Source organism: Streptomyces sp. NPDC005878 (assembly GCF_040629815.1).
Classification (GTDB): domain Bacteria; phylum Actinomycetota; class Actinomycetes; order Streptomycetales; family Streptomycetaceae; genus Streptomyces.
The window spans coordinates 1-56220 of the sequence record NZ_JBEXWK010000002.1; the positions used below are offsets into that span (position 1 = coordinate 1).

Sequence of the window (56220 nt, forward strand, 5' to 3'; positions counted from 1 at the left end):
CGGTTACATTCCGAACCCGGAAGCTAAGCCTTTCAGCGCCGATGGTACTGCAGGGGGGACCCTGTGGGAGAGTAGGACGCCGCCGAACAAATTTTGGGAAAAGCCCCGTACCGGTCTCCGGTACGGGGCTTTTCTGCGTTTTAGAGGCCCTCACGTTCACGCCGGCTGGAGCAGGTCCCATCGGTTGCCGTAGAGGTCCTGGAACACCGCGACCGATCCGTACACCTCGTGGCGCGGCTCCTCCAGGAAGCGGACTCCGGCCGCGGTCATCCGGGCGTGGTCGGTGGCGAAGTCCTCGGTGTGGAGGAAGAAGCCGACCCGGCCGCCGGTCTGTGCGCCGACGCTCGCGCGCTCGGCGTCGTTCTTGGCGCGCGCCAGCAGCAGGGACGCGGTGCCGGTGCCGCGCGGGCGCACCACCACCCAGCGGGAGCCGTCCCCGCGATCGGTGTCCTCGACGAGTTCGAAGCCGAGTGCGTCGGTGTAGAAGGCGATGGCCTCGTCGTAGTCTCGGACGACGAGCGTGATCAGGGCAATATGGGACATGCTTCGAGGTTATACGTATGACTGTTGCCGTGCCAAGCCGCCATGGACGGACCACGGCCACGAGAGAATGCCGGGATGGAGATCGCTGCGTTTGACCGTCTCGTCGCGCGTGCCCGGCTGCTCGCCGTCCCCGGCCACCGGCGCGTCCTCGGTATCGCCGGGGCGCCCGGGTCCGGGAAGTCGACTCTGGCCGCGCGGCTGGTCGAGCGGCTCGGCGCGGACGCCGTGCTCGTCCCGATGGACGGCTTCCATCTCGCCGGGGCCGAACTCGACCGCCTGGGGCGCGCCGACCGCAAGGGCGCCCCGGACACCTTCGACGCCGCCGGATACGCCGCCCTGCTCGCGCGGCTGCGGGCACCCGAGGCCGGCAGCGTGGTGTACGCGCCGGCCTTTGACCGTTCGCTGGAGGAACCGGTCGCCGGGAGCATTCCGGTCGGCCCCGAGGTCCCGCTCGTCGTCACCGAGGGGAATTACCTCCTCCACGACCAGGACGGATGGGCCCCGGTCAGGGCCCTGCTCGACGAGGTGTGGTTCCTGGAGATCGACGGCGAGGAGCGGGTGCGCAGGCTCGTCGAGCGGCATGTGCGGTACGGGAAGACCCGTCCGTACGCCGAACGGTGGGTCAGGGAGTCCGACGAGGTCAACGCGCGCGTGGTGGCGGGTGGCCGGGAGCTTGCCGATCTTGTCGTCAGTGAGACGGGGGCTGGGTAGGCTCGGCCTTCACCGGGCGTGGGAACGGCGTAAGGATCTACCGCGGGGCTACCGTGTGCCCGTGTGACGGAAGGCAGCTGACGTGGGGATATTCCGACGGGGGCCGAAGCGGGACCGGAGCGACGCGCCCCGGGACGCGGAGTTCGGCTATTTCTCGGCAGACGAGGGCGCGCGGTTCCGTGCCCGGGTGCGTGAGGCGTTCGCCGAGCAGGGTCTGGAAGTGACCGTCTACGCGGACTTCGTGAAGGACAGCGGCGGTCGTCAGTTCGGCCTGGCCAACCTCGCCGCGGTCTGCCACAACGACCGCCGGGGACCTCGTGTGTGGCCGGAGCTGATTCGTCGCCATGTCGGCATGGTGCTGCGCACCATGGACGGTCCCTCCGCTCTCGACACCCTGCCGCCCGAGCAGATCCGCGCCCAGCTCTACCCCCGGGTGATCAGTGAGAACGGGCTCGACCCGCAGACCTTCAGCTACGCGCGCGGTGTCGCACCCGGGCTGTACGAGATCCTCGCCCTGGATCTGCCGGAGAGCGTCATGATGCTCACCGACGAGGCGCTGGAGCCCCTCGGTCACGTTCCCGACCTGCGCGCGCAGGCGCTGCGCAACCTCAGGGAGCTGCCGGTCGAGTCGCACGAGACCGTCAAGGGCGAGGACGGCATGCGGTTCGAGGTGGTCGTGGGCGACTCGTTCTACACGGCCAGCAGGGTGCTCGCCCTGGACGTCCTGGTGCCACGGCTCACCGGGCGCGAGCTGACGTCCGACGGGGCGCTGGTCGCCATGCCGTTCCGGCACCAACTGGCCTTCCACGCGATCCACGACTCCGGAATGATCCCCGCGCTCAACGCCATGGCGTCCTTCGCGGCGGCGGGTTTCGAGGACACGCCGGGTGCGATCAGCCCGTTCGTCTACTGGTGGCGGGACGGCACGCTCACCCAGCTCAGCGACCGCGAGACCGAGGGCGACGGCCTGCGGATCGTGGTCGGCGACGACTTCCAGGAACTGCTCGAACGGCTGGTGGGGGACAGCCAGGAGGGCGCCTGACCGGTGGACGGGTGGGCGCCGAGCCCGGAGCATCGTTTCTCCGGATTACCGATCGCCTGCCCGGCGGTGGTAGGGGCAGGATGGGGCTCATGCCTCCTACCTCTGCTCCCGCGCCCTTCACCGCCGACGACTACCGGGCCAGAATGTTCCGCGCCGCCGAGTCCGCCGCCCAGGCCGGGCTCGCGGGCGTCCTCGTCGCGCCCGGGCCGGACCTGGTCTACCTGACCGGATATCAGCCGACCGCGATCACCGAGCGGCTGACGGTGCTGGTGCTGGCCGCGGGGCGTGAGCCGGTCCTCGTCGTACCGAAACTGGAGGCGCCGGACGCCGAGCGGGCCGCCGGCGCCACCGCCCTCACCCTGCGCGACTGGACCGACGGCATGGACCCGTACGGCGTGACCGCGCCCCTGCTGGAGGCCGGTGGCCGGTACGGCGTCAGCGACAACGCCTGGGCGATGCACCTGCTCGGCCTCCAGCAGAAGCTGCCCGGAACGTCCTACGCGGCCCTCACGCAGGCGCTCCCGATGCTCCGGGCGGTCAAGGACGGGCCAGAGCTCGCGCGGCTCCAGGCGGCCGGTGAGGCCGCGGACAGGGCGTACGAGGAGATCCTCAAGGTCCGGTTCGCCGGGCGCAGGGAGACGGACGTGGCGGCCGATCTGGCCGCGCTGCTCATCGAGTTCGGCCATGCGCAGGTGGACTTCACGGTCGTGGGCTCCGGCCCCAACGGTGCCAACCCGCACCACGAGGCGGGTGAGCGGACCATCGAGCGGGGCGACATGGTCGTCCTGGACTTCGGCGGCCTCAAGCACGGCTACGGCTCGGACACCACCCGTACCGTCCACGTCGGTGAGCCCTCCGCCGAGGAGCAGCGCGTCCACGACGTCGTACGGGAGGCCCAGCGGGCCGGGTGCGCGGCGGTGCGGCCGGGGGCGGCCTGTCAGGACGTCGACCGGGCGGCGCGCGCGGTGATCGAGGACGCCGGATACGGCGAGTACTTCATCCACCGCACCGGCCACGGCATCGGCGTGACGACCCATGAGCCGCCCTACATGATCGAGGGCGAGGAGCAGCCGCTGGTGCCCGGCATGTGCTTCTCCGTGGAGCCGGGGATCTATCTGCCGGGCCGGTTCGGCGTGCGGATCGAGGACATCGTGACGGTCACCGAGGACGGCGGGCGCAGCTTCAACAACACCGCGCGCGAGATGGCGCTCGTCGACTAGCCGTGCGGCCGACGGGCCGGGCGGTCAGGTGCTCGCGGGGCCGAGCACCGCGCACGACTCGGGCGGCAGCCGGAACGCGCCGTCCGGGCCGGGCGGTTCCACCTGCTCCCAGGCCGCCAGCACCCGGCAGTTGTTGCGTCCCAGGGGGATGACCGCGGCCTCCTTACCGAGGTTGACCACGGTCCGCAGGTCGCCGCGCCGGAACATGAGCCAGCGCGCCTCCTCGTCGTGGACGACCTTGACCGCGGCGATGTCCGGGTCGGTGAGGTCCGGGCGGGTGCGGCGCAGCGCGATCAGCTGCCGGTGCCAGTCCAGTACGCGCGCGTGGTGCTCCTTCGCGGGCTCGTCCCAGTCGAGGCACGAGCGCGCCCGGGTGGCGGGGGCCTGCGGGTCGGGGATGTCCTCCTCGGCCCACCCGTGCGCCGCGAACTCCCGCCGCCGGCCCGTACGCACGGCCTCGGCGAGCTCGGGGTCGGGGTGGTCGGTGAAGTACTGCCAGGGCGTGCGGGCGCCCCACTCCTCGCCCATGAAGAGCATCGGGGTGTACGGGCCGGTCAGCACCAGCGCGGCGGCGCCGGCGAGCAGCCCGGGGGAGAGCGTGGCGGAAAGCCGGTCCCCCAGGGCCCTGTTGCCGATCTGGTCGTGGGTCTGGGCGTAGGCCAGGAAGCGGTGCGCGGGGGTCCTGGCGCGGTCGACGCGGCGGCCGTGGGTGCGGCCGCGGAAGCTCGAATAGGTGCCGTCGTGGAAGAAGACCCGGGTGAGGGTCTTGGCCAGGGCGGCGATCGGGGCGCGCGCGAAGTCGGCGTAGTAGCCCTGGGACTCGCCCGTGAGCGCGGTGTGCAGGGCGTGGTGGAAGTCGTCGTTCCACTGCGCGTGCAGCCCCAGGCCCCCCTCCGCGCGCGGGGCGGTGGTGCGCGGGTCGCACTGATCGGACTCGGCGATGAGGAAGAGCGGGCGGCCCAGCTGGACGGACAGGACGTCGACGGCGGTGGAGAGCTCTTCGAGGAACGGCAGCGCGCGCGTGTCGTACAGCGCGTGCACGGCGTCCAGGCGCAGCCCGTCGAGCCGGTAGTCGCTCAGCCAGGCGAGCGCGCTCTCCAGGAAGTACGCGCGCACCTCGTCCGATCCCGGCGCGTCCAGGTTGACGGCGGCGCCCCAGGGCGTCTGGTGGGTGTCGGTGAAGTACGGGCCGAAGGCGGGCAGCTGGTTGCCGGAGGGGCCGAGGTGGTTGTGGACCACGTCGAGGACGACACCGAGGCCGTGGGCGTGTGCCGCGTCGACGAAGCGCTTCAGCCCTTCGGGGCCTCCGTAGGGCTCGTGCACGGCCCAGGGCGCCACGCCGTCGTACCCCCAGCCGTGCCGCCCCGGGAACGAGCACACCGGCATCAGCTCGACATGCGTCACCCCCAGTTCCGCCAGATGGGCGAGGCGGGCGGCCGCGGCGTCGAAGGTGCCCTCGTCGGTGAAGGTGCCGACGTGCAGCTCGTAGAGGATCCCGCCGGACAGTCTGCGGCCCGCCCAGGGGTGCTGCCAGGCGTAGTCCTCGTGGACGACGACGGCGCTCAGCCCCTCCGGCCCGTCCGGCAGGCGGCGCGAGCGCGGGTCCGGCAGCGGGCGCCCGCCGTCCAGGGCGTACCCGTACCGGTCGCCGTCCCGGGCCGCGGCCTCGGTGATCCACCATCCGGCCCGCACCGGGTGCGGCTCCATGTCGTGGGCCGCGCCCTCCAGCTGGAGGGCGACCCGGTCCGCCCGCGGCGCCCACACCTCGAACAACATGCCTGATACCTCCCGTTGCCCGCGTACCGTCAAACCGTGGAACTGGGCCTCCATCGTCCGCGGAATGCGGGAGCAAGGTCTGGAGGTTGCGGTTACCCGCCATTAAGGTCCACATCCATGACCCTGCCGCCGTTCCCGCACGGCTTCCTCTGGGGAGCCTCCGCCTCAGCCTTCCAGACCGAGGGGGCCGCCGCAGCCGAGGGCAAGGGCCCCTCCGGATGGGACGCCTTCGCCGCCGAGCCGGGGCGCCTGAAGGACGGCGCGGACGCGTCCCGGGGCACCGGCTTCCACGCGCGCTACCGCGAGGACGTCGCCCTGCTCGCGGGGCTCGGCGCCGGCGCCTTCCGCTTCTCCGTCAGCTGGCCGCGGGTCGTCCCGGGCGGCAGCGGCCCCGTCAACCAGGCGGGGCTCGATTTCTACGACCGGCTCGTCGACGAACTGTGCGCCCACGGCATCACCCCCGCGCCGACCCTCTACCACTGGGACACCCCCCTGGAGCTGGAGGAGGCGGGCGGCTGGCTCCAGCGCGACACCGCGTACCGGTTCGCCGACTACGCGCGCGTGGTGGCCGAGAGGCTCGCCGACCGCGTCCCCATGTGGATCACCGTCAACGAGCCGGCCGAGGTGACACTGCTCGGCTACGCGCTCGGCGAGCACGCCCCCGGCAAGAAGCTCCTCTTCGACGCCCTCCCGGCCGCTCACCACCAGCTGCTCGCCCACGGCCTGGCCGTCGGGGCGCTGCGCGACGCCGGCGCCCGCTCCATAGGCCTGGCGCTCTCGCACACACCGGTGTGGCCCGCGGGCGAGAGCGAGGAGGACCGTTTCGCCGCGGACCTCTACGACACCATCGCCAACTGGCTGTTCGCGGACCCCGTCCTCACCGGGCACTACCCCGACGAGAACTTCGCCGCCCTGATGCCGGGCCCGGTCGCGGACGACCTCGCCGTCATCTCCGCCCCGCTCGACTGGTACGGGGTGAACTACTACAACCCCACGCGCGTGGGCGCGCCCGCGCCCGAGGCCCTCGACTCCTTCGCCGGTTTCACCATGCCCGCCGAACTGCCCTTCGGGATCAGGGAGATCGAGGGGTACGAGACCACCGCCTTCGGCTGGCCGGTGGTCCCCGAGGGGCTGCGCGAGATGCTCCTCCTACTGAAGGCGCGCTACGGCGACCGGCTGCCGCCGGTGTACATCACCGAGAACGGCTGCTCCTACGACGGCATCGAGGACGCCGGACGCGTCCGCTACCTGGACGGGCACCTGCGCGCCCTGCACCGCGCCATGGCCGAAGGCGTCGACGTGCGGGGCTACTTCGTGTGGTCCCTCACCGACAACATCGAGTGGATCGAGGGCGCCGACCAGCGCTTCGGCCTGGTCCACGTCGACTACCCGACGCTGCGGCGCACCCCGAAGGACTCCTACCGGTGGTACCGGGACATGATCCGCGCCCAGCGCGCCGCCGGGTGAGCCCCGGGAGACGTCTCAGTCCTCGCCCGGCCACACCATGTTGACCGCACACCCGAAGGTCACGTAACCCGCGCGCGCGAAGGCCTTGGCCATCGGCACATTGCCGAAGTCCGTGGCGGCGCGGATGCGCGGGACGTCCTGCGCGGCCAGGACGCGGGTGCCCTCGGCCAGGATGTCGTCGATGTAGCCGTGGCCGCGGTGGGCGGGCAGGACACCGATGTACGCGATGATCGGGTGGTAGTTGTTGCGCGCCGGGACGACGAAGCCGACTGGGCCGCCCCCGTCCGGGAGTTCGGCTATCCGCCACCACTCCCGGGGCGTCCGGTACGTCGCGAACTCCTCGTCGTACATCAGCTCCGCCGACGCGCGCGCAGTCATCGTCCGCAGTTCCGTACGGCTGTGCTCGTCGAGCGTGCCCTCCAGGACCAGCTCCATCAGCGACAGCAGCTCCTCGCGGTCGGTCGCCGGGCGGAACACGAGCCGCGTGGACGGCTCCGGGACCGGCGTCCCCGGCCGCCACTCCAGGCGCAGCCGCTCCACCAGGAGCTGTCCGCCGGTCGCGGCCACGATGTCCATACGGGTCTCGACGACCTCGCGCGCGTGGGCGTCCTCGCGCCAGTCGCCCGGCGTGAAGCGGCCGTACTCCGGGCGCGGGACGCCCCGCGGGATCACCGCCGCCGTCGCGGTCTCCAGCAGCTCCACCCCCACGGCATGGCGTTCGGCGGGCGGCAGCGAGTCGTCGACGTCGAGGAAGTCGAGGAGGAACGGGTCTTCGTGGTCCGGCGGGGTCCACCACGACAGGCGGGCGAGCACCCGCTCCCCGCGCAGCGCGACCCACATCCAGGCGGGCCGCCGGCGGCCGGCGGCGAGGTCATCCTCGACCTCGTGGTCGAGTACGTAGGAGAGCTGCTGGAAGAGCCCGAGTTCCTCGGGCCCGGCGAGCGGACGGAAGGTGACGTCCGACGCGGTTGTCGTCAAGGGGTGCCTCTCATCGGCGATAACGGTGGCCAGACCGTAGCAATCGCGCATGGCACTCCGACAAGGGTTTTCCTCGCAGGTCAGAGGGTAGGACGGGGAACGGACGCCAAGTGCGCCCCTGCTGGACACGCCGAGCCCGTCGGCCCGACAATCTCTGCTGTGACGTCGTCCTTCCCGTTCAACACGTATCCCGCTCCCGCCCGGCCGTCGGACGCCGAGCGGGACCGGGCGCTCGACCTGCTCAAAGAGGGCGCCGCACAGGGGAAGCTGTCGCACGACACGTTCCTGCGCCGGATGGAACTCGCCCTGTCCGCGCGCCGCGCCGACGAACTGGCCGCGCTCACCGCCGACCTGGACACCCAGAGCCGATGGTCGAAGGCGCTGTACGGGGCCGTGAGCCGGGTCTCCGGGTTCAGCGTCACGATGCGCCGCGCGTGGCAGTCCGAACGGCTGCCCAAGCTGCTCTTCCCCGTACCGGGCCCGTACCCGTTGCGGATCGGCCGCGACCCCCACAACGGGCTGCGGCTCAGCCACGAGACGGTCTCCCGGGTGCACGCCGAGCTGACCCACCAGTCGGGCGTCTGGGTGCTGCGCGACCTCGGGTCCACCAACGGCACCAGCGTCAACGGACGCCGGGTGACGGGCGCGGTCGTGGTCAACGACGGCGACCAGGTGAGCTTCGGGCGGATGAGCTTCCGCCTCGCCACGCACTGACCTGCGCGAACGCCGCCGCCGGGGGCGTTGTCAGTGGGGCCCCTCATGATGGCGGTATGAACGACGACCAGCGGCCCTGTGTGCGCCCCGCCCGCCCCACCGACCTGCCGCGCCTGGCCGAACTCGCGGCGGAGCACGCGGTGTACGAGAAGGCGGCGCCGCCCGCGCCCGATCTCGCGGACCGGCTCGCAGCCGTGCTCTTCGGTGCGGAAAGGCCCCGCGCCCGCTGTTTCGTCGCCGAGATACCGGGCGGCGAGGTCGTCGGTTACGCGAGCTGCGCCCCCGAGTTCTCCACCTGGCAGGCGCGCGAGTACCTGCACATGGACTGCCTCTTCCTGCGCGACGGCCACCGGGGTCTGGGCCTCGGCGCCCTGCTGGTCGACGCGGTGGCCGCCGAGGCCCGGGCGCTCGGGATGACGCAGGTGCAGTGGCAGACGCCCGTCTGGAACGAAGGGGCGCGGCGGTTCTACGACCGCGTGGGCGCGACCGGCAGCGAGAAGCTGCGGTATGCGCAGCCTGTTGCTGGGGAGGGGGCTTCTGCGTAGGCGGTCGGCCGAGTGGCCGAGCGGCTGAGTGGGCGACCGCGCGGTGTCCTGTGGGTCTCACCCGTTCGGCTGTCCGCCGATCGCGTCGGCGGGCCCGGGGTGGTCCCCTGGGTGCAGCCGCGCCCGCCCCGGGCGCCGACCGGGGGAGGACGCCGCATGCCGGTCGAGCAGGGCGAGCCGAGCGCACCGGTGCCGATGGGGTTGCCTCGGGCCGTGCCGTCGGTCCGGGGCGCCGTGACCGGGCCCGAGGAAAAAGTGGCGGCTGCCGTTCTCGCCACGCCCTCCCTCCTCGGCCCCGAGGCCGCCCGGGACCGGTACGGCTTCTACCGCACCCTGCGCGAGGCGTACCCCCTGGTGCGGGACGACCGGCTCGGTGCGTGGCTCGTCAGCCGGTACGGGGACGTCACCGCCGCCTTGGCCGACCCGGAACTCGTCCGGCCTCGGCGCGGGCCGTGCTGCTGGCCCGGTGAGGTGTGGTGCGCGGGGTCCGGGGAGGAGGTGGACGACGAGGCGTTCGCCGTGCTCAGGGAGGTGTCCGAGCGGGCCGCCTACGTGCTGGCGCGGCGGCTCGCCCCACGCGAAACGGCGGACCTGGCCAGCGAGTTCTGCCACTGGCTGCCCGTGGGGACCGCCGCCACCGCGCTCGGACTGTCCTGCGCGGAGCTGACGCGCGGCAGCCGCGTCAAGGGCCGGCGGGCGGGCCCGGCCGCGGCCCTGGCCGTGCTCTGCGCCGACCGGTCCGCCCTGATCGGCAAGGCGCTCGCCTCCCTGCTCGCCAACCTTCTCGACCACCCGGGGGAGTGGGCGGCGGTCGCGAGTGCGGCGCCCGGGGCCCTCACCGCCGTCTGGGGCGAGTCCCTGCGCAGGAATCCGCCCGTACACGTCGTGCTGAGACGGGCGCGCCGGGAGGCCCGGATAGCCGGCGGCACGGTGCCGGCGGGCGACGCGGTCGCGCTGCTGGCCGGCGCCGCGAGCCGGGACCCGGACCGGTTCACCGACCCGGACCGGTTCGACCCGCGCCGCACCGCCGCGGCCCCGCTCGCCTTCGGACCCCGCGAGTGCCCGGCCGCGCGCGTGGCCGCCCTGCTGGCGGAGTGCGCCATGCGCGCGCTGGGCGAGGCCATGCCGGGGCTCCGGTGGGCCGAGGGATTCCGGCCCACCGAGACCGGGCTCCTCACGCGGGCCCCGCGGACCCTTCTCGTACGACCTCCTGGCCGGCCCGCTCGTCGACCCGCCTGAGCAGTGCGACCGGACGGTCGGCGAACAGATCGCTCAGCTTCACCGTCCCCGTGAACTCCCGGCCGGAGCGCGCGGAGTCGCCGGAGAGACCGCCGTGCAGGACATCCGCCCAGGCCCCCTCCGGCAGCGCCAGCGCCGTCGCGCCCCAGCCGCCCGACTCGGCCAGGCGCAACGAGAGCCGGGTCACCGCCGTCACCACTTCGCCGGAGCGCGAGAAGGCCAGGCAGTGCTCGGCGGCCGGCCCCTCGGCGGTCAGCGCCTCGTACGTACTGAACTCCCCGAATGCCCGCGGAAGTTCCCGCCGCAGCCGAAGAGCGGCCACCGACAGCTCGCCCTTCTCGTCCGGGAGCGAGTACACGCCCTCCTGCGGGAAATCCACCGGCCGGCGGTTGTCGGGATCGACCAGTGTGAGGCATTCCGACTCCGTGCCCTGGTACACGTCCGGCACGCCCGGCATGGTCAGCTGCACCAGCGCGGCACCCAGCACGTTCGCGCGCGTGGCCGACGCCACGCTGCGGGAGAACTCCGCGATCGGTGCCGCGAGCGCCCCGGCGGGTCCCGAGGCGGCGAAGTCCGTCAGCGCCCGCTCGTACGCGGGATCCTGCTCCGTCCACGTGGTGTGCAGGCCCGCCTCGCGGGCGGCCTTGAGCAGGGCGCCGCCCAGCCGGTCCCCGGCCAGGCCGGTGCCGCCGAGGCCGACCGCCGTCTGCCAGGCCGCCCAGGCCAGCTGGGGATCCGGCGCGGGGGGCGCCGACAGCCGCCCGAGCAGTGACCTCCACCGCTCCGGACACTCGGTCAGCACGGCGATCCGGGCCCGTACGTCCGCACTGCGCTTGGTGTCGTGCGTGGAGAGGACCGTGCCGCTCGCCGGCCAGTCGCGGGCGATCCTGGCGCAGTAGGCGTGGAACTCCTCGGGGGGCACGGCCGGCTGCCCGGGTTCGCCGCCCACCTCATTGGCCGAGAGCAGGGCTACATAGCGATAAAACGCCGTATCCTCCAGGGACTTGGCGCGCAGGGCCGAGGACGTCTGGGCGAAACGGGCCTGGAAGGCGCGGAGTTCAAGGCCCTCGGCGCCGCCGTCGGCGGCCTTCCTCGCGCCGTGGCGCCCGAGCAGCAGCCCCCGTACCGCGTCGACGGCCGCCGCCTCCTCCGGGACCACGAAGGCCTCCCGCGCCTCCCGTGCCATCTCCTCGGTCAGCACCTCCTCCGCCCCGGTCCGGTACGGGCGGTACACCGGCATCCGGACCAGCAGCTCGCACAGGGCGAGGCGCAGGGCCCACGGGGCGTGGTCGCGCAGGTCCGGGGTGCGGGCGCACAGGCGCGCCGCCGCGCGCGTCAGACGGTCCACCTCGGCGGCCAGGTCATGGGTGACCACCTCGTACGCGGCGCGCCGCGCGGTCGGCTCCCAGCGCCCCCCCCGGTCGCCGTCCTGCCCGATGAACTCCCGGTAGTGGTCGAGAAGTTCCCGGTGGCCGACGGGATCCACGAAGAGTCCGTCGATCCGGTGCAGCGCGTCGTAGCCGGTCGTCCCCGCGACCGCCCAGTCGGAGGGCAGCGGCTCGGCGCGGGCGAGGATCTTCTCCACCACGGTCCAGGCGCCGCCGGTCGCCGCGTTCAGCCGCCGCAGATACGCCTCGGGGTCGGCGAGGCCGTCCGGGTGGTCCACGCGCAGCCCGTCCACCACTCCGTCCCGGACCAGCTCCAGCACCTTGGCGTGGGTCGCGGCGAAGACCTCCTCGTCCTCCACCCGGACGCCGATGAGGTCCGAGATGGTGAAGAACCGGCGGTAGTTGAGCTCGGTGCGGGCCAGGCGCCACCAGCCGAGCCGGTACCACTGGGCGTCCAGCAGCTCGGGCAGGGGCAGCCCCTCCGTCCCGGCGCGCAGCGGGAACTCGTGCGCCTCCCCGTACGCCAGTACGCCTCTCTCCGCGTCCACGGTCAACCGCTCCAGCTCGCCCCCGAGCGGCCCGCCGAGGACCGGCAGCAGCACCTTGCCCCCGTTCGCGGTCCAGTCGATGTCGAACCATGGGGCATACGGCGAGTCGGGGCCCTCGCGCAGCACCTCCCACAGCTGCCGGTTGTGGCGCGGCGCCGCCGCCATGTGGTTCGGGACGATGTCGAGCACCAGGCCGAGCCCGGCCGCCCGCGCCGTGCGGGCGAGCCGCCGCAGCCCGTCCTCGCCGCCCAGCTCCTCGCGTACGCGCGCGTGGTCGACGACGTCGTAGCCGTGCGTCGACCCCGGCACCGACTCCAGGACCGGCGACAGATGCAGGTGCGACACCCCGAGCGAGGCCAGGTACGGCACGGCACGCTCGGCGGCACGGAAAGGGAAGTCCGGCTGGAGCTGCAGCCGGTAGGTCGCAGTGGGTGTCATACAAACGTACGTACCCCGTAGTGCGGCTTCTGTGCCTTCGGCCCATGGGTCCGCACCCGTCTGCCGCGTCGGCTTCGCCCGATGTCCGGAGCGCCGCACACCTACCGCGAGGTCATCGCCCTCACGGGCCCGCCGCTGCCGGTCGCCTTCTTCCTCGGGCGGCTGCCGACGGCCATATGCCAACTGGGCAGTGTGCTGCTGGCCGCCGAGACCGGCGGCAGCACGGCCACCGCCGGTTCGTGGGCGGCGCGCTCGCCCTCGCGCTGGCGGTGCGGCCGGCGCAGGACCACGGGCCGGTGGCCGCCTTCGCCGTCATGGTGGTGGCGGCGGTCCTGTGCGCGGCCCTCTCGTGGTCCGTACGGGGCGGGGCGGGTCCCGTCCGTCCGGGGGGGACCCGCCCCGCCCCGCAGGCGCTCAGGCCGGGCGCCGCAGCACCGTCAGACTCCGCCCCACCAGGGTGACCCGCTCGCCCGCCGTGACCTTGGCGCCCTCGCCCGGCGGCACCCCCTCGCGCCGGCCGGTGTCGACCACCACCTGCCACTGCCGGCCGTGGTTGACCGGCACCAGGAAGTCGATGGTCTCCGCGCTCGCGTTGAACATCAGCAGGAACGAGTCGTCCGCGATGCGCTCGCCGCGCGGTCCGGGCTCGGAGATGGCGTTGCCGTTGAGGAAGACGGTGAGGGCCTTGGCGCTCGCCGACTGCCAGTCCTGCTGGGTCATCTCCTCACCCTCGGGGGTGAACCAGGCGATGTCCGAGAGCTCGTCGTGCGTGCCCTCCACCGGCCGGCCGTGGAAGAACCGGCGGCGCCGGAACACCGGGTGGTCGCGCCGCAGCCACACCATCGTCCGGGTGAAGGCGAGCAGCGTCCCCTCCGGGTCGCTGCCCGGGTCGGGCCACTTCACCCAGCTCAGCTCGCTGTCCTGGCAGTAGGCGTTGTTGTTGCCGTGCTGGGTCCGGGCGAACTCGTCGCCGTGGCTGAGCATCGGCACGCCCTGCGACAGCATCAGGGTGGCGATGAAGTTGCGCATCTGGCGCTCGCGCAGCTCCAGCACGCCGGCGTCGTCCGTATCGCCCTCGACGCCGCAGTTCCAGGACCGGTTGTGGCTCTCGCCGTCCCGGTTGCCCTCCTTGTTGGCCTCGTTGTGCTTGTCGTTGTACGCGACGAGGTCGTGCAGGGTGAAGCCGTCGTGGCAGGTGTGGAAGTTGATGCTGGCCAGGGGGCGCCGTCCGTCGTCCTGGTAGAGGTCGGAGGAGCCGGTGAGCCGTCCGGCGAACTCCGCGAGCGTCCGTGGCTCGCCCCGCCACAGGTCCCGCACGGTGTCGCGGTACTTGCCGTTCCACTCGGTCCACAGCGGCGGGAAGTTGCCCACCTGGTAGCCGCCCTCACCGACGTCCCAGGGCTCCGCGATCAGCTTCACCTGGCTGACCACCGGGTCCTGCTGCACCAGGTCGAAGAACGACGACAGCCGGTCCACCTCGTGGAACTGGCGGGCCAGCGTCGCCGCGAGGTCGAAGCGGAAGCCGTCCACGTGCATCTCGGTCACCCAGTAGCGCAGCGAGTCCATGATCAGCTGGAGGACGTGCGGCGAGCGCATCAGGAGCGAGTTCCCGGTGCCGGTGGTGTCCTCGTAGTAGCGCGGATCGTCGGCCAGCCGGTAGTACTGCGCGTTGTCCAGGCCCCGGAAGGAGAGCGTGGGGCCCAGGTGGTTGCCCTCGGCCGTGTGGTTGTATACCACGTCCAGGATGACCTCGATCCCGGCCTCGTGCAGCGCCCGTACCGCCTGCTTGAACTCCAGGACCTGCTGTCCCCGGTCGCCCCAGGAGGCGTAGGCGTTGTGGGGGGCGAAGAACCCGATCGTGTTGTAACCCCAGTAGTTGGACATCCCCTCGTCCGCCAGCCGGTGGTCGTTGACGAACTGGTGGACCGGCATCAGCTCCAGGGCCGTCACCCCCAGCTCCGTCAGATGGCCGATGACGGCCGGGTGCGCCAGGGCCGCGTAGGTGCCGCGCATCTCCGGGGGCAGCTCCGGATGGAGCATCGTCAGGCCCTTCACATGGGCCTCGTAGAGAACCGTGCGGTGGTACTCGGTGCGCGGCGGCCGGTCGTCGCCCCAGTCGAAGTACGGGTTGACGACGACGGACGTCATGGTGTGCGGCGCCGAGTCCATGTCGTTGCGGGAGTCGGGGCGGTCGAAGTAGTAGCCGTACACCGCCTCGCCCCATTCGATGCTCCCGCTGATGGCGCGCGCGTAGGGGTCGAGGAGCAGCTTCGCCGAATTGCAGCGGTGCCCGTTCTGCGGCTCGTACGGCCCGTGCACACGGAAGCCGTAGCGCTGGCCCGGCATCACCCCGGGCAGATACGCATGGCGTACAAAGGCGTCGCTCTCGCGCAGCTCCACCGCCGTCTCCGACCCGTCGTCGTGCAGAAGGCACAACTCGATCCGCTGGGCGGCCTCCGAGAAGACCGCGAAATTGGTCCCGGCGCCGTCGTACGTGGCGCCGAGTGGGTACGCCTGTCCCGGCCACACCTGCATGGGCAAGACTCTTCCACTTCTGTTCCGGGTACTGAGGGGCACTTGACGCAGATCCTCCCGGAAAAGAAGTCCGTCCCCTAGGACGCCGGAGTGCTCCGGAGGGTGATCCCCACAGCGGTTACCCCCGTTGGGCGACCGGTACCCCGGTCGATCCGGACGGCCTGCGCGGCCCGATCCGGCCACCGGCCGACACCCTCCGGGGCCCCGGCGCAGGTCGGGACGGTATGAATCAGCTCACTCGCCCCGCACGCCCCGTGCGGAACCGATCTCATCGACAAGGGAGTTGGGAAACAGCCTCTCCATCCGGCTGCACCGCCTCCTGCTCGCGGAGTACTCTTCCTTGATCGTTGGAGGGGGACCGGAAGGCGGTGCGCGGGTGAGCTCGGGAGGGCTGGAGCTGCCCCCTGGTGACACGGGTCACGAGGGGGAGTCCGGCGACATCCCGCCCGGCGCGGTGTCCGTGGCGCGTCCGGTGGAGATCGGGGCGGAGCTGGACTGGGGCACGGACGACTGGAGCGAGGTGCGCACCCGCGCCCAGCGGGCCGGCCGGGCCTACATCTGGCTGAACCTGGTGGAGCAGCGGCTGCGGGCCGTGGTCGCGGCGGTGCTGCGCCCCATCTACGAGCCGGTCCACGGCGACGACTGGGTGGTCGCGGCGGCGGGCCCGGCCGGGCAGGAGTGGGTGCAGCGGGCCGTCGCCGTACGGGAGGTCTCGCGCCGCAAGGGCTATCTGCTCGACCCGGCCGACGACAACGTGCTGAGCTTCCTCACCCTGCCGCAGCTGCGCGAGCTGATGGTGCAGCACTGGCCGTGCTTCGAGCCGTACGTGGACGACCGGCGCGACGTGGAGCTCGCACTGGACGAGCTGGAGGTCGCGCGGAACGTGGTCTCGCGCAACCGCGCGCTCAACGAGGCGGTGCTCGCCCAGGCCGAGCGCGCCTCGGCCCGGCTGCTGGACGTACTGGGCGGTGGCGCGGGCGCGCCCGCCGCGCACCGGCTGCCCATCGACGCGGTCGAGGACCTGGTGGGCGACCGGTACGCGGACGTCGTCTCGGTCCACTCCGACCGGGTGCGGCTCCAGCGCCAGCTTCCCGCCGAGGACCTGTTCAGCCACGCCCGCCGGCTCGACGCCATAGGGATCGGCCTCAATCTGCTGGTCCAGAACTACTCGGGGCGCCGGCTCGTCCGTCTGGCCGAGTCGGGCTGCCGCGTCCGGCTGCTCTTCCTGAACCCGGCGAGCAGCGCGGTCAAGCGGCGCGAGCGCGAACTGGGGCTGAAGAAGGGCGAGCTGAGCCGGTCGGTCGAGATGAACATCCTCCACATGCGCCGGGTGCGGGCCCGGCTGCGCGACCCCGGGGCCTTCGAGATCCAGGTGTTCGACGAGACTCCCCGCTTCACGGCGTACCTGGTCGACGGGGACGGCACCGACGGCCTGGCGGTCGTCCAGTCGTATCTGCGCCGGGCGCGGGGGATGGAGGCGCCGGTGCTGGTGTTGCGCGGAGGCGCGCGGCGGGAGGTCGTACGCCCCGACCAGGATGTCGAACACGGACTTTTCGCGACATACCGCGAGGAGTTCGAGTCGATGTGGGCGGATTCGCGGCCGGTGTCCTGACCCTCCCGCGGGCTGTCCGGGCCCCGTTGTCAGTGCTGCGTGCGAGGCTGTTCGTCACTGGGGGAGAGCACCAAAAGGGAGGGCCAAGATGGGGTGGCATCGCGAACCGCTGGTCGGATTCGACCTGGAGACGACCGGTACGGACCCGCTGGAGGCACGGATCGTGTCGGCGGCGATCGTCGGCGTCAGGGGCGGAGAGGTGGCCCGGCAGCTGAACTGGCTGGCGGATCCGGGCATTCTGATCCCGGCGCAGGCCTCGGCGATCCACGGCATCAGCAACGAGCGGGCGGCGTCCGAAGGCCGCCCGGTGCGCGAGGTCGCCGACGAGATAGCGGAGACGATCACGGGCTACTGGGCGCGAGGAGTGCCGGTCGTGGCCTACAACGCGGCCTTCGACCTGACGCTCCTGGAGGCCGAGCTGCGCCGCCACACCCTGCCCTCGCTCACCGACCGGCTCGGGGGTGCGCCCCCGGGCCCGGTCGTCGATCCGTACACGATCGACCGTGCGGTCGACCGCTACCGCAAGGGCAAGCGGACGCTGGAGGCGGTGTGCCTGGAGTACGGAGTGGTGCTCGACGGCGCCCATGAGGCGGGCGCGGACGCGCTGGCGGCGGTCCGGGTGGCCGTGGCGATAGCCGACCGCCATCCGCAGGTCGCGGGTCTGCGCCCGGCGGAACTGCACGAACAGCAGATCGAGTGGTACGCGGCGTGGGCGGCCGACTTCCAGCAGTTCCTCCGCCGCAAGGGCACACCGGACGCGACGGTCGACCCGGCGTGGCCGATACGGGAACTGGCCCCGGCCCGGGGCTGACAGGGGACCGCCGGCAGCCGGGGCCTGCCGACGCCACGGGATCGGGTCGCACCCTCCCGGCGGATGGCGGAGCCCTTCAGAACGGGTACCAGCGGACCTCGGGATCCCCGTCCCGCAGGGAGGCGACCCGGCGGCGGAACTCGTCGAGCGCCTTGGGGTTGGACGGCGCGTGCTGGGCGACCCAGGCGCAGCTCGCCGTCTCCCGCGCGCCCCGCAGCACCGCGCACCCCTCCCACTCCCGCACATCCCATCCGTACGCCTCGGTGAACGCCTCGTACTGCTCGTCCGGCAGCCCGTACCGGTCCCGGGAGAGAGCCATGACCACCAGGTCGTGCTCCCGGAAGTCGGCGGAGAAGGTCTCCAGGTCGACCAGGACCGGACCGTCGGGCCCGACATGGACGTTGCGGGGCAGTGCGTCGCCGTGGATGGGGCCGGGCGGGAGGTGCGGGGTGAGGGCGGCGGCCGCGTCGGCGAAGCCGTCCCGGCGGGCGCGGAGATAGGCCGCGTCGGCGGGGTCGATCGCGTCCCCGGCCAGCCGCAGCCAGCGCTCCACCCCGCCGAGCAGTTCTCGTCGGGGCAGCGTGAACGCCGGGGCGGGCAGGGCGTGGACGAGCCGCAGCAGCTCGGCCAGATCGCGCGGGCCCGCGGGGCGGACGGCGGCGGGCAGCCGGTGCCAGAGCGTCACGGGGTGGCCGTCCACCAGCCGGGGCGCGGGCTCGGCCGCCCGCACCGCGGGGACGCCGCACCCGGCGAGCCAGCCGGCGATGGCCGGCTCACGCTCGGCGCGCGCCAGGAGTTCGGGGTGCTCGGTCGCGTCACGACCGACCTTGACCACGAGGTCGCCGATGGCGAAGACGGCGTTCTCACCGAGGGCGAGCAACTCGGCGGGGGGTCCGGCGGGCGCCGTGGCGGGGGTGTCGGCGGGGGCGGCTGCCGCGGGGGTGGAGGCATCGGCGGGGCCGGCCGCGCTCGCCGGGCTGGCCGCGCTCGCCTTGCTGGCCGCGCTCGCCCGGCTCACCGCACCCGCCCCGGCCCCGCCGAACCCCGCTGCCCCCGGCCCCGCCCCCGGCCAGCTCGCGTCGAGTCCCGCCGCGGCCAGTACTTCGCGCGCCCGTGCCTCGTCCACTGTTCACTCCCGGTGATCGTTCCGTACCGGGCAAGTCTCGCATTCACGCAGGTCGTCATCGTGAGGAGGCAGGTCGTCTTGACGAACCCACGGACCGTCAGCACGATGACGGGGGTCATTCGGCAATCCCGGCAAAGGGGTCGAACAATGACATGGGCCACCGTATCGGCGCGGTCGGGGAGGCGTGGGAGACGGTTACGCGAGCGCCCCGGCCCGGGCAGACCCCCGGACCACGGGGCCTGGTTCCTGGTGCTGCCCGCGCTGATCCCGATCCTCGTCCTGAGCGTGGGACCGCTGCTCTACGGCATCGCCCTGGCCTTCACCGACTCCCAGGCGGGCCGCACCGCGCCCACCGAGTGGACCGGGCTGCTCAACTTCCAAGACCTGCTCCACGACACCCTGTTCTGGGAGTCGTTCCGGATCGGGCTGGTATGGGCGGTCGGGGTCACCGTGCCGCAGTTCCTGCTCGCCCTCGGACTCGCCCTGCTGCTCGACCAGAACCTCCGCTTCCGGTGGCTGGCGCGGGCGCTCGCGATCATCCCCTGGGCGATGCCGGAGGTGGTCGTCGGCATCATGTGGCGGCTGGTGTACAACCCGGACGCCGGGATCCTCAACGAGACGCTTCACGACCTCGGATTCGGTGGCGGCCGGGACTGGCTCACCGGTCTCGGCACCGCCCTGCCCGCCGTGATCGTCGTCGGCGTCTGGGCGGGACTGCCGCAGACGACGGTGGCCCTGCTCGCCGGCCTCCAGAACACCCCGCACGAACTGCACGAGGCCGCCGCGATCGACGGCGCCGGGGCCTGGCGCCGCTTCTCCACGGTGACCTGGCCCGCCCTCAGACCCGTGGCGCTGGCCATCACCGCGCTCAACCTCGTCTGGAACTTCAACTCGTTCGCCCTGGTCTACGTCCTGACCAACGGCGGCCCCGGCGGGAAGACCCGGCTGCCCATGCTCTTCGCCTACGAAGAGGCCTTCCGGTACGGCCAGTTCGGGTACGCGGCCGCGATGGGCTGTGTGATGGTCGCGGTGATCTCGGTGTTCCTGGCGTTCCATCTGGTGGCGCGGCTCGGCAGAGGTGAGGACAGATGACGATGACGTCCCGTACGCGACCGCTGGGGCGCGCCGGACAGTACCTGGCGCTCCTCGGCTATCTGGTCTTCCTCGCGTTCCCGTTCCTGTGGCTGCTCTCCACGGCCTTCAAGCCCGCGCGCGAGCTCGGTTCGCTGCACCCGACCTGGATCCCCGGACACCCCACCCTCGACAACTTCCGGCAGGCCTTCGACGAACAGCCGCTGCTGCGCGCGGGGTTCAACAGCCTGGTGGCGGCGGTCTCGGCGGCGCTGATCGCGGTGGTGGTGGCGACGCCGATGGCGTACGTGATGGCCCGTCGGCGCGGCAGACTGGCGACGGCGGCGACCGGCTGGGTGGTGGTCAGCCAGGCGTTCCCGTTCGTCCTGCTGATCATCCCGCTCTTCCTGGTCCTCAAGCGCCTCCATCTCGTGAACTCGGTGGGCGGCCTGGTCATGGTGTACGTGGTGTGGTCGCTGCCCTTCGCGCTGTGGATGCTGGTCGGCTACGTCCGGGCGGTGCCCCTGGAGTTGGAGGAGGCGGCGGCGGTCGACGGGGCTGGGCGGCTGCGCACGCTGGTCTCGGTCACCGCGCCGCTGCTCGCCCCCGGCATCGTGGCCACCGCGCTCTTCGCCTTCATCACCGCGTGGAACGAATTCTTCTTCGCGCTCGTTCTTCTGAAAACACCGGAGAAACAGACCCTGCCGGTCGTCCTCACCCACTTCCTCGGTGCGGAGGGGGCCGCCGACCTCGGCCCGCTGGCGGCTGCGGCCTTCCTCGCCACGCTGCCGTCGCTGGCCGTCTTCGCCGTCATCCAGCGGCGCATCACCAGCGGAATGCTCGCCGGGGCGGTGAAGAGCTGATGCGCGCACGTCTGCTGACGCTCGCCGGAGTGGTGCTGGCCCTGCTCCTCTCCACTCTCACCGGCTGCTCCGACAGCGGCGCGGCCGACGACGGGAAGATCACGCTCCGCTTCCAGTCGCTGGCCTGGCAGAAGGAGTCGGTGGCGGTCACCAGGGAGCTGGTGAAGGAGTGGAACGGGGCACATCCGCAGATCCAGGTCCAGTACGTGCAGGGCAGTTGGGACACCGTCCATGACCAGCTGCTCACCTCGTTCGAGGGCGGCGAGGCGCCGGACGTCATCCATGACGCCTCCGACGACCTGGCGGACTTCGCCTACGGCGGCTACCTCGCCGATCTGCGCCCCCTGCTGCCCGCCGCACTGAAGCAGGACATCCCGGAGCGGAGCTGGGAGACGGCGACCTTCGGCAAAGGGGTGTACGGAGTGCCGTTCCTCCAGGAGCCGAGGGTGCTGATGGCCAACACCAGGATCCTCAAGGCCTCGGGGGTGCGGATACCCACCCCTCAACAGCCCTGGAGCTGGCAGGAGTTCCGTCAGGCGGCGAAGAAGCTGACCGCGCCGGGGCGGTACGGGATCGCCTGGCCGCTCAAGGAGCCCGTGTCGCTCACCCTGAACCTGGGCCTGTCCGCTGGAGGGCGCCTGTTCCACCGGGAGGCGGACGGCAAGGCGCGGGTGGTGTTCGAGGAGGGCGACGCGACCGTGCCCTCGGTGATCCACGACCAGGTCGGCGTCGACGGGAGTGCCGCGCGGACCACGCTCGGCATGGGCGGCTCCGACATCCTGCCAGGCTTCTTCGGCGGCCGGTACGCGATGGCCGCGCTGGGCTTCTCGTACCGTCAGCAGATCGTGCAGCAGGCGCCCGAGGGGTTCGAGTGGACCGTGCTGCCCGCCCCGGCGGGGAGCGGGGGACTGGCCCAGGGGGTCAGCCCGCAGACGCTCTCGGTGGCCGAGGACAGCCCGCACAAGAGGGAGGCGGCCGCGTTCATCGGCTTCCTGCTCCAGCCGCGCAACATGGTCCGGCTCGCCCAGGGCGACTGGATGCTGCCGACGGGGGTCGCGGCCCTGAAGGGCCCGGCCCTGCACACCGGGCGCCATGGCTGGGCGACCGGCGCCGCCCTGGCGGACGCGCTGCGTCCGGCTCCCGCGCAGTCGGTGCGCGGGTACCCGGAGTGGAAGGACAAGGTCGCCACCCCCGCCCTCCAGCAGTACTACAGCGGCGCGATCGACCTGGCCGAGCTGCGAAAACGTCTGGTCAAGGACGGGAATCGGGTGCTGGCCCGCTATCAGCGCTGACCCGGGAGGAGGGAGGCGCCGTAAATACATTGCACGAGACGTCTCGTCTCGTTTAGCGTGAGGTCATGACCGCAACCAAGCGTGCCCACATCGCCATGTTCTCCATCGCCGCCCACGGGCACGTGAACCCGAGCCTGGAGGTCATCAGGGAGCTCGTCTCCCGTGGCCACCGGGTGAGTTACGCGATCCCGGAGTCCTTCGCCGCCAAGGTCGCCGCGACCGGGGCCGAGCCGGTGGTCTACCGGTCGACGCTGCCGACCGAGGACCACCCCGAGGCGTGGGGGACCGAACTCATCGACAACATCGAACCGTTCCTCGACGATGCCATCCAGGCGCTGCCCCAGCTCGCCAACGCCTTCGAGGACGACCGGCCGGATCTGGTGATCAGCGACATCACCTCCTACCCGGCGCCTGTCCTGGCGCACGGCTGGGGCGTGCCCTACATCCAGCTCTCGCCGAACCTGGTGGCGTGGGAGGGGTACGAGGAGGAGGTGGCGGATCCGATGTACGCGGAGCTGCGTGCCTCGGAGCGGGGCAAGGCGTACTACGCCCGGTACCGGGCCTGGCTCGACGAGCACGGGATGCACCACACCGACCCCGACCGGCTCGTCGGCCGGCCCGTGCGCTCACTCGTCCTGATTCCACGGGCCCTCCAGCCGCACGCCGACCGGTGCGACGAGTCCGTCTACACCTTCGTGGGCGCCTGCCACGGCGAGCGCGCCGAACAGCAGGAGTGGCAGCGGCCGGCGGGTGCCGAGAAGGTGCTGCTCGTCTCGCTCGGCTCGACCTTCACCGAGCGGCCCGCGTTCTACCGCGCGTGCCTGAAGGCCTTCGGTGATCTGCCTGGCTGGCATGTGGTGCTCCAGATCGGCAAGTTCGTGGACCGGGCGGAGCTCGGGGAGATCCCCCTCAACGTGGAGGTGCGCGACTGGGTTCCGCAGCTCGCCGTGTTGCGCGAGGCCGATGCCTTCATCACCCACGCGGGCGCGGGCGGCAGCCAGGAGGGGCTGGCCACCGGGACGCCGATGGTGGCGGTGCCCCAGGCCGTCGACCAGTTCAGCAATGCCGAGATGCTCCAGTCCCTGGGGGTCGCCCGCCATGTCCCCATGGAGGAGGCCACCGCCGAGACCCTGCGGGAGGCGGTCCTGGCGCTGGTCGGGGACCCCGAGGTGGCCGAGCGCGCCGAGGCCGTCCGCCGGGAGATGGCCCGCGAGGGTGGCACCCGGCAGGCGGCGGACCTGATCGAGGCGGCCCTGCCGGTCTGAGGCCCTGGCCCCGCAGGCTCCTCCCGTAACGCATCGAGCGGCCCGAGCGTACGGTCCGGCCCCCCGCCTACGACGCCGAAGTACGCCACGTAAGCACGCCCCGCAGGCACGACCCGCAGGGCAAGACCTCCACCAGGCACGACCCGTACGTACGCCCCGAGCGCCACCCGTACGTACACCTCCACCATCCCGACAGGCGGGGCCCGGGGAGCACGTGCTCCCCGGGCCCCGTCCGTACCCTTCACACCGCGTCGCGTCAGACCCGGACGATCCGGTCGCGGTCCTCGTCGCCGTGGGCGGCCGTGACCGGCGGGGCGACGGCCGACTCGTCGTGGGTGAGGTCGGGCAGCCAGCGCAGCCACTTCGGCATGTACCAGTTGCGCTCGCCCAGCAGGACCATGACCGCCGGGAGCAGCACGCCCCGGATGACCGTGGCGTCGATCAGGACGGCCGTGGCGAGCCCCACGCCCATCTGCTTCATCGACTGCATCGAGAGCGTTCCGAAGATCGCGAAGACCGCCACCATGATGATCGCCGCGCTGGTGACCACACCGGCCGTGGTCACCACGCCGTGCTGGATGGCGTCGCGGGTCGAGCGGCCCTGGATCCGGGCCTCGCGGATCCGGGACACCACGAACACGTGGTAGTCCATCGACAGGCCGAAGAGGATCACGAAGAGGAACAGCGGGAGCCAGGAGACGATCGCGCCGACGCCCTCGGCACCCACCAGTGAGGCGCCCCAGCCGTGCTGGAAGACGGCGGTCAGGATGCCGTAGGCCGCGCCCACCGAGAGGAGGTTGAGGACGATCGAGGTGATCGCGATCGTCAGCGAGCGGAAGCAGAGCAGCATCAGCAGGAAGGCGAAGACCACCACGAAGGCGAAGACCGGGGTGACCGCGCCGACGATCCGGGCGTTGAAGTCCTTGGACCCGGCGACCTGACCGGTGACCGGCGCCTCCAGGCCGCGCACCTTGCCCAGCGTGTCGGGGCGGATGTGGTCACGGAGCAGGTCGAGGCTCTTCTCCGCCTTGTTCTGGTCGGAGCCGCCGATCAGCGGGACGTCGACGACCGCCACGTTCTCCGCGCTGTGCAGGGTGACCTTGATGGGGCCGTCCGAGGCGCCCCGGCTGATCGACTGCGTACGGAAGTCGGCGATGGCCCGCTTGACCTCCGGGGCGTTGATGTCGGCGGCCTTGATCACGACGTTGGCGGGGCTGGCGCCGCCGGGGAAGGTCTGGTTGACCCGGTCGTAGGTGCCGACGATGGGCAGCGAGTCGCCGAACTCCTGGTCGAGCGTGAGGTTCTGGGTGTGCATGCCGACCGCCGGGAGGGCTATCGCGATCAGCGCGCCCGCCGCCAGTGCCAGCGCGGCCTTCGGGCGGCGCAGCACCGCGCCGAGGACGGCACGCCACACCCGGCTCTCGCCGCCACGGTTGCGCCTGCCGCGCTTGACGCGGTTGAGGAACGGCAGCCTCCCCTTCTCGACGCGCTCGCCGAGCAGCGACAGGAGCGCGGGCAGCACGGTCACGGAGCCGACCATGGCCACCGCGACCACCATCAGGGAGGCCAGACCCATCGCCTCGAACTCGGCGAGTCCGGTGAAGAGCATGCCCGCCATGGCCACGCAGACGGTGACGCCGGAGACGATGATGGCCCGGCCGCTGGTGGCGGCGGCGATGCGCAGGGCCGTCTGGGCGTCGTGTCCGGCCTCGCGCTCCTCGCGTTCGCGGCGCAGATAGAAGAGGCAGTAGTCGACGCCGACGGCCAGACCGACCAGGAGCATCACGGAGTTGGCGGTGTCGCTCATCGCCTGGAGGTGGCTGACGATGGCCATCAGGCCCATCGTGGCGATGATCGCCGTGACGGCGAGGGCGACCGGCAGCAGGGCCGCGACCAGCGCGCCGAAGGCGATGAGCAGGATGCCGAGGGCGACGGGCACCGCCGAGTACTCGGCCTTCTTGAAGTCGTCGCCGAAGGCGTCGTCGAACGTCTTGCCCATGCTGGCACTGCCGATCTCCTCGATCCGCAGCTCCTTGTGCTCGCCCTGCACCTTCTTCACCGCGTCGAGCACCGGCGTGATGCGGTCGGGCGCGGTGTCGGCGTCGCCGCGCACCTCGAACTGGATCAGGGCGCTGCGGCCGTCCTTGGAGAGGGTCTTCGCGGTGTACGGAGAAGTCACCTTGGTGACCTGGCCGGTGCCGTCGACCGCCTTCATCACCTCGTCCACGGCGGTGCGGAAGACGGGGTCGGTCGCCTTGACGGAGCCGTCGACCGCCTGGACGAAGACGGTCTCGCCGGCCGGCTCCTTCAGCCCCGCGTCATCGATGATCTTCTGCGCCTGACCGACCTCACCGGGCAGTTGGTTGTCCTTGACGTCGATGCGCCCCACGGCCGAGCCGATCCCCATGGCCAGGAACACGAAGAGCACCCAGATCACCACCGCCGCCCAGCGGTGGCGGGCGCTCCACCCACCGGCCCGCGCGGCCACGCCGCGCACTCTTGTGACTCCGTTGACCATGGTGAGACGCCCCCCTGACAGACGATGGCAGCCCTGCGCCGCCATCCGGTTACGACGGTAGGGGCTGGATCCGGCCGTCTCCTCGTGCTCCCTGGTGAACCGGGTCCTCGGTATCTACTCCCTGCGAAGTGGGGGCATCCCCTACCCAAGGGATTCAAGCCCCTTACACGTAAAGGCGTTTGTGAGGGAAGATCCACGCCGGGGTCGCCACGGTGTGTGCACCAAGCCTGCACAACACCCGAGTTGACCTGCGGTGGCCTGTTTTTTATTACGAAACCTTGTTGTGTAAGTCACAGCTTTCTGGATCTCTTGATCTGCGCTCGTCCATCGGCAAGGGTTTCGAACAAGCCGCCCGGAAGGTTTCCATCCGGTAGGCCAACCCCCCACAAAAACTGGCGAGGAGACCCCTCTTCATGGCAACTCACAAGCGCAAGAGCCGCCTCAAGCTCACGGCCGGGATAACCGCCGTGGCGGCGGCGGCCGGTGTCACGGTCATGACCACCCAGATGGCGGGCGCGGCCGCGCCCGCCGAGGGCACGGTGTACGGCCTGGACGCCAAGGGCGCCATCGACGGCAGCTACATCGTCCTGCTGGACGAGAAGGCCTCGGCGGACGCCAAGCGCAAGCTCGCCGACGAGTACGGCGGCACCCTCCAGCGCGACTACGCCTCGACCGTCAACGGCTTCTCGGCGAGCGGGCTCTCGCAGACCGAGGCCAAGCGGCTGGCCGCCGACCCGGCCGTCGGCACGGTCGTCCAGAACAAGAAGTTCCACATCACCGCCGAGCAGGCCGGCCCGCCCTCGTGGGGGCTGGACCGGATCGACCAGGCCGAGACCGCCGGGGACGGCAAGTACAGCTACCCGGACAGCGCGGGCGAGGGCGTCACCGCGTACGTCATCGACACCGGTGTGCGCGTCAGCCACAAGGACTTCGGCGGCCGGGCCACCTCCGGCTTCGACGCCATCGACAACGACACCACCGCCGACGACGGCAACGGCCACGGCACGCACGTGGCGGGCACCATCGCCGGAACCGCGCACGGCGTCGCCAAGAAGGCGAAGATCGTCGCCGTCCGCGTCCTGGACGACCAGGGTTCGGGCTCGACCGAGCAGGTCGTCGCGGGCATCGACTGGGTCACCAAGAACCACAAGGGCCCCTCGGTCGCCAACATGAGCCTCGGCGGCGGCGCCGACCCCGCGCTCGACACGGCCGTGCAGAAGGCCATCGCCTCCGGCGTCACCTTCGCCGTGGCGGCGGGCAACGAGTCGGCCGACGCCGGCCAGGGCTCGCCCTCCCGAGTCAAGGAGGCGATCACCGTGGCCTCCTCCACCAAGGACGACCAGCAGTCGGACTTCTCCAACTTCGGTTCCGTGGTGGACCTCTACGCCCCCGGCTCGGACATCACCTCCGACTGGAACACCGACGACGGCGCCACCAAGACGATCTCCGGTACGTCGATGGCGACCCCGCACGTCGTGGGCGCCGCCGCCGTCTACCTCGCCGCCCACAAGGACGCCACCCCGGCCCAGGTCTCGGACGCGCTGACCGGCGGCGCCACGGCCGGGAAGATCACCAACCCGAGCGCCGGCACCCCGAACAAGCTGCTCAAGGTCGTCGAGTGACCACGCCCCGGCGGTCATGAACGTCGGCTCCCGTGCCATCCCCCACGAGGCACGGGAGCCGTCCTATTGTGTGGACATGACGACGATGTACGCCGCCCTGCTGCGCGGGATCAACGTGGGCGGCAACAAGAAGGTCCCGATGGCCGAGCTCAGAGCGCTGCTCACCGAGCTCGGCCACGGCTCCGTGCGCACCTATCTGAACAGCGGCAACGCCGTCTTCAGCAGCGACTCCCATGACCCGGACGCGCTCGCCGCCGCCCTGGAGGGGGCCATCGGGAAGCATTTCGGGTTCCAGGTCGCCTGTCTGGTGCGCACCGGTGCCTATCTGAGGGCGGTCGTGGACGCCTGCCCGTTCCCGGCGGACGAGCTGGAGGGCCGGCAGTTGCACGCCACGTTCTTCTCCGGCCCCGTGGATCCCGAGCGCTTCGCCGGCATCGACACCAAGGCCTTCCTGCCCGACACCTTCCGCCTCGGCGACCGGGTCCTCTATCTGTACGCGCCCGACGGCATCGGCCGCTCCAAGCTCGCCGAGGCACTGGCGAAGCCCGCCCTGCTCAAGGGCGTCGAGGCGACGGCCCGCAACTGGAACACGGTCAAGGCCCTCGTGGAGATGACCGGCGACTGAGCGGCCGAAGCGGCGGGGGCCGCCCCCTGCGGCCCCAAGTGGCCCAGTGGACCGATGCGCCAATGGCCCGGACCCCGGGTCCACTCCGTCGCTACCTTCGTCCTATGGACACCACCGAGCGCACCGGCCCCACCACCGTCGACTTCTACTTCGACCCCGCCTGCCCGTTCGCCTGGATCACCTCGCGCTGGATGCTGGAGGTCGAGCGGCACCGGGACATCGACCTCCGGTTCCGGGTGATGAGCCTGTACCTGCACAACATCGGCAACGAACTGCCCGCCTGGTACCGCGAGTTGGTCGACAAGTCGATCCGTCCCGTGCGGGTCGCGGTGGCGGCCGCGCAGGACAACGGGGAGGGTGTGCTGCGCGATCTGTACACCGCGTACGGCACCCGGATACACGAGCAGAAGAACGAGGACTTCGACGAGGTCATCACCCAGGCGCTGGCCGAGCTCGGCCTTCCGGCGGCGCTCGCGCGGGCCGCGCACGACCCGGCGTACGACGAGGCGGTGCGCCGCAGCCACGACGAGGGCAGGGACCCGGCGGCGGACGCGTACGTCGGTACGCCGACGATGCACCTCGACGGGAGCGTCTACTTCGGGCCGGTGCTCAGCTCCATCCCGCGCGGCGAGGAGGCGGCCCGGCTCTTCGACAGTGTGCGGGTGATCGCCTCCCACCCGGACTTCTTCGAGCTCAAGCGGACACGGACCGGAGGTCTCCGCTTCGACTGACACGCCCTTAGTGATCCGATGAATAGCGTCGGTTGGGAGGCGCTTCGCAGAATATTGACCGCATGCGTTGACCCTTTCGTGCCAGTGCTCCTATGTTTCCCTCGACTCCCGAGGAGGCAGGATGCCCGCGCTCCGGAGCACGCCCGTACGAGCCGTACTGACCGCCCTGCTCGCCGCCCTGGTCCTGACCGGTCCCGGCCCGGTGCCCCCGGCGGGGGCCGGGGCCCGGGCGGCGCCGCGCACCGCCGACGTCCATGTCTCGCCCTCGGGCCGGGACGCCGACGACGGAGCGGCGACTCATCCCGTGCGCACCCTGACCCGCGCCCGCGACTTGGCGCGCGAGAAGGCCGCGCACTCCATCTCGGCGCACTACTCCGGCGACATCACCGTGCACCTGGCCCCCGGGACGTACCGGACGACCGGGCCGCTCGTCCTCGACGGGCGCGACTCCGGCCCGGCCGGGCACCGCGTCGTCCGGCAGGGCGCGGGCGCGGACTCGACCCTGATCAGCGGCGGGCGCGGGGTCGAGGGGTGGCGGCAGGTGTCCGGGCGCTCCGGACTCTGAGCCGCCCCCGCTCCCCAAGGGCTCACCGACACGCGGCAGTTGTACGTGGACGGTGTGCGCGCCCAGCGGGCCCGGGGCGAGGTCCCGGTCGGTCTGACCATGACGGCGACCGGGTACACCGCCACCGCCGACACCGTGGCGCGCTGGCGGCGCCCCTCGGACGCCGAGTTCGTCTACACCGGCGGCGAGGAGCTGTGGAACGTCGAGCGCGACGGCCTGGGCCAGTGGACCGAGCCGCGCTGCCGTATCGCACGACTACCTGCAGCTGCTCGACGACGGGGGAGGCGTCTACACCCAGGGCCTGACCGGTACGTCGATGGCCGACGGCGAGCAGGTCAACGGCAACGTCATCCACGGCCAGTGGGGACTGGGCAAGAGCGTGTACACCGACGACGGGTGCACATACGAGACCGTGAGCGGGAACGTCCTCCACGGCGCGTCGTACGCGGACGTCGGCAGTCGCCACACCGACTACCGCGACACGCTCGGCAACAACGCCCCGACCCTGATCGCGGGGAACTGGTGGGAGGAGGGGTCCGCCGACAGCTCCAGCAAGGGGCTGGTGACCAGCGGGAACCACATCATGGCCGGGCTGTCCGACGTACCGTCGGAGGTGATCGTCCGGGCCGGGATCGAGCCCGCGTACCGGGATGTGCTCACCGTGACGACCGCGGCCGTCTCCGTGCCGGAGGCGCCGGCGCGGGTGGGGACGAGCCCGGGGGGCGGGGACGGGCTGTACGTGACGTTCAATCCCGCCTTCGTGGACGAGGGTTCGCCGGTCACGGGATACACGGCCCGTGCCCTGCGGTCCGACGGAAGCGAGGCCGGGCGGGCGAGTGCCGGTGCCGCGGAGTTCAAGCGGCTCGCGGTCGTACGGGTCGGGGGGCTCCGGGCCCAGGAGGGGCCGTTCCGGGTGGTGGTGGCCGCGCGGAACGCGCACGGGGAGAGATCCGCCTCGCTCGCGTCGGCGCCGCTCGCGGTGACGGCCGCGTCCGTGCCGCCCGCGGTCCCCACCGGGGCGAAGGCACGGGCCGGCGCGCGGGCCGTCACCCTGGCCTGGACGCCACCCGCGGCCACGGGGGACGCCGAGGTGACCGGCTACCGGATCACCGTCTCGAACGGGCGGACCGTCGCGGTCGGCGGGCGGGACGTGCTGGTCACCCAGCCGTCCGGCAAGGCCATGTTCCGGGTCGTGGGTTCGCTGAAGCCCGCGACCCCCTACACCCTCACCGTCGCGGCCGTCACGGCGGCGGGAACCGGGCCCGCGGCCACGGTGACCGCCACCACCACCGCGGCGGGGCAGGGCGCCGGGGCGCCGTCCTCGGGGGACGCGCGGTGATCGCGCGCGTATCCCCCGGAGCGGCTCACGGTGTTGTCTCGCCCCGCCACGCCCCGTCCCGCTGGGCCCACCGCACCGCCGGGCCCACCGCCAGGCCCGCCACGGTGAAGAGGGCCGCCAGGAACGCCCAGCCCGCGAAGCCGTGGTCCACCGCCGTGAGCGTCACCAGGGCCGGGCCCGCCATCATCGCCGCCGCCGAGCCCGAGCTGAACACGCCCTGGTAGACGCCGTGGGCGCGGGAGTCGGCCAGTTCGTAGCCGAGGGTCCAGCCGCCGGCCGAGGACAGCACCTCGCCGAGGACCTGGACCACCGCGCCCACCACGAGCACCACCACCGCCCACATCGGGGAGAGCCCGGCGGACAGGGCGAAGACCACGCACGCCGCGCCGAGCAGCAGCCCGGCCCGGCCCATCGCCCGTACCGCTCCCGGCACGTCCGTGACGCCCCGGGTCGCGCGCACCTGGAGCAGGGCCACCAGGACGCAGTTGACGATCATCACCAGCGCGACCGACCACCGCGGTGCCTCGGTGTTCCCGGCGATCCACAGCGGCATCCCGACCTCCAGCAGGCTGAACTGCAGGGCCGTCACCGCGTTGAGCACCGTCACCGCCAGATACGGCAGGTCGCGGACCGCCCGCCAGCGGCTCTCGGAAGGGGTGCCGGCCCTGCCGTCCGCCCCGCGCGCGGCCAGGGCGGCCTCGTTGAGCGGCAGGGTGCGTACGAGAAGGGCGGGGATCGCGTACGTCGCCGCGTCGAAGAGGATCAGGGCGACATAGGCACCCCGGGTGTCGATCTGGAGGGCCACCGCGCCGATCGCGCCGCCGAGCCCCATCGCCGCGTTGGTCACCATCCGCAGATAACCGCGGGCCGCGACCCGCGTCGCGGCGGGCAGCACGTCCGCGAAGAGCGCCCCCTTGACGCCCCAGCTCGCCTGGTTGAGCGAGCCGAAGCAGACCGCCGCCACCAGGAAGCCCGCGTACCCGTGGACCAGGGAGTACCCGGCCATCGCCACTCCGCAGCCCAGCCACAGCAGCGCGGTCATCCGGCGGCTGCCCCAGCGGTCCGCGGCGCGCCCGGCCGGGATGCCCGCCGCGACGCCGAACAGTCCGGCGATGGTGAGTCCGAAGCCGACCTGGGTCGCCCCCAGACCGCAGACACGGGTGAAGTAGAGCACGCTCACCGGGAAGAAGAGGCCGTTGCCGAAGGAGTTAAGGCCGGTCATCAGGGCGAGGCGGCGCAGCACCGGCTCGTCCGGGACGACGGCCCGAACGGCCGAGGAGCGGGGGCGGGTCCCCGTGCGGGTGGTCATACGGTCAGCCAACCCGTTGTGTACACGCCAGGGGCATTGATTTAGTCTCCGGCTAAAGGGACGACGGGTCACAGGGATGTCGGGTCACAGGGATGTCGAGCCGCGGGGATGACGGACCGTCGACGGGGGCGCGGGGGCCGGGAGTGATCGAGTTCAGGTTCGGCGTGGGGGATCTGGCCAGTACGTCGTTCGCGTACTCGCCCTTCCAGGAGGCCGTCTTCTCGCTGTGGGGCTGGGCGGACGTCTCCCGCTTCCCGCACCAGCGGCCCTGGCTGCGCCGGCTGCGGCCGGTGTTCGAGCGCCAGGACACCGAGCTGTTCGCCGCGCTCATCGCCCCGCACGGCTTCATCCCGGACTTCCTCACGCCCCGCCCGGAGCGCGTACGGCCCTCGTTCGCCGAGCAGTCGGCGCAGTTGCGGCGGACGCCCCTGGAGCTGATCGGGCCCGACTTCCGGCGCACGTTCGGGCCCGGCGCGGAGCTCCCGCCGGTGATCCGCCGAGGGCTCGCCGACCCGGCCGCCCTGCTGGAGCGGATCGCGTCGGCCTTCGACCGCTACTGGGAGCAGTGCCTCGCCCCCGACTGGTGGCCCAGGGCCAGGGCGGTCCTGGAGGCCGATCTCGCGCACCAGTCGCGGGTGCTGGCCGAGCAGGGGGCGGCCGGGCTCTTCCGGGACCTCGACAAACGGCTGTCGTGGCGCGCGGGCGTGCTGCGGCTGCGGCACCCGGTCCCGGACACCTGGCCCGCGGCCGACATCCAGGTGGCGGGCCGGGGCATGGTGCTGATGCCGACGACGTTCGTCCGCGGCGCCATCACCACCGTGGACACCACCCTGCCGCCGGTGCTCAACTATCCGGCGCACGGCCGGGGAACGCTCGGCGAGGCACCGCCGCCGGTCAGCGACCGCGCCCTGGTCCGCCTGCTGGGCCCGGCGCGGGCCCGGCTGCTGACCCTGCTAGCCGAACCGGCCACCACCACCGAGCTCGCCCGGCGCCTGGAGGTCACCCCGGGCGCGGTCAGCCAGCATCTGTCGGTGCTCTACGACGCGGGACTGCTGCACCGGGCCCGGCGCGGCCGGGGCGTGGAGTACGCCCGCACGGCGCTCGGCGACGAACTGCTGCGGGGCTGAGCCGTCAGGCGCTGAGCACCCGCGGGCCCCGCGCCCGCAGCCGCGCCCCGTCGTACCGGACGAGCAGCAGCCGGGCCAGCTCCGGGGCCGCGCCCAGCACCCCGGCCAGCACGTCCGCTTCCGCGGCGCCCCGGGCGATCCGGTCCGGCAGGAAACCGGGGGCGATGACGTACGGGGCGACGGCGACCCGCCGCACACCGGCCGCCCGCAGCTCCCGTACGGCGTCCTGCGTACGGGGATGACTCCCGGGAGAGGCAGCGGAGGCGAACGCAGGCCGCACGGCGCACCAACCGGTGTGCCGCAGCTCCCGCGCTACATCTGCGATCACTGCGATCGCCTCCGGGTCCGTGGAGCCCGCCGAGGCCAGGACGACCCCGGTCGAGCGCTGGTCGGCGGGGGGGATCCCCGCCTCGTACAGGGCCTCCTGGAGCCGTCGCTCCACGGTGGCCAGCAGCAGCGGGGAGGGGCCCAGGACGTCCGCGACGCGGATGTCCAGCCGCGCCGGGGCCCGGCCGAGCACCGCCGGGATGTCGGACTTGGCGTGGAAGGCCCGGGTCAGCAGCAGCGGCAGCGCCACCACCTCCCGTACGCCCTCGAAGGCCAGCCGTTCCAGGACGCGCGGCACCGACGGCGCGTTGAAGTCCAGGAAGCCGGTCTCCACGCGCAGCCCCGGCCGCAGCGCCCGTACGCGCCGCACCAGGGCGTGCACGGTCGCGGCGTGCCGCGGATCGCGGCTGCCGTGGGCGATGACGAGGAGGACGGGTGCGCGCATGGTGGCTCAGCTCTTCACCAGCAGACCGCGGCTGCGCAGGACGTAGCGCTCCAGCGGGCTGAAGATGAGCAGGTCGATCGCGATGCCCACGATCAGGATCAGGAAGATGGCGAGGAAGACGCCCGGCATGTCGGAGTTGTTGCGGCCGTTCTCCAGCAACTGGCCCAGGCCCAGGCCCAGATCGGGCGAGGACGCGATGATCTCGGCGGCCATCAGGGAGCGCCAGGAGAACGCCCAGCCCTGCTTGAGACCCGCCAGATAGCCCGGCAGGGCGGCGGGCATCACGATGTGCCAGGTGCCGCGCAGCCCGGTGGCGCCCAGGGTGCGGCCCGCGCGCAGGAACAGCGGCGGGACCTGGTCGACGCCGGCGACGAGCCCGTTGGCGATCGAGGGCACCGCGCCCAGCAGGATCACCGCGTACATCATCGAGTTGTTCAGGCCGAGCCAGATCACCGCCGGGGGGACCCAGGCGACCGACGGCAGCGACTGGAGGCCGGAGAGGATCGGCCCGATCGCCGCCCGGATGAACCTCACCCGCGCCACGACCAGCCCCAGCGGGGTGCCGATCGCCAGGGCGAGCAGGAAGCCGAGCAGTCCGCGCGAGACGCTGGTCCACACGATGTCGAGCAGGGTGCCCTGGAGCCACAGCTCGCGCAGGCCCGACCAGACCGAGGACGGCGAGGGCAGCTTGGTGCTGTCGGTGACCTCCGCCCACACCAGCCCCTGCCAGACGACCAGGACCAGCGCGATCGCCGAGAGGGGCGGCAGGACCTTCTGCACCAGGGTCTCGCGCAGCGGGGTGCGCCCGCTCTGCACCGTCTCCAGCGCGTCGAGGCCGGCCTCCAGCCCCGCCAGATCGTGGGTGTCCCCGGGGGCCCCGACCGCCTTGTCGGCCCCGACGGCCTTCTCCGCCCGGTCGGCCTCGGACGTCTCAGTGCTGGCCATGGCGGCGGATCTCCCCACGCAGTTGTTCGGTGATCTCTACGGAGAGCTCCGCCACGGCGGAGTCCTCGATGCGGCGCGGATGCGGGATGTCCACGGTCCACTGGTGCGCCACCCGGCCCGGCCGGGACGACAGGAGCACCACCCGCTGGGCGAGCCGGACGGCCTCGCGCACGTTGTGCGTGACGAACAGGACGGACAGGTCCGTCTCGCGCCAGATCCGGGTCAGCTCGTCGTGCAGGACATCGCGGGTGATGGCGTCGAGCGCGGCGAACGGCTCGTCCATCAGGAGCAGCTGGCTGTCCTGCGCGATCGCCCGGGCCATCGCGACCCGCTGGCGCATCCCGCCGGACAGCTCGTGCACCCGCTTGCCGTACGCGCCCTTGAGCCGGACCAGTTCGAGCAGTTCCTCGGCGCGGTCGCGGCGCTCGGCCTTGGCGACCCCGCGCAGCCGCAGGGCGAGTTCGATGTTCTTGCCCGCGGTCAGCCACGGGAACAGCGCGTGCTCCTGGAACATCAGGGCGGGCCGCCCGCCGGGCGTCTCGATCGTCCCGGCGGTCGGCCGGTCGAGCCCCGCCACCAGGTTCAGGAGCGTGGACTTCCCGCACCCGGAGGCTCCCAGGAGGGTGACGAACTCGCCCGGCGCGACATCGAGGGTGATGTCGTCGAGCACGAGCTGGGGGCCGGTGGGACCGGCGAACGACTTCGACACGTGCCCGATGCGGGCGGCGTACTCCGTCGTGGCACGCTCCTCGGCCGCGGCGACTGCGGTGGCCATGGTCGTCACCTCCTGGGAACTGGTGCGGATACGGGGTTACTTGACGCCGAAGCCGGCGTCGGCGACCGCGGGCCTGCCCAGGCCCTTGAGGACCTTGTTGAGCGGGGCCAGGTCGTAGATGCCGTCCAGGTCGGGCTTCTTCAGCAGGCCCGCCTTGACCGCGTGGTCGGCCTCGATGCCGAGGGTGGCGGCCAGCGGGTCATCGGTCGTCTTGATCGACTTCCAGGCCGGGTCCAGGACGTTCGCGGGCAGCGCCTTACCGCTGAGCGCCTTCAGCGCGGCGTTCGCGGAGGTCTTGGCCCGGTCCGGGTCGGCCTTGATCCAGTCGTTGGTCTTCACCGAGCCGCGCAGCACCGCCTCGACGACGTCGGGGTGCGCCTTGAGGAACTTCTGCGACACGATGATGTTCGTGATCACGAACTCCTTGTCGGCCCACAGGTCGGCCTCGTCGAGGAGGACCTTCGCGCCCTGCGAGACGAGCTTGGACGCGGTCGGCTCCGGCACCCAGGCACCGTCGATGGAGCCGGACTTGTAGGCGTCCGGAGTGATCTTGTTGTCGGTGCGGACCACCGAGACGTCGCCCTTGCCGCTCTGGGCGTCGACCTTCCAGCCCTTCTCGGCGATCCAGTTGAGGAAGGCCACGTCCTGGGTGTTGCCGAGCTGCGGGGTGGCGATCTTGTGGCCCTTGACGTCGTCCAGGGACGTGATCTTGTCGGGGTTCACCACCAGCTTCACGCCGCCCGAGGCGGAGCCGCCGATGATGCGCAGGCTCTGGCCCTTGGACTTGGTGTAGCCGTTGATCGAGGGGGAGGGACCGATCCAGCCGATGTCGATCGCCCCGGCGTTGAGCGCCTCGATCTCGGAGGGGCCGGCGTTGAAGGTGGAGGTCTTCACCTCGGTGCCGCCCAGCTCCTTCTGGAACAGGCCCTCCTGGACGCCGACGAGCGCGGTCGCGTGGGTGAGGTTGGGGAAGTACCCGATCTTCACCGAGTCCGCCGACAGCTTCTTGGCGTCGGCGGCGACCCCGGCCTTCTGGGCGCTGTCGGTCTTGTCCTTGTCCGACCCGTAGCTGCATGCGGCCAGGACGAGCAGGGGCAGGGCGGCGGCGGTGGCGAGACCGGCGCGCAGGGCGGTGCGGGTGGCAGGCACGGGAGGGGTTCCTCTCGGTGGCCCGGCGGTCAACTGCCCCGGAAATGAGGGGAGATGGCCGGGAGATCGGCGGGTTTTCGTCTGGAGCGGTGGAGCGGGTGGAGCCGCTGGGCGCGCGAGCGGTGCGCGTACGTCATCGCGCACATCGGCCCACCCCGCCCTGCCCGCTGCCGAGGGCGCCGCTGCCGACGCGGCCGCCCTCCTTGGCGAACGTGGAGTAGAAGTCGTGGCTCGTCATGGTCAGAAGTCCCACCCGTCCGACTCGCTGTCGGCCGGCACGGGCTCGGGCGCGGCGAACGACTCGCCGACCATGCCCGCGGTGAGCGTGGTGCCGTCGGCCGGGTCGATCAGGATGAAGGCCCCGGTACGGCGGGAGTCGGCGTACGCGTCGAGCGGCAGCGGCTCGGCCGTACGGATCTTGACGCGGCCGATGTCGTTGGCGGCCAGCCGCCCCGGATGCGGGTGCAGCGACAGGTCGTCCAGGGTCAGCCGGGACGGGATGTCCTTGACGATCGCCTTGACCGTACGGGTGCCGTGCTTGAGCAGCACCCGGTGGCCCACGGAGAGCGGCTGGTCGGCCACGTGGCAGACCGTCGCCTCCACGTCCTGGGTGGTGGGCGGCGCGTCCCCGCTCGGCACGATCAGGTCGCCGCGCGAGATGTCCACGTCGTCGTCGAGGAGCAGCGTCACGGACTGCGGCGTCCAGGCCACGTCCACCGACTCGCCGAGCAGGTCGATCCCGGAGATCGTCGAGGTGCGGCCCGAGGGCAGCACGGTCACGCTCTCGCCGACCCGGAAGGTGCCCGCCGCGATCTGGCCCGCGTAGCCCCGGTAGTCGGGGTGCTCGGCGGTCTGCGGGCGGATGACGTACTGCACGGGCAGCCGGGCGTGGCAGCCGGTGAGGTCGTGGCTGACCGGGACGGTCTCCAGGTGCTCCAGGACGGTCGGCCCGCCGTACCAGTCCATGTGGGCGGACGGCTCCACCACGTTGTCGCCGGCCAGCGCCGAGATCGGGATCGCGGTGATCTCCGGCACGCCCAGCTCCCCGGCGTACGCGGTGAACTCCTCGGCGATCGCCGCGAAGACCTTCTCCTCGTACCCGACCAGGTCCATCTTGTTGACCGCGAGCACCACGTGCGGCACCCGCAGCAGGGCGGCGACCGCCGCGTGCCGGCGGGTCTGCTCGACCACGCCGTTGCGGGCGTCGACCAGGACCAGCGCGAGGTCGGCGGTGGAGGCACCGGTCACCATGTTGCGGGTGTACTGCACGTGCCCGGGGGTGTCGGCCAGGATGAACCGGCGCCGGGGCGTGGCGAAGTAGCGGTAGGCGACGTCGATGGTGATGCCCTGCTCCCGCTCGGCGCGCAGGCCGTCGGTGAGCAGCGCGAGGTCGGGGGCGTCCTGGCCGCGCTTGGCGGAGGCGGCCTCGACGGCCTCCAACTGGTCGGTGAGGACCGATTTTGAGTCGTGCAGGAGCCGGCCCACCAGGGTGGACTTGCCGTCGTCGACGGACCCGGCGGTCGCGAAGCGCAGCAGGGTGGTCGCGGACAGGTCCGCCAACTGCTCGGTCGTGGTGGTCATTTAGAAGTACCCCTCGCGCTTGCGGTCTTCCATCGCGGCCTCGGACATCTTGTCGTCGGCGCGCGTCGCGCCCCGCTCGGTGAGCCGGGAGGCGGCGATCTCGGCGATCACGGCGTCCAGCGTCGTCGCGTCGGAGTCGACGGCGCCGGTGCAGGACATGTCACCGACCGTGCGGTAGCGCACCAGCCGCTTCTGTACGGTCTCGTCCTTCTTCGGGCCGCCCCAGTCGCCCGCGGTCAGCCACATGCCGGCCCGCTGGAACACCTCGCGCTCGTGCGCGAAGTAGATCCGCGGCAGCTCGATGCCCTCACGGGCGATGTACTGCCACACGTCCAGCTCGGTCCAGTTGGAGAGCGGGAAGACCCGGACGTGCTCGCCCGGCGCGTGGCGGCCGTTGTAGAGCTGCCACAGCTCGGGGCGCTGGCGGCGCGGGTCCCACTGCGAGAACTCGTCGCGCAGCGAGAACACCCGCTCCTTGGCCCGGGCCTTCTCCTCGTCGCGCCGCCCGCCGCCGAACACGGCGTCGAAGCGGTGCCGCTGGATGGCCTCGGTCAGCGGCACGGTCTGGAGCGGGTTGCGCGTCCCGTCGGGCCGCTCGCGCAGCTTCCCCGCGTCGATGTACTCCTGCACGGAGGCGACGTGCAGCCGCAGCCCGTGCTCGGCGACCACCCGGTCGCGGTAGGCGAGGACCTCGGGGAAGTTGTGCCCGGTGTCGACGTGCAGCAGCGTGAAGGGGACCGCCGCGGGGGCGAACGCCTTCAGCGCCAGGTGCAGCATGACGATCGAGTCCTTGCCGCCGGAGAAGAGGATCACCGGCCGCTCGAACTCGCCCGCCACCTCGCGGAAGATGTGCACCGCCTCGGATTCCAGGGCGTCGAGGTGGGTGAGCGCGTACGGGGTGTCCGTGCCCTCGGCCTGGGCGGCGGCGGTCGTCGTCATGCGAGACCCCTCTCGGTGAGCAGTGCGTGGAGCGCGGACGCGGACTCGCCTACGGTCTGGCGGTGCGACTCGATCCGCAGGTCGGGCGACGCGGGCGCCTCGTAGGGGTCGTCGACCCCGGTCAGCCCGCTGATCTCGCCGGCCGCCTGCTTGGCGTACAGGCCCTTCACATCGCGCTCGGAGCAGACCTCCACGGGAGTGGCGACATGCACCTCCAGATAGGCGGTGCCCTCGGACTGGTGGCGCTTGCGTACGGCGTCACGGCTGTCGGCGTACGGCGCGATCACCGGCACCAGCGCCTTGACGCCGTTCGAGGCGAGCAGTTCGGCGACGAAGCCGATCCGCTGCACGTTGGTGTGCCGGTCCTCGCGGCTGAAGCCGAGTCCGGCCGAGAGGAACTCGCGGATCTCGTCGCCGTCGAGCACCTCGACCCGGTGTCCCTCCTCGCGCAGCCGGCCCGCCAGCTCGTACGCGATGGTGGTCTTGCCCGCGCTGGGCAGCCCGGTGAGCCAGACGGTGGCTCCGGTGGTGGCCCCGCTCACGTGGTTCTCCTGGTGGTTCGTCATCAGCCGTGCAGCCCGCACTCGGTCTTGTTGCGCCCGGCCCAGCGGCCGGACCGCGCGTCCTCGCCGTCCGCCACCCGGCGGGTGCAGGGCGCGCAGCCGATGGACGGGTAGCCGTCCATGAGGAGCAGGTTGGTGATCACTCCGTGCTCCGCCACGTACGCGTCCACGTCGTCCTGGGTCCAGCGGGCGATGGGGGACACCTTCACCTTCTGCCGCTTCTCGTCCCAGCCGACGACCGGAGTGTCCGCCCGGGTCGGGGACTCGTCGCGGCGCAGGCCGGTCGCCCACGCGGAATAGCCGCTCAGCCCCTCCTGGAGCGGCTTGACCTTGCGCAGCGCGCAGCACAGGTCCGGGTCGCGGTCGTGCAGCCGCGGTCCGTACTCGGCGTCCTGCTCGGCCACGGTCTGACGCGGTGTCAGGGTGATGACGTTGACGTCCATCACCTGCGCCACCGCGTCCCGGGTGCCGATGGTCTCCGGGAAGTGGTAGCCGGTGTCGAGGAACACCACGTCCACGCCGGGCATCGCGCGCGAGGCGAGATGGGCGACCACCGCGTCCTCCATCGAGGAGGTGACGCAGAACCGCTTGCCGAAGGTGTCGGCCGCCCAGCGCAGGATGTCCAGCGGCTCGGCCTCCTCCAGCTCGCGCCCGGCGGTCTCCGCCAGGGCCCTGAGCTCGTCGGCCGAAGATGCCTGAAGGGTCGTCATGAGGTCTCTCCCCGTGGGTGGGTGGACCGCGGCCCACGGGCCAGCAGTCCGAGGAACGAGAGCCGGAACGCGCGGTTGCACGCCGCGCATTCCCACGCCCCGTGGCCCTCCTCCGAAGGCCGCAGGTCCTCGTCCCCGCAGTACGGGCAGTAGAAGGGCGCCGCCCGCTCGCTCACGACAGGGCCTCCTCGCTCGCGCGCGCGGCCCAGACGGCGAACCGCTCGCCGTCCTCGCGCTCCGCCTCGAAGCGCTTGAGCAGCCGCTCGATGTAGTCCGGCAGCTCGGCCGAGGTGACCTTCAGACCGCGGACCTTGCGGCCGAAGGCGGCCTCCAGGCCGAGCGCGCCGCCCAGGTGCACCTGGTAGCCCTCGACCTGCTCGCCCTCGTCGTTCAGGACCAACTGGCCCTTGAGACCGATGTCCGCGACCTGGATACGGGCGCAGGCGTTGGGGCAGCCGTTGAGGTTGATGGTGATCGGCTCGTCGAAGTCCGGGACGCGGCGCTCCAGTTCGTCGATGAGCGCGGAGCCGCGCGCCTTGGTCTCGACGATCGCCAGCTTGCAGTACTCGATACCGGTGCAGGCCATGGTGCCGCGCCGGAACGGCGACGGCCTGGCGGTCAGGTCGAGCGCCTCCAGCGCCTCGACGAGCGGCCCGACCCGCTCCTCCTCGACGTCGAGGACGATCATCTTCTGCTCGACCGTGGTACGGACCCGGCCCGAGCCGTGCGCCTCCGCGACCTCGGCGATCTTCGTCAGGGTGGCGCCGTCGACGCGGCCGACCCGGGGGGCGAAGCCGACGTAGAAGCGGCCGTCCCGCTGGCGGTGCACCCCGACGTGGTCGCGCCAGCGCTGGGAGGGCTCGGCGGGCGCGGGCCCGTCGACCAGCTCGCGCCGGAGGTACTCCTCCTCCAGGACCCGGCGGAACTTCTCCGGGCCCCAGTCCGCCACCAGGAACTTCAGCCGGGCGCGGTTGCGCAGGCGCCGGTAGCCATAGTCGCGGAAGATGCCGACCACGCCGGCCCAGACGTCCGGGACCTCCTCCAGCGGCACCCAGGCGCCGAGCCGCACGCCGAGCTTGGGGTTGGTGGACAGACCGCCGCCGACCCACAGGTCGAAGCCCGGGCCGTGCTCGGGGTGTTCGACGCCGACGAAGGCCACGTCGTTGATCTCGTGCACCACGTCGAGCAGCGGCGATCCGGAGATCGCCGTCTTGAACTTGCGGGGCAGGTTGGAGAACTCCTTGCTGCCGATGTAACGCTCGTGGATCTCGTCGACCGCCCAGGTGCCGTCGACGATCTCGTCCTCGGCGATCCCGGCGACCGGCGAGCCGATGACGACGCGGGGGCAGTCGCCGCACGCCTCCGTCGTGGAGAGCCCGACGGCCTCCAGCCGGTTCCAGATCTCCGGTACGTCCTCGATGCGGATCCAGTGCAGCTGGATGTTCTGCCGGTCGGTGATGTCGGCGCTGCCGCGCGCGAACTCCTGCGAGATCTCGCCGATCACCCGCAGCTGGCCGGTCGTCAGCCGTCCGCCGTCGATCCGGACCCGCAGCATGAAGTACTTGTCGTCCAGCTCCTCCGGCTCCAGGATCGCGGTCTTGCCGCCGTCGATCCCGGGCTTGCGCTGGGTGTACAGCCCCCACCAGCGCATACGTCCGCGCAGGTCGTTGGGGTCGATCGAGTCGAAGCCGCGCTTGGAGTAAATCGTCTCAATACGTGTCCGCACATTGAGACCGTCGTCGTCCTTCTTGAACTGCTCGTTCCCGTTGAGCGGCGTGAAGTGGCCGACGGCCCACTGGCCTTCACCACGGTGGCGCCCCGGCTTGCGGCGGGGTGCGGTGGAGGCGGGCTTGTCTGGGCTGGCGGCCATGGGGATACGTCCTTCGGGACTGCAGGAGGGCGGCTCTGACCTGCACACTCGCGCGGAGGCGCGGCGGTGCGCAAGGGCGTGGGAGAAGCAGGGGGCGGCGGTGCTGGGGTTCTCTCAGCGGGCCGGACAGATGGCGCTGGACATACGGCCCAGGTCGACGTGTCGTCGACTCACCAAGGCAATTCCAGTTCCGAACATGGCGGAAGCGTGTCACGGGCATCTCGGGCCAGTCCACCACCTTCCAAAATGTGGACAACAATGTCCCGAGTGGTGAGACGGTGTGGTCGGCGTCACGCCGGGGGCGACCCGGCCGTCCGCCGGACACGGCAGCGCCCGTGCTCCTATCCTGCCTGAGCCGGACAACGGCAGGGGCGAGGGGGGCACGCTCATGGGGGGACATCCGGCGTCATGGATCCCGGCGGCCGGGGCCTTCGTCCTCGGCGTCCTGCTCCTGAAGCTGAAGGACTGGTTCAAGGCCCTCGTCGACAAGGCGGCGGCCCTCCTCTACGACCGGCTCGCCGGCAGTGCCCTGCTCGCCCGCACCGCGCTGCGCCGCTACATCGTCCGCGTCCACGAGCGCCACGAGCGCTTCTCCGTCTCCTTCCGGGTCGACGACTCCCAGACCATGGACATGGCCTCGGTGTACGTGCCGCTGCGCACCGCCTCCGGCTTCGGGGCGGGCGCCGAGCAGACCGAGGCCGCCGTCTCGCTGCACGAGGCCCGCCACGCCGTGGTCCTCGGCGTCCCCGGTGCGGGCAAGACGATGCTGCTGCGCCACACCGTCCTCGCCTGGTGCCACGAGCGCTACCGCCCGCAGGATCCGCCGCGCCGCGCCTGGTACGGCCGCCGCCGCCCGCCGAGGGCCGAGCCCGGCGAGCTCGTCGACGTACCGGTCCTGCTGAAGCTGCACGAGGTGAACCTGGACGAGGGGAACCTGCGTGACCACATCGTGAAACACTTCGGGGACCATGACTTCCCGGGCGCCGGGAAGTGGACCGACCGCGCGCTCGCGGAGGGCCGCCTCGCCGTGTACTTCGACGGACTGGATGAGGTGCCGACGGCCCGGCGCAAGGAGGTCGCGGACGCGATCAGGCAGTTCACCCGCGCCCATGCCAAGTGCCGGACCGCGGTCACCTGCCGGATCGCCGTCTACCGCGGCGAGTTCACCGAGGACGCCGACCGCACCCTGCGCGTCCAGGAGTTCGACGAGCGCCTGGTCCGCCGCTTCCTGCACGGCTGGCCCTGGCCCGAGCACCTGCCGGCCGACACCGTGGAGCAACTGCTCGGCGCCCTGCGCGACACCCCGCAGCTGATGCCGCTGGCCCGCAACCCGCTGCTTCTGACGATGATCGCGTACCTGTACAGCCATGTGTACGCGGGCACGGACCAGATGCTTCCGCACACCCGCGCCGACTTCTACAAGCAGGTCACGGACAGCCTGCTCGACGACCGCCGGCGCGACGCGCGCTTCTCGCACCCGGTGAAGAAGGCGGTCCTGCAACGCCTCGCGCTGGCCGCCCAGGACGTCCCCTCCGACGTCCACGACCGTCTGGCGCTGCCGGAGCGCGAGGTGCTGACCCATGTACGGGCCGCACTCGCGGAGCAGGGCCGCCCCGAGGAGCGGGCCCAGGAGGTCCTGGAGGAGATCGTCGAGCGCAGCGGGCTGCTGCTGGCCGTGGACAGCGGGGAGCGCTACCAGTTCGCCCACCTCACCCTCCAGGAGTACCTGGCCGCGACCCGTCTGGCGGCCGACCCCGCGGGCCTGCTCGCCCGCTACCGCCGCGACCCGGCGGCGTGGCGGGAGACGGTACGGCTGTGGTGCGGGGCGGAGCCGCGCGACTGCACCGAGGTGGTCCGGGCGGTGCTCGCACAGGACGCCGTCCTGGCGTTCCAGTGCCTGGCGGACGCGCAGGTGGTGGACGAGACGCTGGCCCGGCAGATCGTGTCCCGGTTCAGACACCGGCTCGGCCGCGAGACGGGCCAGGACCGCCAGGCGGTGATCGCGGCGTTCGGCGTAGTGGCGGGGGACCGCAGACCCCGGGGCCGGGCGGTCTTCGGCCTGCTGGTCGAGATGGCCGCCGCCCCGGCCGGTCCGGGCCGCACGGCGGCGGTCGCGGCGCTGGCCGCCACCAATCTGCCGAGCGCGGCCCAAGAACTCGCCGGGCTGCTTCCCCGGGTCCCCGAGGCCGGACCCGCCCTGGCGGGGATGGGGGATCTGGCGGTTCCCGCGCTGCGGACGGCGGCGTTGGGGGGAAGCCCGGAGGCGCTGCGCGCCCTGTGGACGATCCGGACCCCGCGCGCGGCGGTGGCCCTCTCCGCCTCCCTGGTGGACACGACATCGGTGGAAGCCGCTTTCTACCTGGGCGACCTGCTGCGGGACCGCGCGATCGAGGAGGCGCTCCGGGAGACCCCGCAGCGGGTGCGCGTACCCGACTACATGTGGGTGTGGCAGCCCTTCGCGACCGGTCCCCAGGACCCGGTCGTCCGGTGCGTCAGCCTGATCGCGGGCGCGATCGTCGGGGCGGGGGCAAAGCCGCCGCCCGGGGTCGAGGTGGATCCGAGGATTCTGGTGGCGCTGAGCGTGGTGCGGTGGGGGGAGCCGTGGCCGGACCCGTCAGGGGACGGACCGGAAGAACTCCGCCGCGTCACGGTGCTGAGGGAAGCCTCCGCGGTCCGGCCGGATGCGACGGATCTCCAGACCCTGCTCGCGGACGCGGCACTGCTCGCCGCCGGTTTTCCCGCCGCGCGGTCGCGGATGCTCCGCCTGCTTCCCCTCCCGCTGCGCCCGGCCGTCACCGACGTCCTCTACCAGCGAGGGGCGTTCCCCGCCTCCGCCTGGGAACGGGCCGGCAAGCCCGTCCAGCACCCGGATTACGTCTACGACCGCAGCTGGCACCTGCGCGTCCTGCTCGCCCTCGTCCTCGCGGTCTCCGGCCACGCCGCCGAGCGTGCCGCCGAGGCGGCCGTGGACTGGCACCCCTGGGGGCCGGTGTGGCTGGCGTGGGCGGCCGTCCTGATCATCGCCGGGGGGTGGGGGCTGCTCCTCACGCGCCGGCTGCTGGGGCTCGTGATGGTGCCCTTCGTCTGTCTCTACGCCGCCGTCGCCTGGTCGGATCTGTGGGGTGCCGTCGCGGCGGTAGGCGTCGCCGTCACCACCGCGGCTGCCTGCACCGCGCTCGCACTGCGCGGATCCCTGCTCGCCGAACGCGCCCACGGCCCCGACCACGTCCTGCACCGCCTCATTCAGGACCACCTCGGCCCGCCCGCACCCGGCTGAGCCCCGCAGGAGAAGCGCTAGTACGCCCCCGGCCAGGGCCCCGGCGCCGCGACCTCCTCCTGCTCCTCCACCTTGGTGTCGAAGAGCCGGAAGCCGCGCCGCAGGTAGTTGTCCATCGCGTGCTCCCCGTCCAGCGAGCACGTGTGCAGCCACACCCGCTTGGTGGTGTCGCGGCCCGGCCAGCGGTCGGCCAGGTCCCAGGCCCGGGCGACGCCGTACGAGAGCAGGGGCCCGCCGATCCGGCGGCCCCGGAACGCCGGGACGAGCCCGAAGTAGACGATCTCCACCGCGCCCTCGTCCTGTGCCTGGAGCTCCACGTACCCGGCCGGCGTGCCGTGCTCGTACGCCACCCAGGTCTCCACGCCCGGCCCGGAGAGGAACTCCCGCCACGCCGCGTACGACCACGACAGGCGGTCCGTCCAGCGGATGTCGCCGCCGACCGCCGTGTAGAGGAAGCGGCTGAACTCCGGCGAGGGCACCTCGGAGCGGACGATCCGTATGCCCTCGGCGGGCTCGGCGGCGGGGCACAGGTCGGCCGGGGACGTCTGCTCCAGGGACCAGGTGGTGACGGGGATGCTCATACCGCCACCGAATCACGGCCCCGGCTTCGCCATCAAGCGCGGGTCAGTGCGGGTGGTGGCGGGCTCCGCGCACCGCCGGGGCCGTGGAGTGCGGCAGCAGGTCGGCGGGGTGGTCGGGCCGGACCACCTCCACCTCCACGTCCTCCGCGAACCGGTACGGCCGGTGCGCGAGCACCTCGGCCAGATGGCGCCGCAGCCGGGACATCTCCGCCCGCACCGTCACCGTACGCGTCGGGTCCTCGAAGATGTCGTCGGCCAGCTGCGCGGCCGTACGCCCCGAGCGGTGCAGGGCCAGGACGTACAGGAGCTCGGCGTGGCGCGGACTCAGCTCCTGCGCCCAGCTGCCGGCGTCCCCCGAGACCGTCACCGACGCGCGGCGCCGGCTCAGGTCCAGCACCACCCGGCGCGGCGCGTCCGCCGGTCCCGCGCCGTCACCGACCACCCGCACCAGCCAGCCGCCCGGCAGCGGCTCGACCGCGCACATCCCCAGCGAGGGCAGCCAGACCCGGCCCGCCCGGAACGACTTCGGCAGCGGCAGCCGGTCCACCGGCGGCATCCCCGTCACCGCGGCCGTCCAGCCGTTGGTGTCCACCGCGAGCGCCCGGCCCCCGATCCGGCACAGCACGGGCGCGGCCACCGTCCGCAGCCGCTCCACGGCCGCCAGGTGGCGGGTGCGCAGCTCGGCCTCGGCCAGCCGGGCCACCGAGGTGACGAAGGCCAGGGTCGCCGGGTGCATCGTCGACAGCGGGCCGCTCACGTCCACCACGCCCAGCAGCCGCCCGTCGCGCGGATCGACGACCGGCGCCCCCGCACACGTCCAGGTGTGATGGGTGGAGAGGAAGTGCTCGGCCGAGTGCACCAGCGTCGGGCGGCCGGTCACCAGCGGGGTGCCGACCCCGTTGGTCCCCACCGCCCCCTCGCTCCAGTCGGCCCCGACCTGGAAACCGAGCGCGTCGGCGTTCCTGAGCACGGAGGCGTGGCCCTCGCGCCACAGCAGCCTGCCGTCGGCGTCGGAGACGACCATGATGTGCTGGGCCGCGTCCGCGACCGACACCAGCGCCTCCCGCAGCACCGGCAGCACCTCCCTGAGCGGCGAGGACTGCCGGCGCCGCTCCACCTCGGCCAGCGGCAGCGGCCGGACGTGCCCGGCGCCGTCCGGGTCCAGACCGCGGCGCAGCACCCGGCGCCAGGACGCGTGGATCTCCGCGCGCGGGGCGGGTGTGGAGGGGAGTCCGGCGAGCGTGGCGGCCCGCATGCCCTTGAGCAGCCGGGTGGCCTCCCGCACGTTCATCGCCGCCAGCCGGGCCGCATCGAGGGTGGTGGTGTCCTGCACTGGGTCCTCCTGTCGGCACCCGCGTTCCGAGGGGGAGTTGAACTCGGGCGCCACGCATTCATCGTGCCCGCCCGGGCGTTCGCGCGCGGCGATATGCCGCACATGGTTGCAACCCTTTGCAACTCTCGCGAACGGCCGCGCGTGTGTACGAAGGTGGTGGAACACCGGACGTCCGGTCGTCATGGCCCGTCAGGGCGCATGAGAGTGCGGGGGTGGTGCCGTGTCGGCGCAGCACCACCCCCGACGCACGTCCCGGTCAGGGCGCCCGGGCCGCTGAGGCCTCGGGCGCCCGCTCCGTACGCGCCGGCGCTCAGACCTCCGCGCGCGCCCGCTGGACGACCGCGCCCAGGTCGAGCGTGTGCGGCAGCGTCCCGAACGCCGAGCCCCAGTCGCCGCCGAGGCGGGACGCGCAGAACGCGTCCGCCACCTCCGGCGGCGCCCAGCGCACCAGCAGCGACCCCTGGAGCACCAGCGCCATCCGCTCCACGATCCGGCGCGCCCGCGCCTCGACACCGTCCAGGTCCGCCAGCTCCGTCAGCAGGTCCTTGATCGCCCCGTCCAGCCGGTGGTCCGCGCCGCGCGCGCGGCCGACCTCCTGGAGGAAGGCGTCCAGGGCCTGCGGCTCGCGCTGGAGCGCCCGCAGCACGTCCAGCGCCTGGACGTTGCCCGAGCCCTCCCAGATCGAGTTGAGCGGCGACTCGCGCAGCAGCCGGGGCAGCCCGGACTCCTCCACGTACCCGTTGCCGCCCAGGCACTCCAGGGCCTCGGCGACGACCGGAGTGCAGCGCTTGGTCACCCAGTACTTGGCGGCCGGCACCGCGAGCCGCAGCAGCGCCTGCTCCTCCGGCGACCCCGTGCTCTGGACGGCGTCCTGCGCCGCCGCGAGGCGCAGCGCCAGCGTGGTCGCCGCCTCCGACTCCAGCGCCAGGTCCGCCAGGACGTTCCTCATCAGCGGCTTCTCGATCAGCACCCCGCCGAACGCGCCGCGGTGGGCCGCGTGGTGGATCGCCTGCGCCACGCCCTGGCGCATCAGCGCCGCCGAGCCGACCACGCAGTCCAGCCGGGTCGCCGCCACCATCTCGATGATGGTGCGCACCCCGCGCCCCTCCTCGCCGACCCGGCGCGCCCACGTCTCGTCGAACTCGACCTCGCCGGACGCGTTGGACCGGTTGCCCAGCTTGTCCTTGAGCCGCTGGATGCGGAACGTGTTGCGGGTGTCGTCGTCCAGCACCCGGGGCACCAGGAAGCAGGTCAGCCCGCCGGGCGCCTGGGCGAGCACCAGGAACGCGTCGGACATCGGCGCCGAGCAGAACCACTTGTGCCCGGTCAGCAGATACTCGCCGCCGTCCCCCAGCGGCCTCGCCCGGGTGGTGTTGGCCCGGACGTCGCTGCCGCCCTGCTTCTCCGTCATGCCCATCCCGAAGAGCACCCCGGCCTTGTCGGCGGGCGGGCGCAGCCCCTCCTCGTACACATGGGAGGTGAGCCGGGGCTCCCACTCGGCGGCCAGCGCCGGGTCGGTCCGCAGCGCGGGCACCGCCGCGTGCGTCATCGACAGCGGGCACCCGTGACCCGCCTCGGCCTGCGTCCACACCAGGAACCCGGCGGCGCGCCGCACATGGCCCCCGGGCCGCCCCCAGGCGTCCGTCAGGCCCGCCCCGACGGCGTGTCCGAGCAGCCGGTGCCAGCTCGGGTGGAAGTCGACCTCGTCGATCCGGTTGCCGTAGCGGTCGTGGGTGCGCAGCTTGGGCGGGTTCTCGTTCGCCAGGACGCCCCACCCCTGCGCCTGGGAGGACCCGGCGGTGCGCCCGAGGCCGCTGAGCTCCTCGCGCGCCTTTGCGGCGAGATCGGGCGCCAGATGCCGTTCCACCCCCTCGGCGAGAGCGCGGTCGGACAAGAAGACGTCGTATCCCACCAGGGGCGGAGCCTGGTTGGTCACTGTGTGGGTGGTGGCTGCCATGCCGATACGGTAAGGAGGTGCAGCCAGCAAATGAAACACCCGAGCGGCCAGCGGGCCGACTCCACCGGGCCCCGAGCCGACTCCACCGGGCCCGTGTCCTCTACCGCAACGTGTCGAAGCGGAAGATGGCCTGGCTGCTTCTGAAGGACACCGTCAACTCGTGCATCGAGTACCGCATCCTGGGGCTTGCGGCCGAGGCGGCGTTCTTCACCCTGCTCTCGCTGCCCCCGCTGCTGCTCAGCCTGATCGCGCTGCTCGGGTACGTCGACGGCTGGACCAACACGCACACCGTCGACACCATCAGCAAGAACATCCTCACGGCCGCCCAGTCGGTCCTCTCCGACCGGGGCGTCCACGACTTCGCCGAGCCGCTGCTGGCCGACGTCACCAAGGGGAAACGGCCGGAAATCGTCTCCCTCGGCTTCGCCTTCGCCCTCTGGTCGGGCTCCCGGGCCGTCAACGTCTTCATCGACACCATCACCGTGATGTACGGGCTCGACGGCCGGCGGGGCATCGTGCGCACCCGGCTGCTCTCCCTGCTGCTCTACGTCGTGGCCCTGCTCATCGGGGCGGTGGTGCTGCCGCTGGCGGTGGTCGGCCCGGACCGGGTGGTCGAGCTGGTCCCGTGGGGAACGGACGTCATCAGCGTCCTGTACTGGCCGGTGATGATCCTCCTTTCGGTGGCATTTCTGACCACCCTCTTCCACGTGTCGGTACCGGTCCGCTCGCCGTGGATCGAGGACGTGCCGGGCGCGCTGGTCGCCCTGGCGATGTGGGTGATCGGCTCGTTCCTGCTGCGGATCTACCTCACCAGCACGGTCGAGGGCCCCACGATCTACGGGTCGCTGGCCGCGCCCGTCGCCGTCCTGCTGTGGATCGGCGTGTCGGCCTTCGCGGTCCTGGTGGGCGCGGCCGTCAACGCCGCGATCGACCGCGTGTGGCCCTCGGTCGCCACGGCCGCCGCCCGCGCCGCCAACGAGCGGGTCAAGGCGGCCCAGGCCGCCGAGATCGTCGCCCGCGCGGCCCAGGCCCGGGCCGCCTACCAGGGCGATCCGGAGGACTACGACCCCGCGGACTTCGACCCGGCCGACACCGGGATGCCCGCGGAGTACCCGGAGCGCTGGTCGCGCTTCCTGCCGCCGGACCACGTGAAGGCCCGGCTGCACGGGACGCGCGACGGGCACGGCAAGGACAGGTCCTAGCGCCGGGCTCCGGCCGCCCGGCCGCGTTAGCCTCGAAGACATGTACCGAGAGCGCGCCTCGCGGCTTGCCGGCGCGGTCGTCTGGGCGCGCACCATGGAGGCGGGAGCCGTCCGCCCCGTCCTGCCGGACGGCTGCATGGACCTGCTGTGGTGCGAGGGAAGACTGCTCGTCGCCGGCCCCGACACGCACGCGTACGTACCGGACGCGCCGCCCGGGGCCCGGTTCGCGGGCGTGCGGTTCGCGCCCGGCGCGGGGCCCGCGGCCCTCGGCGTACCGGCGCACGAACTGCGCGACCGGCGCGTGGACCTCGACGCGCTCTGGCCGGGCGGTGACGTGCGCCGCCTCGCCGAGCGGATCGCCCAGGCACCGGACCCGGCCGTCGCCCTGGAGAACGCCGCCCTGGCCCGCGCCGGGGAGCCGGACCCGCTGATGCGGGCGGTGGCCGAACGGCTCGCGGCGGGCGCCACGGTCGCCGCGACGGCCGAGGCGGTCGGACTGGGCGCCCGCAGCCTGCACCGCCGCTCGCTGGCCGCCTTCGGCTACGGCCCCAAGACCCTCGCGCGCGTGCTGCGCCTGCAACGCGCCCTCGCCCTGGTTCTGGAGGGCGTGCCGTACGCCGAGGCGGCGCTCGCCGCCGGCTGCGCCGACCAGGCCCACCTCGCCCGCGAGACGCGCGACCTGGCCGGCACCACCCTCACCGGCTACGCCGAGGCCGCGAAGAGCGAGACGCCGACCCCGTCCGGGTCGTGGAGCGTCGCGTAGCGCTGGCCCCAGAAGGCGTCGAAGGGCTTGAGGTGGCCGGAGTACCCGGCCGCCACCAGCTCCTCGTACAGCCGGTCCACCGCCTCCGGCCCGTCGCAGACGAAGGCGAGGTCCGCCCGGCCGCCGCCCCGCGGACGGGTCCACCCCGGGTCGAAGGAGCACATCACCTCCTCGGTGTCCCACAGGATGCGGGTGCCGCCCGGGAGCGTGTGCTCCACATGCGGTTCGGTGTCGGCCGCGGCCGGGATGTCCAGGCCCAGACGGCGGTAGAAGGCGAGCGAGGCGGCCATGTCGGAGACGACCAGGCCGATGGAGTCGAATCGTGCGTTCATGGCCTCAACGTAGGACGCGGCAGGGGCGCCGGTCTTGAAGGAAACGGACACCCGCGCACAGGCGTGCTCCGCCTGCCGGGGCCGCCCCGGGCCGCGTAGGTTGGGCGCATGGCTGCCGCCGATCAAGCTACCCGGTCCCTGTCCGGCCGTCCGGCCGTACGTCCCCCGCGCCCGGACACCGTCCGGCTGGCCCTGGTGGGGGTGGTGCTCGCGCTCGCCTGCGGCGCGGTCCAGCTGGCCACCGGCGCCTGGCGGCTGCCGCTGGGCTGGGACGAGACGGTGTACGTCAGCCAGGTCGACCCCCGGGTCCCCGACGCCTTCTTCAGCGAGCCCCGGGCCCGCGGAGTGAGCTGGCTCGCCGCGCCCGCCGCCCAGCTGACCCGCTCGGTGCCGGTGCTGCGCGCCTGGATGCTGCTGCTCGCGGCCACCGGCCTGACCCTCGCCTTCCGCCCCTGGCTGACCCTGGTGGGCCGCCGCGTCGTCCTGCTCGCCGCCGTGCTCTTCAGCGGTCTGTGGGTGGTGCAGTTCTACGCGGGCGAGGTCATGCCCAACCTGTACGTCGCCTACGGCGCGCTCGCCGGGGCGGGCTGGTTCCTGCACGCCGCGGCGGACCGGGAGCGGCGGCGCGGCCCGCTGTGCGCGGTGGCGCTGAGCGTGGCGTTCACGGCGCTGGTGCGCCCCTACGACGGTGGCTATCTGGCGCTCGCCCTGCTCGCGGCGGTCCTCGCGGTACCCGCCCGGCGGCGGACGCGGCCCGCCCTCGCGGTCCTGGGCGGTCTGGCCGCCGGTGTGCTGCCCTGGGTCGTCGAGGCGTATCTGCGCTTCGGCGGCCTCCTGGAGCGGGTGCACGGGGCGGGCGAGGCGCAGGGCGGCCTCAGCCTGCACAACGCGCTCGGCATGAACCTGATGACCCTCAACGGCCCGCTGCTGTGCCGCCCCTGCACCTCCGGCTGGCCCAACCCCCATCAGAGCGCGGTGTGGTGGCTGGCGCTCCCCCTGCTCACCGCCCTCGGCGTGCTCTGCGCGACCAGGGCCGGGCGGGGGCGCCCGGCGCTGCTGGCGGTGTGGTGCGCGGCGGCGCTCGGCGTGCCGTACCTCTTCGGCATCGGCTACGCGGCCCCCCGCTTCCTGATCCCCGCGTACGCGCTGCTCGCCCTCGTCGTCGCCGAGTGCGCGGCCGGGGCGGTGGCGGCGGCGCGCGGGCGGTGGCGGACCGTGGTGGTGGCGGCCGTCGCGGTCTGCCTGGGGCTCCAGCTCTGGGGCCAGTACGGGATCCTGGACCGGCGCACCGCACGCCAGCAGGCGCTGCGCTCGGACGACCAGTGGCTGGTGGCCCGGCTCGGGGAGTACGGCATCCGCCCGCCCTGCACCATCGTCGGCGACCAGTCCCAGCCGCAGGCCTTCTACGGCGGCTGCTCCTCCCACGCCAGCGACCGCCGCGACCGGACGGCGACGGTGCCGGGCATCGTGGCGGCCGCCCGGCGCACCCCGCTCGCCCTCGTCCAGTCGGCGCCCAACCCGCCCGCCTACGCCCGCTCCTGGCCCGGACGCAAGGTGGTCACGCCCCGGACCGGGACGGTCTGGTACGTCTTCCTGGCGCCCGCCCCGCAGAACTCCCCGCAGACAGCCCCGCGAGCGGCCGGCGGGCGTGGATAAATGAGTTGGCCGGGCCCCGGGCCCGGCGTTATGGTGACTGCGTTCCGTGCGGCGGCCGTTGGCCGATCCGTATGACCCTGCGACCGAACCGGGAGGTGTGACCGATGGCTGTCATGGCGATGGGCGCTGCCCTCATCCAGAAGTGCGTCAATTCCACTCCCGTGGCCGCCGGCTGAACCCAACGCACCGCCGGGGCCACCCTTGTGAAGGGTCCCCCCTTGTCCTCCTCTTCTGCTTCGCAGCAGTCGCACACCTCCCTGCCCTCGCACCCCCTGGCCCGCTACGGCTGGGACGACGCCTGGGCCGCCGCTTTCGCCTCCTACGCCGACCAGGGCCTGCTGCCCGGCCGGGTCGTCCGCGTCGACCGGGGTCAGTGCGACCTCGTCACCGCCGACGGTCCGCTGCGCGCCGACACCGCCTTCGTCACCCCGCACGACCCGATGCGGGTCATCTGCACCGGTGACTGGGCCGCCGTCGACCCCGGCGGCGACCCCCGGTTCGTCCGCGCGTATCTGCCGCGCCGCACCGCCTTCATCCGCAACACCTCCTCCAACCGGTCCGAGGGGCAGATCCTCGCGGCCAACGTGGACCACGCGATCATCGCGGTCTCGCTCGCCGCCGAGCTGGACCTCGGGCGGATCGAGCGGTTCCTGGCCCTGGCGTGGGAGTCGGGCGCGCAGCCGCTCGTCGTCCTCACCAAGGCCGACCTGGTGCCCGACCCGGTCGGGCTCTCCTATCTGGTCCGGGACGTGGAGACCGCCGCGCCCGGCGTCCAGGTCCTGCCCGTCAGCTCCACGGCCGGCGACGGCGTCGAGGTGCTGCGGGCGGTCGTCTCGGACGGCACCAGCGTGCTGCTCGGCCAGTCCGGCGCGGGCAAGTCCACCCTCGCCAACGCGCTGCTCGGCGCGGACGTGATGGAGGTGCGGGCCACCCGGGACGTCGACAACAAGGGCCGGCACACCACCACCACCCGCAATCTGCTCGCCCTGCCCGGCGGCGGTGTCCTCATCGACACCCCGGGGCTGCGCGGAGTGGGCCTGTGGGACGCCGAGACCGGCGTCGCCCAGGTCTTCGCGGAGATCGAGGCGCTGGCGGGGGAGTGCCGCTTCCACGACTGCGCCCACGAGGCGGAGCCGGGGTGCGCGGTGCTCGCGGCGATCGAGGACGGTTCGCTGCCCGAGCGGCGCCTGGAGAGCTACCGCAAGCTGATCCGCGAGAACCAGCGGATCGTCGCCAAGACGGACGTGCGCCTGCGCAACGAGCTCCGCCGCGACTGGCGGCTGCGGTCCGCCGAGGGCCGGGCGAACTACGCCGCCAAGCGGGGCCGCGTGCGCTGACGGCCCCGAAGGCGGGACGCGGACAGCGCGTCGTCCGCCGACCGTGCCGGGTCGCCCGCGCGGTTCCCCGCGCCCCGGAGCAGTCCGGGGCCGCGGGGAACCGCGCGCTCGGCCGCGACCAACCCGCGGACGCCCCCCGGCTCTCAGCGCCGTGTCCGATTCCCGCCAGTCCCCGCCTCCGTCCGCGCGCACACTGGACAGGTGACGACGTACGTGGAGAGCGACACGAGGACGCCCGGCGAGGCACACGCGGCCGACGAGACCCGGTACGAGGCCGTCAGCAGCCGGGACGCCCGCTTCGACGGCGTGTTCTTCTTCGCCGTGACCACCACCGGCATCTACTGCCGCCCCAGCTGCCCGGCCGTCACCCCCAAGCGCGCGAACGTCCGCTTCTTCCCCACCGCGGCCGCCGCCCAGGGCCACGGCTTCCGCGCCTGCCGCCGCTGCCGCCCCGACGCGGTGCCCGGCTCCGCCGAGTGGAACGTCCGCGCCGACGTCGTGGGCCGCGCCGTCCGCCTGATCGGGGACGGCGTGGTCGACCGCGAGGGCGTGCCCGGCCTCGCGGCACGCCTCGGCTACAGCACCCGGCAGGTCCAGCGCCAGCTCACCGCCGAACTCGGCGCCGGCCCGGTCGCCCTCGCCCGCGCCCAGCGCGCCCACACCGCCCGGGTGCTGCTCCAGACCACCGGGCTGCCGGTCACCGACATCGCCTTCGCGGCCGGGTTCGCCAGCGTGCGCCAGTTCAACGACACCATCCGGCAGATCTACGCCCGTACCCCCAGCGCCCTGCGCGAGGAGTCCGGAGCCCGTGCCGGGTCCGGCCCGGCCGCCTTCGCCGCCGGCATCCCGCTGCGCCTGGCCCACCGCGGCCCGTACGCCGCCGGCCCGGTCTTCGACCTGCTCGCCGAGGAGGCCGTGGCCGGCGCCGAGGAGATGACCGGCGAGCCGGGGGCGCGCACCTACCGCCGCACCCTGCGGCTGCCGTACGGCACGGGCATCGTGGCCGTCGACGAGGCCCGCCCGCGCCGGGGCGGCTGGCTTCAGGCCCGTATCCACCTCACCGACCTGCGCGACCTCACCACCGCCGTCCAGCGCCTGCGCCGCCTCTTCGACCTGGACGCCGACCCGTACGCGGTGGACGAGCGCCTCGCCGCCGACCCCCGCCTCGCCCCCCTGGTCGCGGCCCGGCCCGGGATCCGTTCGCCGGGAGCCGCCGACCCGGACGAGTACGCGGTACGGGCCCTGGTGGGCCGGGGCGTGGCGCGGGAGCTGACCGAGGCGTACGGGAAGCGGCTCGACGTGCCGTGCGGCTCGCTCACCCACCTCTTCCCCGAGCCCGCCGCCCTCGCCGCGCACCCCGACCCGGCCCTCGCGGGCCTCGCCGCCGCGCTCGCGGACGGCAGGCTGCGCCTGGACGCGGGCGCCGACCGCGCGGAGGCCGTACGGATCCTGCGCACC

The 56220-nt window shown here is 72.7% G+C and carries 49 protein-coding genes and 1 rRNA gene (1 of these 50 only partly in view); 26 read left to right on the top strand and 24 right to left on the bottom strand.

Annotated elements, in window-relative coordinates; translation table 11 throughout:
- Positions 1 to 88: ribosomal RNA gene (gene rrf, locus ABZ404_RS03625) — 5S ribosomal RNA — on the top strand; the annotation flags it as partial.
- Between the two features lie 68 nt (positions 89 to 156).
- On the opposite strand, the gene ABZ404_RS03630 is transcribed toward rrf, so the two are convergent.
- On the bottom strand, positions 157 to 543 hold the full coding sequence (locus ABZ404_RS03630) for a VOC family protein (protein WP_358834968.1): 387 nt from the start codon (positions 541 to 543) through the stop codon (positions 157 to 159).
- Between the two features lie 75 nt (positions 544 to 618).
- Here ABZ404_RS03630 and ABZ404_RS03635 point away from each other — a divergent pair, with 75 nt between their 5' ends.
- From ABZ404_RS03635 to ABZ404_RS03645, 3 genes are all read left to right on the top strand, one after another.
- Positions 619 to 1254 carry a nucleoside/nucleotide kinase family protein gene (locus tag ABZ404_RS03635; RefSeq protein WP_358834967.1) on the top strand — a complete coding sequence of 212 codons (636 nt, stop codon included), beginning with the start codon at positions 619 to 621 and terminating at the stop codon, positions 1252 to 1254.
- Between the two features lie 82 nt (positions 1255 to 1336).
- Positions 1337 to 2296 (top strand): hypothetical protein, encoded by a 960-nt coding sequence (locus ABZ404_RS03640; RefSeq protein ID WP_358834966.1) that lies wholly within the window; start codon positions 1337 to 1339, stop codon positions 2294 to 2296.
- A gap of 89 nt (positions 2297 to 2385) precedes the next feature.
- Positions 2386 to 3516, top strand: coding sequence for an aminopeptidase P family protein (locus ABZ404_RS03645; RefSeq protein ID WP_358834965.1), 1131 nt, complete (start codon positions 2386 to 2388; stop codon positions 3514 to 3516).
- A 24-nt stretch (positions 3517 to 3540) separates the two neighbouring features.
- Here ABZ404_RS03645 and treZ read toward each other — a convergent pair whose 3' ends face one another.
- Complete coding sequence (gene treZ / locus ABZ404_RS03650) at positions 3541 to 5292, bottom strand: malto-oligosyltrehalose trehalohydrolase (protein ID WP_358834964.1); 1752 nt, start codon at positions 5290 to 5292, stop codon at positions 3541 to 3543.
- Between the two features lie 117 nt (positions 5293 to 5409).
- Between treZ and ABZ404_RS03655 the strand changes: the two genes are divergently transcribed.
- Positions 5410 to 6759, top strand: a complete 1350-nt coding sequence (locus ABZ404_RS03655; RefSeq protein ID WP_358834963.1) for a GH1 family beta-glucosidase — start codon at positions 5410 to 5412, stop codon at positions 6757 to 6759.
- A 15-nt stretch (positions 6760 to 6774) separates the two neighbouring features.
- Here ABZ404_RS03655 and ABZ404_RS03660 read toward each other — a convergent pair whose 3' ends face one another.
- Positions 6775 to 7737, bottom strand: coding sequence for a GNAT family N-acetyltransferase (locus tag ABZ404_RS03660; RefSeq protein WP_358834962.1), 963 nt, complete (start codon positions 7735 to 7737; stop codon positions 6775 to 6777).
- Between the two features lie 159 nt (positions 7738 to 7896).
- On the opposite strand from ABZ404_RS03660, the gene ABZ404_RS03665 reads away from it, so the two are divergent.
- The 3 genes from ABZ404_RS03665 to ABZ404_RS03675 all read left to right on the top strand — a co-directional run bounded on the left by ABZ404_RS03665 (position 7897) and on the right by ABZ404_RS03675 (position 10235).
- On the top strand, positions 7897 to 8451 hold the full coding sequence (locus tag ABZ404_RS03665; RefSeq protein ID WP_358834961.1) for a DUF1707 and FHA domain-containing protein: 555 nt from the start codon (positions 7897 to 7899) through the stop codon (positions 8449 to 8451).
- Positions 8452 to 8507: 56 nt separating this feature from the next.
- Complete coding sequence (locus tag ABZ404_RS03670; RefSeq protein WP_358834960.1) at positions 8508 to 8996, top strand: GNAT family N-acetyltransferase; 489 nt, start codon at positions 8508 to 8510, stop codon at positions 8994 to 8996.
- Between the two features lie 156 nt (positions 8997 to 9152).
- Positions 9153 to 10235 (top strand): cytochrome P450, encoded by a 1083-nt coding sequence (locus ABZ404_RS03675; RefSeq protein ID WP_358834959.1) that lies wholly within the window; start codon positions 9153 to 9155, stop codon positions 10233 to 10235.
- Here the strand turns inward: ABZ404_RS03675 and treY are convergent.
- The 3 genes from treY to glgX all read right to left on the bottom strand — a co-directional run bounded on the left by treY (position 10171) and on the right by glgX (position 15144).
- Entirely contained in the window at positions 10171 to 12609 is a 2439-nt protein-coding gene (treY, locus tag ABZ404_RS03680; RefSeq protein WP_358834958.1) for a malto-oligosyltrehalose synthase, read from the bottom strand. The genes ABZ404_RS03675 and treY overlap by 65 nt on opposite strands.
- Before the next feature lie 101 nt (positions 12610 to 12710).
- On the bottom strand, positions 12711 to 12899 hold the full coding sequence (locus tag ABZ404_RS03685) for a hypothetical protein (RefSeq protein ID WP_358834957.1): 189 nt from the start codon (positions 12897 to 12899) through the stop codon (positions 12711 to 12713).
- 124 nt (positions 12900 to 13023) lie between these two features.
- The gene (gene glgX, locus ABZ404_RS03690) at positions 13024 to 15144 is read right to left on the bottom strand and encodes a glycogen debranching protein GlgX (protein ID WP_358834956.1); all 2121 of its coding nucleotides are present in this window, start codon (positions 15142 to 15144) and stop codon (positions 13024 to 13026) included.
- A 376-nt stretch (positions 15145 to 15520) separates the two neighbouring features.
- Between glgX and ABZ404_RS03695 the strand changes: the two genes are divergently transcribed.
- Together ABZ404_RS03695 and ABZ404_RS03700 are read left to right on the top strand one after the other, a co-directional pair.
- Positions 15521 to 16756, top strand: coding sequence for an SAV2148 family HEPN domain-containing protein (locus tag ABZ404_RS03695; protein ID WP_358834955.1), 1236 nt, complete (start codon positions 15521 to 15523; stop codon positions 16754 to 16756).
- A gap of 88 nt (positions 16757 to 16844) precedes the next feature.
- A complete protein-coding gene (locus ABZ404_RS03700) occupies positions 16845 to 17567 on the top strand; it encodes a 3'-5' exonuclease (RefSeq protein ID WP_358834954.1) in 723 nt (240 codons plus the stop codon).
- Positions 17568 to 17643: 76 nt separating this feature from the next.
- On the opposite strand, the gene ABZ404_RS03705 is transcribed toward ABZ404_RS03700, so the two are convergent.
- Positions 17644 to 18447: an aminoglycoside phosphotransferase family protein gene (locus ABZ404_RS03705; RefSeq protein WP_358990181.1), complete on the bottom strand. Its 804-nt coding sequence runs from the start codon at positions 18445 to 18447 to the stop codon at positions 17644 to 17646.
- Between the two features lie 393 nt (positions 18448 to 18840).
- On the opposite strand from ABZ404_RS03705, the gene ABZ404_RS03710 reads away from it, so the two are divergent.
- The 4 genes from ABZ404_RS03710 (at position 18841) to mgt (ending at position 23184) form a co-directional block, all read left to right on the top strand.
- Positions 18841 to 19785: a sugar ABC transporter permease gene (locus tag ABZ404_RS03710; protein WP_358833603.1), complete on the top strand. Its 945-nt coding sequence runs from the start codon at positions 18841 to 18843 to the stop codon at positions 19783 to 19785.
- 2 nt (positions 19786 to 19787) lie between these two features.
- Positions 19788 to 20627 carry a carbohydrate ABC transporter permease gene (locus tag ABZ404_RS03715; protein ID WP_358833626.1) on the top strand — a complete coding sequence of 280 codons (840 nt, stop codon included), beginning with the start codon at positions 19788 to 19790 and terminating at the stop codon, positions 20625 to 20627.
- On the top strand, positions 20627 to 21919 hold the full coding sequence (locus ABZ404_RS03720) for a sugar ABC transporter substrate-binding protein (protein WP_358833604.1): 1293 nt from the start codon (positions 20627 to 20629) through the stop codon (positions 21917 to 21919). Before ABZ404_RS03715 ends, ABZ404_RS03720 begins: the two co-directional genes overlap by 1 nt.
- A 65-nt stretch (positions 21920 to 21984) precedes the next feature.
- Complete coding sequence (gene mgt, locus ABZ404_RS03725) at positions 21985 to 23184, top strand: macrolide-inactivating glycosyltransferase (RefSeq protein ID WP_358833605.1); 1200 nt, start codon at positions 21985 to 21987, stop codon at positions 23182 to 23184.
- 256 nt (positions 23185 to 23440) lie between these two features.
- On the opposite strand, the gene ABZ404_RS03730 is transcribed toward mgt, so the two are convergent.
- Positions 23441 to 25702 (bottom strand): MMPL family transporter, encoded by a 2262-nt coding sequence (locus tag ABZ404_RS03730; protein WP_358833606.1) that lies wholly within the window; start codon positions 25700 to 25702, stop codon positions 23441 to 23443.
- A gap of 413 nt (positions 25703 to 26115) precedes the next feature.
- Between ABZ404_RS03730 and ABZ404_RS03735 the strand changes: the two genes are divergently transcribed.
- The 5 genes from ABZ404_RS03735 (at position 26116) to ABZ404_RS03755 (ending at position 30584) form a co-directional block, all read left to right on the top strand.
- Positions 26116 to 27324: a S8 family peptidase gene (locus ABZ404_RS03735; RefSeq protein WP_358833607.1), complete on the top strand. Its 1209-nt coding sequence runs from the start codon at positions 26116 to 26118 to the stop codon at positions 27322 to 27324.
- Between the two features lie 76 nt (positions 27325 to 27400).
- Positions 27401 to 27949, top strand: coding sequence for a DUF1697 domain-containing protein (locus tag ABZ404_RS03740; protein WP_358833608.1), 549 nt, complete (start codon positions 27401 to 27403; stop codon positions 27947 to 27949).
- Positions 27950 to 28053: 104 nt separating this feature from the next.
- A complete protein-coding gene (locus ABZ404_RS03745; RefSeq protein WP_358833609.1) occupies positions 28054 to 28680 on the top strand; it encodes a DsbA family protein in 627 nt (208 codons plus the stop codon).
- Positions 28681 to 28801: 121 nt separating this feature from the next.
- Complete coding sequence (locus ABZ404_RS03750) at positions 28802 to 29245, top strand: hypothetical protein (RefSeq protein WP_358833610.1); 444 nt, start codon at positions 28802 to 28804, stop codon at positions 29243 to 29245.
- Between the two features lie 316 nt (positions 29246 to 29561).
- Positions 29562 to 30584 carry a fibronectin type III domain-containing protein gene (locus ABZ404_RS03755; RefSeq protein ID WP_358833611.1) on the top strand — a complete coding sequence of 341 codons (1023 nt, stop codon included), beginning with the start codon at positions 29562 to 29564 and terminating at the stop codon, positions 30582 to 30584.
- Between the two features lie 25 nt (positions 30585 to 30609).
- On the opposite strand, the gene ABZ404_RS03760 is transcribed toward ABZ404_RS03755, so the two are convergent.
- On the bottom strand, positions 30610 to 31893 hold the full coding sequence (locus ABZ404_RS03760) for an MFS transporter (protein WP_358833612.1): 1284 nt from the start codon (positions 31891 to 31893) through the stop codon (positions 30610 to 30612).
- Between the two features lie 143 nt (positions 31894 to 32036).
- On the opposite strand from ABZ404_RS03760, the gene ABZ404_RS03765 reads away from it, so the two are divergent.
- On the top strand, positions 32037 to 33020 hold the full coding sequence (locus ABZ404_RS03765) for a helix-turn-helix domain-containing protein (RefSeq protein WP_358833613.1): 984 nt from the start codon (positions 32037 to 32039) through the stop codon (positions 33018 to 33020).
- 4 nt (positions 33021 to 33024) lie between these two features.
- Here ABZ404_RS03765 and ABZ404_RS03770 read toward each other — a convergent pair whose 3' ends face one another.
- The 11 genes from ABZ404_RS03770 to ABZ404_RS03820 form a co-directional block, all read right to left on the bottom strand.
- Positions 33025 to 33792: a sirohydrochlorin chelatase gene (locus ABZ404_RS03770; protein WP_358833614.1), complete on the bottom strand. Its 768-nt coding sequence runs from the start codon at positions 33790 to 33792 to the stop codon at positions 33025 to 33027.
- Positions 33793 to 33798: 6 nt separating this feature from the next.
- Positions 33799 to 34737: an ABC transporter permease gene (locus ABZ404_RS03775; RefSeq protein ID WP_358833615.1), complete on the bottom strand. Its 939-nt coding sequence runs from the start codon at positions 34735 to 34737 to the stop codon at positions 33799 to 33801.
- Positions 34724 to 35512: an ABC transporter ATP-binding protein gene (locus tag ABZ404_RS03780; protein ID WP_358833616.1), complete on the bottom strand. Its 789-nt coding sequence runs from the start codon at positions 35510 to 35512 to the stop codon at positions 34724 to 34726. Before ABZ404_RS03780 ends, ABZ404_RS03775 begins: the two co-directional genes overlap by 14 nt.
- Before the next feature lie 36 nt (positions 35513 to 35548).
- Complete coding sequence (locus ABZ404_RS03785) at positions 35549 to 36661, bottom strand: aliphatic sulfonate ABC transporter substrate-binding protein (RefSeq protein ID WP_358833617.1); 1113 nt, start codon at positions 36659 to 36661, stop codon at positions 35549 to 35551.
- A gap of 240 nt (positions 36662 to 36901) precedes the next feature.
- Entirely contained in the window at positions 36902 to 38242 is a 1341-nt protein-coding gene (locus tag ABZ404_RS03790) for a GTP-binding protein (protein ID WP_358833618.1), read from the bottom strand.
- Positions 38243 to 39181 (bottom strand): sulfate adenylyltransferase subunit CysD, encoded by a 939-nt coding sequence (gene cysD / locus ABZ404_RS03795; protein ID WP_358833619.1) that lies wholly within the window; start codon positions 39179 to 39181, stop codon positions 38243 to 38245.
- The gene (cysC, locus tag ABZ404_RS03800; RefSeq protein ID WP_358833620.1) at positions 39178 to 39747 is read right to left on the bottom strand and encodes an adenylyl-sulfate kinase; all 570 of its coding nucleotides are present in this window, start codon (positions 39745 to 39747) and stop codon (positions 39178 to 39180) included. Before cysC ends, cysD begins: the two co-directional genes overlap by 4 nt.
- Entirely contained in the window at positions 39747 to 40454 is a 708-nt protein-coding gene (locus tag ABZ404_RS03805; RefSeq protein ID WP_358833621.1) for a phosphoadenylyl-sulfate reductase, read from the bottom strand. Before ABZ404_RS03805 ends, cysC begins: the two co-directional genes overlap by 1 nt.
- Positions 40451 to 40630, bottom strand: coding sequence for a hypothetical protein (locus ABZ404_RS03810; RefSeq protein WP_358833622.1), 180 nt, complete (start codon positions 40628 to 40630; stop codon positions 40451 to 40453). Before ABZ404_RS03810 ends, ABZ404_RS03805 begins: the two co-directional genes overlap by 4 nt.
- Positions 40627 to 42324, bottom strand: a complete 1698-nt coding sequence (locus ABZ404_RS03815; RefSeq protein WP_358833623.1) for a nitrite/sulfite reductase — start codon at positions 42322 to 42324, stop codon at positions 40627 to 40629. Before ABZ404_RS03815 ends, ABZ404_RS03810 begins: the two co-directional genes overlap by 4 nt.
- A 114-nt stretch (positions 42325 to 42438) precedes the next feature.
- Positions 42439 to 42522, bottom strand: coding sequence for a putative leader peptide (locus ABZ404_RS03820; protein WP_351804716.1), 84 nt, complete (start codon positions 42520 to 42522; stop codon positions 42439 to 42441).
- Positions 42523 to 42712: 190 nt separating this feature from the next.
- Between ABZ404_RS03820 and ABZ404_RS03825 the strand changes: the two genes are divergently transcribed.
- Complete coding sequence (locus ABZ404_RS03825) at positions 42713 to 45601, top strand: hypothetical protein (protein WP_358833624.1); 2889 nt, start codon at positions 42713 to 42715, stop codon at positions 45599 to 45601.
- Between the two features lie 17 nt (positions 45602 to 45618).
- Here ABZ404_RS03825 and ABZ404_RS03830 read toward each other — a convergent pair whose 3' ends face one another.
- The 3 genes from ABZ404_RS03830 to ABZ404_RS03840 all read right to left on the bottom strand — a co-directional run bounded on the left by ABZ404_RS03830 (position 45619) and on the right by ABZ404_RS03840 (position 49472).
- On the bottom strand, positions 45619 to 46182 hold the full coding sequence (locus tag ABZ404_RS03830; RefSeq protein WP_358833625.1) for a GNAT family N-acetyltransferase: 564 nt from the start codon (positions 46180 to 46182) through the stop codon (positions 45619 to 45621).
- Positions 46183 to 46225: 43 nt separating this feature from the next.
- The gene (locus tag ABZ404_RS03835) at positions 46226 to 47473 is read right to left on the bottom strand and encodes a GAF domain-containing protein (RefSeq protein WP_358990184.1); all 1248 of its coding nucleotides are present in this window, start codon (positions 47471 to 47473) and stop codon (positions 46226 to 46228) included.
- A 352-nt stretch (positions 47474 to 47825) separates the two neighbouring features.
- Complete coding sequence (locus ABZ404_RS03840; RefSeq protein ID WP_358837012.1) at positions 47826 to 49472, bottom strand: acyl-CoA dehydrogenase family protein; 1647 nt, start codon at positions 49470 to 49472, stop codon at positions 47826 to 47828.
- 17 nt (positions 49473 to 49489) lie between these two features.
- On the opposite strand from ABZ404_RS03840, the gene ABZ404_RS03845 reads away from it, so the two are divergent.
- Together ABZ404_RS03845 and ABZ404_RS03850 are read left to right on the top strand one after the other, a co-directional pair.
- Positions 49490 to 50674, top strand: coding sequence for a YihY/virulence factor BrkB family protein (locus ABZ404_RS03845; RefSeq protein ID WP_358837011.1), 1185 nt, complete (start codon positions 49490 to 49492; stop codon positions 50672 to 50674).
- A 40-nt stretch (positions 50675 to 50714) separates the two neighbouring features.
- Positions 50715 to 51437: a DUF6597 domain-containing transcriptional factor gene (locus tag ABZ404_RS03850; RefSeq protein WP_358837010.1), complete on the top strand. Its 723-nt coding sequence runs from the start codon at positions 50715 to 50717 to the stop codon at positions 51435 to 51437.
- Here the strand turns inward: ABZ404_RS03850 and ABZ404_RS03855 are convergent.
- Positions 51377 to 51769, bottom strand: coding sequence for a VOC family protein (locus ABZ404_RS03855; RefSeq protein WP_358837009.1), 393 nt, complete (start codon positions 51767 to 51769; stop codon positions 51377 to 51379). The two genes, ABZ404_RS03850 and ABZ404_RS03855, sit on opposite strands and share 61 nt — an antisense overlap.
- A gap of 108 nt (positions 51770 to 51877) precedes the next feature.
- Between ABZ404_RS03855 and ABZ404_RS03860 the strand changes: the two genes are divergently transcribed.
- The 3 genes from ABZ404_RS03860 to ABZ404_RS03870 form a co-directional block, all read left to right on the top strand.
- Complete coding sequence (locus ABZ404_RS03860; RefSeq protein ID WP_358837008.1) at positions 51878 to 53425, top strand: hypothetical protein; 1548 nt, start codon at positions 51878 to 51880, stop codon at positions 53423 to 53425.
- A gap of 218 nt (positions 53426 to 53643) precedes the next feature.
- Positions 53644 to 54762 (top strand): ribosome small subunit-dependent GTPase A, encoded by a 1119-nt coding sequence (gene rsgA / locus ABZ404_RS03865; RefSeq protein ID WP_358837007.1) that lies wholly within the window; start codon positions 53644 to 53646, stop codon positions 54760 to 54762.
- Between the two features lie 201 nt (positions 54763 to 54963).
- Positions 54964 to 56220 carry the 5' portion of an AlkA N-terminal domain-containing protein gene (locus ABZ404_RS03870; protein WP_358990105.1) on the top strand. The gene runs 180 nt beyond the window's last position, so only the first 1257 of its 1437 coding nucleotides appear in the window; it begins with the start codon at positions 54964 to 54966; the stop codon falls past the right edge of the window.

What these genes read in the sequence shown, in the direction of transcription:
- ABZ404_RS03630 (WP_358834968.1), bottom strand. Translation starts at nt 543, where the DNA reads ATGTCCCATATTGCCCTGATCACGCTCGTCGTCCGAGACTACGACGAG.
- ABZ404_RS03860 (WP_358837008.1), top strand. Translation starts at nt 51,878, where the DNA reads ATGGCTGCCGCCGATCAAGCTACCCGGTCCCTGTCCGGCCGTCCGGCC.
- ABZ404_RS03815 (WP_358833623.1), bottom strand. Translation starts at nt 42,324, where the DNA reads ATGGCCGCCAGCCCAGACAAGCCCGCCTCCACCGCACCCCGCCGCAAG.
- ABZ404_RS03710 (WP_358833603.1), top strand. Translation starts at nt 18,841, where the DNA reads ATGACATGGGCCACCGTATCGGCGCGGTCGGGGAGGCGTGGGAGACGG.
- ABZ404_RS03770 (WP_358833614.1), bottom strand. Translation starts at nt 33,792, where the DNA reads ATGCGCGCACCCGTCCTCCTCGTCATCGCCCACGGCAGCCGCGATCCG.
- glgX (WP_358834956.1), bottom strand. Translation starts at nt 15,144, where the DNA reads ATGCAGGTGTGGCCGGGACAGGCGTACCCACTCGGCGCCACGTACGAC.
- ABZ404_RS03700 (WP_358834954.1), top strand. Translation starts at nt 16,845, where the DNA reads ATGGGGTGGCATCGCGAACCGCTGGTCGGATTCGACCTGGAGACGACC.
- ABZ404_RS03740 (WP_358833608.1), top strand. Translation starts at nt 27,401, where the DNA reads ATGACGACGATGTACGCCGCCCTGCTGCGCGGGATCAACGTGGGCGGC.
- ABZ404_RS03715 (WP_358833626.1), top strand. Translation starts at nt 19,788, where the DNA reads ATGACGTCCCGTACGCGACCGCTGGGGCGCGCCGGACAGTACCTGGCG.
- ABZ404_RS03755 (WP_358833611.1), top strand. Translation starts at nt 29,562, where the DNA reads ATGGCCGACGGCGAGCAGGTCAACGGCAACGTCATCCACGGCCAGTGG.
- mgt (WP_358833605.1), top strand. Translation starts at nt 21,985, where the DNA reads ATGACCGCAACCAAGCGTGCCCACATCGCCATGTTCTCCATCGCCGCC.
- ABZ404_RS03805 (WP_358833621.1), bottom strand. Translation starts at nt 40,454, where the DNA reads ATGACGACCCTTCAGGCATCTTCGGCCGACGAGCTCAGGGCCCTGGCG.
- ABZ404_RS03825 (WP_358833624.1), top strand. Translation starts at nt 42,713, where the DNA reads ATGGGGGGACATCCGGCGTCATGGATCCCGGCGGCCGGGGCCTTCGTC.
- ABZ404_RS03850 (WP_358837010.1), top strand. Translation starts at nt 50,715, where the DNA reads ATGTACCGAGAGCGCGCCTCGCGGCTTGCCGGCGCGGTCGTCTGGGCG.
- ABZ404_RS03745 (WP_358833609.1), top strand. Translation starts at nt 28,054, where the DNA reads ATGGACACCACCGAGCGCACCGGCCCCACCACCGTCGACTTCTACTTC.
- treZ (WP_358834964.1), bottom strand. Translation starts at nt 5,292, where the DNA reads ATGTTGTTCGAGGTGTGGGCGCCGCGGGCGGACCGGGTCGCCCTCCAG.
- ABZ404_RS03760 (WP_358833612.1), bottom strand. Translation starts at nt 31,893, where the DNA reads ATGACCACCCGCACGGGGACCCGCCCCCGCTCCTCGGCCGTTCGGGCC.
- ABZ404_RS03775 (WP_358833615.1), bottom strand. Translation starts at nt 34,737, where the DNA reads ATGGCCAGCACTGAGACGTCCGAGGCCGACCGGGCGGAGAAGGCCGTC.
- ABZ404_RS03670 (WP_358834960.1), top strand. Translation starts at nt 8,508, where the DNA reads ATGAACGACGACCAGCGGCCCTGTGTGCGCCCCGCCCGCCCCACCGAC.
- ABZ404_RS03655 (WP_358834963.1), top strand. Translation starts at nt 5,410, where the DNA reads ATGACCCTGCCGCCGTTCCCGCACGGCTTCCTCTGGGGAGCCTCCGCC.
- ABZ404_RS03835 (WP_358990184.1), bottom strand. Translation starts at nt 47,473, where the DNA reads ATGAACGTGCGGGAGGCCACCCGGCTGCTCAAGGGCATGCGGGCCGCC.
- ABZ404_RS03675 (WP_358834959.1), top strand. Translation starts at nt 9,153, where the DNA reads ATGCCGGTCGAGCAGGGCGAGCCGAGCGCACCGGTGCCGATGGGGTTG.
- cysC (WP_358833620.1), bottom strand. Translation starts at nt 39,747, where the DNA reads ATGACGAACCACCAGGAGAACCACGTGAGCGGGGCCACCACCGGAGCC.
- ABZ404_RS03645 (WP_358834965.1), top strand. Translation starts at nt 2,386, where the DNA reads ATGCCTCCTACCTCTGCTCCCGCGCCCTTCACCGCCGACGACTACCGG.
- ABZ404_RS03855 (WP_358837009.1), bottom strand. Translation starts at nt 51,769, where the DNA reads ATGAACGCACGATTCGACTCCATCGGCCTGGTCGTCTCCGACATGGCC.
- ABZ404_RS03730 (WP_358833606.1), bottom strand. Translation starts at nt 25,702, where the DNA reads ATGGTCAACGGAGTCACAAGAGTGCGCGGCGTGGCCGCGCGGGCCGGT.
- ABZ404_RS03750 (WP_358833610.1), top strand. Translation starts at nt 28,802, where the DNA reads ATGCCCGCGCTCCGGAGCACGCCCGTACGAGCCGTACTGACCGCCCTG.
- ABZ404_RS03720 (WP_358833604.1), top strand. Translation starts at nt 20,627, where the DNA reads ATGCGCGCACGTCTGCTGACGCTCGCCGGAGTGGTGCTGGCCCTGCTC.
- ABZ404_RS03840 (WP_358837012.1), bottom strand. Translation starts at nt 49,472, where the DNA reads ATGGCAGCCACCACCCACACAGTGACCAACCAGGCTCCGCCCCTGGTG.
- ABZ404_RS03830 (WP_358833625.1), bottom strand. Translation starts at nt 46,182, where the DNA reads ATGAGCATCCCCGTCACCACCTGGTCCCTGGAGCAGACGTCCCCGGCC.
- treY (WP_358834958.1), bottom strand. Translation starts at nt 12,609, where the DNA reads ATGACACCCACTGCGACCTACCGGCTGCAGCTCCAGCCGGACTTCCCT.
- ABZ404_RS03735 (WP_358833607.1), top strand. Translation starts at nt 26,116, where the DNA reads ATGGCAACTCACAAGCGCAAGAGCCGCCTCAAGCTCACGGCCGGGATA.
- ABZ404_RS03820 (WP_351804716.1), bottom strand. Translation starts at nt 42,522, where the DNA reads ATGTTCGGAACTGGAATTGCCTTGGTGAGTCGACGACACGTCGACCTG.
- cysD (WP_358833619.1), bottom strand. Translation starts at nt 39,181, where the DNA reads ATGACGACGACCGCCGCCGCCCAGGCCGAGGGCACGGACACCCCGTAC.
- ABZ404_RS03790 (WP_358833618.1), bottom strand. Translation starts at nt 38,242, where the DNA reads ATGACCACCACGACCGAGCAGTTGGCGGACCTGTCCGCGACCACCCTG.
- ABZ404_RS03635 (WP_358834967.1), top strand. Translation starts at nt 619, where the DNA reads ATGGAGATCGCTGCGTTTGACCGTCTCGTCGCGCGTGCCCGGCTGCTC.
- ABZ404_RS03780 (WP_358833616.1), bottom strand. Translation starts at nt 35,512, where the DNA reads ATGGCCACCGCAGTCGCCGCGGCCGAGGAGCGTGCCACGACGGAGTAC.